Annotated in this window: 50 protein-coding genes; 38 read left to right on the top strand and 12 right to left on the bottom strand. The window is 64.9% G+C overall.

What is annotated here, in order from left to right; genetic code table 11:
* Positions 1 to 131: 131 nt before the first annotated feature.
* Positions 132 to 536, bottom strand: a complete 405-nt coding sequence (locus HIM68_RS15895; RefSeq protein ID WP_139468687.1) for a hypothetical protein — start codon at positions 534 to 536, stop codon at positions 132 to 134.
* A gap of 252 nt (positions 537 to 788) precedes the next feature.
* Between HIM68_RS15895 and HIM68_RS15890 the strand changes: the two genes are divergently transcribed.
* The 3 genes from HIM68_RS15890 to HIM68_RS15880 all read left to right on the top strand — a co-directional run bounded on the left by HIM68_RS15890 (position 789) and on the right by HIM68_RS15880 (position 5,190).
* A complete protein-coding gene (locus HIM68_RS15890) occupies positions 789 to 1,997 on the top strand; it encodes an acetyl-CoA C-acetyltransferase (RefSeq protein ID WP_172173875.1) in 1,209 nt (402 codons plus the stop codon).
* A 1-nt stretch (position 1,998) separates the two neighbouring features.
* Complete coding sequence (locus tag HIM68_RS15885; RefSeq protein ID WP_139907207.1) at positions 1,999 to 4,176, top strand: 3-hydroxyacyl-CoA dehydrogenase NAD-binding domain-containing protein; 2,178 nt, start codon at positions 1,999 to 2,001, stop codon at positions 4,174 to 4,176.
* Positions 4,177 to 4,269: 93 nt separating this feature from the next.
* Positions 4,270 to 5,190 (top strand): NADP-dependent oxidoreductase, encoded by a 921-nt coding sequence (locus HIM68_RS15880; RefSeq protein ID WP_172173872.1) that lies wholly within the window; start codon positions 4,270 to 4,272, stop codon positions 5,188 to 5,190.
* A 64-nt stretch (positions 5,191 to 5,254) separates the two neighbouring features.
* Here HIM68_RS15880 and HIM68_RS15875 read toward each other — a convergent pair whose 3' ends face one another.
* Entirely contained in the window at positions 5,255 to 5,881 is a 627-nt protein-coding gene (locus HIM68_RS15875; protein WP_139907209.1) for a TetR/AcrR family transcriptional regulator, read from the bottom strand.
* Between the two features lie 134 nt (positions 5,882 to 6,015).
* Here HIM68_RS15875 and HIM68_RS15870 point away from each other — a divergent pair, with 134 nt between their 5' ends.
* The 4 genes from HIM68_RS15870 to cls all read left to right on the top strand — a co-directional run bounded on the left by HIM68_RS15870 (position 6,016) and on the right by cls (position 12,524).
* Positions 6,016 to 7,629 (top strand): carboxyl transferase domain-containing protein, encoded by a 1,614-nt coding sequence (locus HIM68_RS15870; protein ID WP_172173869.1) that lies wholly within the window; start codon positions 6,016 to 6,018, stop codon positions 7,627 to 7,629.
* A gap of 17 nt (positions 7,630 to 7,646) precedes the next feature.
* The gene (locus HIM68_RS15865) at positions 7,647 to 9,656 is read left to right on the top strand and encodes an acetyl-CoA carboxylase biotin carboxylase subunit (protein ID WP_216657195.1); all 2,010 of its coding nucleotides are present in this window, start codon (positions 7,647 to 7,649) and stop codon (positions 9,654 to 9,656) included.
* 47 nt (positions 9,657 to 9,703) lie between these two features.
* The gene (locus HIM68_RS15860; protein ID WP_139468680.1) at positions 9,704 to 10,876 is read left to right on the top strand and encodes an acyl-CoA dehydrogenase family protein; all 1,173 of its coding nucleotides are present in this window, start codon (positions 9,704 to 9,706) and stop codon (positions 10,874 to 10,876) included.
* Positions 10,877 to 11,051: 175 nt separating this feature from the next.
* The gene (gene cls, locus HIM68_RS15855) at positions 11,052 to 12,524 is read left to right on the top strand and encodes a cardiolipin synthase (RefSeq protein ID WP_172173863.1); all 1,473 of its coding nucleotides are present in this window, start codon (positions 11,052 to 11,054) and stop codon (positions 12,522 to 12,524) included.
* 109 nt (positions 12,525 to 12,633) lie between these two features.
* On the opposite strand, the gene HIM68_RS15850 is transcribed toward cls, so the two are convergent.
* Both HIM68_RS15850 and HIM68_RS15845 read right to left on the bottom strand, forming a co-directional pair.
* Positions 12,634 to 13,563 carry a hypothetical protein gene (locus HIM68_RS15850; protein ID WP_172173860.1) on the bottom strand — a complete coding sequence of 310 codons (930 nt, stop codon included), beginning with the start codon at positions 13,561 to 13,563 and terminating at the stop codon, positions 12,634 to 12,636.
* A 312-nt stretch (positions 13,564 to 13,875) separates the two neighbouring features.
* The gene (locus tag HIM68_RS15845) at positions 13,876 to 14,697 is read right to left on the bottom strand and encodes an HAD-IIA family hydrolase (protein WP_139468677.1); all 822 of its coding nucleotides are present in this window, start codon (positions 14,695 to 14,697) and stop codon (positions 13,876 to 13,878) included.
* Positions 14,698 to 14,878: 181 nt separating this feature from the next.
* On the opposite strand from HIM68_RS15845, the gene HIM68_RS15840 reads away from it, so the two are divergent.
* Positions 14,879 to 15,241 carry a helix-turn-helix transcriptional regulator gene (locus HIM68_RS15840; protein ID WP_172173857.1) on the top strand — a complete coding sequence of 121 codons (363 nt, stop codon included), beginning with the start codon at positions 14,879 to 14,881 and terminating at the stop codon, positions 15,239 to 15,241.
* An 83-nt stretch (positions 15,242 to 15,324) separates the two neighbouring features.
* A complete protein-coding gene (locus tag HIM68_RS15835; protein WP_172173854.1) occupies positions 15,325 to 15,837 on the top strand; it encodes an SRPBCC domain-containing protein in 513 nt (170 codons plus the stop codon).
* Positions 15,838 to 15,869: 32 nt separating this feature from the next.
* Here HIM68_RS15835 and HIM68_RS15830 read toward each other — a convergent pair whose 3' ends face one another.
* Positions 15,870 to 16,529: a histidine phosphatase family protein gene (locus tag HIM68_RS15830; protein ID WP_172173851.1), complete on the bottom strand. Its 660-nt coding sequence runs from the start codon at positions 16,527 to 16,529 to the stop codon at positions 15,870 to 15,872.
* Positions 16,530 to 16,614: 85 nt separating this feature from the next.
* On the opposite strand from HIM68_RS15830, the gene HIM68_RS15825 reads away from it, so the two are divergent.
* From HIM68_RS15825 to HIM68_RS15780, 10 genes are all read left to right on the top strand, one after another.
* On the top strand, positions 16,615 to 17,145 hold the full coding sequence (locus HIM68_RS15825) for a MaoC family dehydratase (protein WP_172173848.1): 531 nt from the start codon (positions 16,615 to 16,617) through the stop codon (positions 17,143 to 17,145).
* A gap of 8 nt (positions 17,146 to 17,153) precedes the next feature.
* Positions 17,154 to 17,957, top strand: coding sequence for a CoA ester lyase (locus tag HIM68_RS15820; RefSeq protein ID WP_139468672.1), 804 nt, complete (start codon positions 17,154 to 17,156; stop codon positions 17,955 to 17,957).
* 13 nt (positions 17,958 to 17,970) lie between these two features.
* Positions 17,971 to 18,636 carry a peptide deformylase gene (locus tag HIM68_RS15815; RefSeq protein ID WP_139468671.1) on the top strand — a complete coding sequence of 222 codons (666 nt, stop codon included), beginning with the start codon at positions 17,971 to 17,973 and terminating at the stop codon, positions 18,634 to 18,636.
* Between the two features lie 87 nt (positions 18,637 to 18,723).
* The gene (locus HIM68_RS15810) at positions 18,724 to 19,899 is read left to right on the top strand and encodes a hypothetical protein (protein ID WP_172173845.1); all 1,176 of its coding nucleotides are present in this window, start codon (positions 18,724 to 18,726) and stop codon (positions 19,897 to 19,899) included.
* A gap of 51 nt (positions 19,900 to 19,950) precedes the next feature.
* On the top strand, positions 19,951 to 20,481 hold the full coding sequence (gene msrA, locus HIM68_RS15805) for a peptide-methionine (S)-S-oxide reductase MsrA (RefSeq protein WP_172173842.1): 531 nt from the start codon (positions 19,951 to 19,953) through the stop codon (positions 20,479 to 20,481).
* Positions 20,481 to 21,356: a nitroreductase family protein gene (locus tag HIM68_RS15800; protein ID WP_172173839.1), complete on the top strand. Its 876-nt coding sequence runs from the start codon at positions 20,481 to 20,483 to the stop codon at positions 21,354 to 21,356. Before msrA ends, HIM68_RS15800 begins: the two co-directional genes overlap by 1 nt.
* Complete coding sequence (locus tag HIM68_RS15795) at positions 21,353 to 22,606, top strand: MFS transporter (RefSeq protein ID WP_172173836.1); 1,254 nt, start codon at positions 21,353 to 21,355, stop codon at positions 22,604 to 22,606. The genes HIM68_RS15800 and HIM68_RS15795 overlap by 4 nt, the downstream gene beginning before the upstream one ends.
* Positions 22,607 to 22,819: 213 nt before the next feature.
* On the top strand, positions 22,820 to 26,773 hold the full coding sequence (locus tag HIM68_RS15790) for an efflux RND transporter permease subunit (protein WP_367647566.1): 3,954 nt from the start codon (positions 22,820 to 22,822) through the stop codon (positions 26,771 to 26,773).
* 24 nt (positions 26,774 to 26,797) lie between these two features.
* A complete protein-coding gene (locus tag HIM68_RS15785; protein ID WP_172173833.1) occupies positions 26,798 to 27,559 on the top strand; it encodes a CPBP family intramembrane glutamic endopeptidase in 762 nt (253 codons plus the stop codon).
* Positions 27,560 to 27,750: 191 nt separating this feature from the next.
* Complete coding sequence (locus HIM68_RS15780; RefSeq protein ID WP_172173830.1) at positions 27,751 to 30,291, top strand: PhoX family phosphatase; 2,541 nt, start codon at positions 27,751 to 27,753, stop codon at positions 30,289 to 30,291.
* A gap of 89 nt (positions 30,292 to 30,380) precedes the next feature.
* Here HIM68_RS15780 and HIM68_RS15775 read toward each other — a convergent pair whose 3' ends face one another.
* Entirely contained in the window at positions 30,381 to 31,022 is a 642-nt protein-coding gene (locus tag HIM68_RS15775; protein WP_101545790.1) for a VOC family protein, read from the bottom strand.
* A gap of 171 nt (positions 31,023 to 31,193) precedes the next feature.
* On the bottom strand, positions 31,194 to 31,682 hold the full coding sequence (locus HIM68_RS15770; RefSeq protein WP_101545791.1) for an inorganic diphosphatase: 489 nt from the start codon (positions 31,680 to 31,682) through the stop codon (positions 31,194 to 31,196).
* A 108-nt stretch (positions 31,683 to 31,790) separates the two neighbouring features.
* On the opposite strand from HIM68_RS15770, the gene dacB reads away from it, so the two are divergent.
* Genes dacB through tilS form a run of 3 tightly spaced genes read left to right on the top strand, consistent with a single transcriptional unit; the run spans position 31,791 to position 35,306 of the window.
* Positions 31,791 to 33,284 carry a D-alanyl-D-alanine carboxypeptidase/D-alanyl-D-alanine-endopeptidase gene (dacB, locus tag HIM68_RS15765; protein ID WP_216657194.1) on the top strand — a complete coding sequence of 498 codons (1,494 nt, stop codon included), beginning with the start codon at positions 31,791 to 31,793 and terminating at the stop codon, positions 33,282 to 33,284.
* Positions 33,281 to 34,297: a zinc-dependent metalloprotease gene (locus tag HIM68_RS15760; protein ID WP_139907225.1), complete on the top strand. Its 1,017-nt coding sequence runs from the start codon at positions 33,281 to 33,283 to the stop codon at positions 34,295 to 34,297. The genes dacB and HIM68_RS15760 overlap by 4 nt, the downstream gene beginning before the upstream one ends.
* Positions 34,284 to 35,306, top strand: coding sequence for a tRNA lysidine(34) synthetase TilS (gene tilS / locus HIM68_RS15755; protein WP_367647565.1), 1,023 nt, complete (start codon positions 34,284 to 34,286; stop codon positions 35,304 to 35,306). Before HIM68_RS15760 ends, tilS begins: the two co-directional genes overlap by 14 nt.
* 3 nt (positions 35,307 to 35,309) lie before the next feature.
* On the opposite strand, the gene HIM68_RS15750 is transcribed toward tilS, so the two are convergent.
* Positions 35,310 to 36,584 (bottom strand): amidohydrolase family protein, encoded by a 1,275-nt coding sequence (locus HIM68_RS15750; protein WP_172173824.1) that lies wholly within the window; start codon positions 36,582 to 36,584, stop codon positions 35,310 to 35,312.
* Between the two features lie 116 nt (positions 36,585 to 36,700).
* Here HIM68_RS15750 and HIM68_RS15745 point away from each other — a divergent pair, with 116 nt between their 5' ends.
* From HIM68_RS15745 to HIM68_RS15685, 13 genes are all read left to right on the top strand, one after another.
* Positions 36,701 to 37,972 (top strand): CynX/NimT family MFS transporter, encoded by a 1,272-nt coding sequence (locus HIM68_RS15745; protein ID WP_172173821.1) that lies wholly within the window; start codon positions 36,701 to 36,703, stop codon positions 37,970 to 37,972.
* 47 nt (positions 37,973 to 38,019) lie between these two features.
* Positions 38,020 to 38,571 (top strand): hypoxanthine phosphoribosyltransferase, encoded by a 552-nt coding sequence (gene hpt / locus HIM68_RS15740; protein ID WP_172173818.1) that lies wholly within the window; start codon positions 38,020 to 38,022, stop codon positions 38,569 to 38,571.
* Positions 38,572 to 38,750: 179 nt separating this feature from the next.
* Positions 38,751 to 40,937, top strand: coding sequence for an ATP-dependent zinc metalloprotease FtsH (gene ftsH / locus HIM68_RS15735; protein ID WP_139468655.1), 2,187 nt, complete (start codon positions 38,751 to 38,753; stop codon positions 40,935 to 40,937).
* Positions 40,937 to 41,560 carry a GTP cyclohydrolase I FolE gene (gene folE, locus HIM68_RS15730; RefSeq protein ID WP_172173815.1) on the top strand — a complete coding sequence of 208 codons (624 nt, stop codon included), beginning with the start codon at positions 40,937 to 40,939 and terminating at the stop codon, positions 41,558 to 41,560. Before ftsH ends, folE begins: the two co-directional genes overlap by 1 nt.
* Positions 41,561 to 41,583: 23 nt before the next feature.
* Positions 41,584 to 42,465 (top strand): dihydropteroate synthase, encoded by an 882-nt coding sequence (folP, locus tag HIM68_RS15725; protein WP_216657193.1) that lies wholly within the window; start codon positions 41,584 to 41,586, stop codon positions 42,463 to 42,465.
* Complete coding sequence (folK, locus tag HIM68_RS15720; RefSeq protein WP_172173812.1) at positions 42,462 to 43,418, top strand: 2-amino-4-hydroxy-6-hydroxymethyldihydropteridine diphosphokinase; 957 nt, start codon at positions 42,462 to 42,464, stop codon at positions 43,416 to 43,418. Before folP ends, folK begins: the two co-directional genes overlap by 4 nt.
* A 28-nt stretch (positions 43,419 to 43,446) precedes the next feature.
* A complete protein-coding gene (locus HIM68_RS15715; RefSeq protein WP_172173809.1) occupies positions 43,447 to 43,908 on the top strand; it encodes a DUF3180 domain-containing protein in 462 nt (153 codons plus the stop codon).
* Positions 43,905 to 44,405, top strand: coding sequence for a PH domain-containing protein (locus HIM68_RS15710; RefSeq protein ID WP_139907231.1), 501 nt, complete (start codon positions 43,905 to 43,907; stop codon positions 44,403 to 44,405). The genes HIM68_RS15715 and HIM68_RS15710 overlap by 4 nt, the downstream gene beginning before the upstream one ends.
* 2 nt (positions 44,406 to 44,407) lie before the next feature.
* Complete coding sequence (locus HIM68_RS15705; protein ID WP_172173806.1) at positions 44,408 to 46,252, top strand: PH domain-containing protein; 1,845 nt, start codon at positions 44,408 to 44,410, stop codon at positions 46,250 to 46,252.
* Positions 46,249 to 47,139, top strand: coding sequence for a Rossmann-like and DUF2520 domain-containing protein (locus tag HIM68_RS15700; protein ID WP_172173803.1), 891 nt, complete (start codon positions 46,249 to 46,251; stop codon positions 47,137 to 47,139). Before HIM68_RS15705 ends, HIM68_RS15700 begins: the two co-directional genes overlap by 4 nt.
* A 44-nt stretch (positions 47,140 to 47,183) precedes the next feature.
* Complete coding sequence (gene lysS, locus HIM68_RS15695; protein WP_139468648.1) at positions 47,184 to 48,743, top strand: lysine--tRNA ligase; 1,560 nt, start codon at positions 47,184 to 47,186, stop codon at positions 48,741 to 48,743.
* 7 nt (positions 48,744 to 48,750) lie between these two features.
* Complete coding sequence (locus tag HIM68_RS15690; RefSeq protein ID WP_172173560.1) at positions 48,751 to 48,996, top strand: hypothetical protein; 246 nt, start codon at positions 48,751 to 48,753, stop codon at positions 48,994 to 48,996.
* Positions 48,962 to 49,291, top strand: coding sequence for an Lsr2 family protein (locus tag HIM68_RS15685; RefSeq protein WP_092015973.1), 330 nt, complete (start codon positions 48,962 to 48,964; stop codon positions 49,289 to 49,291). Before HIM68_RS15690 ends, HIM68_RS15685 begins: the two co-directional genes overlap by 35 nt.
* Before the next feature lie 294 nt (positions 49,292 to 49,585).
* Here the strand turns inward: HIM68_RS15685 and HIM68_RS15680 are convergent, their stop codons facing one another.
* Entirely contained in the window at positions 49,586 to 50,476 is an 891-nt protein-coding gene (locus HIM68_RS15680) for a macrolide 2'-phosphotransferase (protein WP_172173800.1), read from the bottom strand.
* Between the two features lie 150 nt (positions 50,477 to 50,626).
* On the opposite strand from HIM68_RS15680, the gene HIM68_RS15675 reads away from it, so the two are divergent.
* Together HIM68_RS15675 and HIM68_RS15670 are read left to right on the top strand one after the other, a co-directional pair.
* Positions 50,627 to 53,167: an ATP-dependent Clp protease ATP-binding subunit gene (locus HIM68_RS15675; protein WP_139468746.1), complete on the top strand. Its 2,541-nt coding sequence runs from the start codon at positions 50,627 to 50,629 to the stop codon at positions 53,165 to 53,167.
* Between the two features lie 106 nt (positions 53,168 to 53,273).
* On the top strand, positions 53,274 to 53,858 hold the full coding sequence (locus HIM68_RS15670) for an amino-acid N-acetyltransferase (protein WP_139468645.1): 585 nt from the start codon (positions 53,274 to 53,276) through the stop codon (positions 53,856 to 53,858).
* Positions 53,859 to 53,982: 124 nt separating this feature from the next.
* On the opposite strand, the gene HIM68_RS15665 is transcribed toward HIM68_RS15670, so the two are convergent.
* On the bottom strand, positions 53,983 to 55,014 hold the full coding sequence (locus tag HIM68_RS15665; protein WP_172173797.1) for an A/G-specific adenine glycosylase: 1,032 nt from the start codon (positions 55,012 to 55,014) through the stop codon (positions 53,983 to 53,985).
* Positions 55,015 to 55,050: 36 nt separating this feature from the next.
* Between HIM68_RS15665 and HIM68_RS15660 the strand changes: the two genes are divergently transcribed.
* Complete coding sequence (locus tag HIM68_RS15660; protein ID WP_253904002.1) at positions 55,051 to 55,854, top strand: hypothetical protein; 804 nt, start codon at positions 55,051 to 55,053, stop codon at positions 55,852 to 55,854.
* A gap of 4 nt (positions 55,855 to 55,858) precedes the next feature.
* Here the strand turns inward: HIM68_RS15660 and HIM68_RS15655 are convergent, their stop codons facing one another.
* Positions 55,859 to 56,251, bottom strand: coding sequence for a glyoxalase/bleomycin resistance/extradiol dioxygenase family protein (locus HIM68_RS15655; RefSeq protein ID WP_139468643.1), 393 nt, complete (start codon positions 56,249 to 56,251; stop codon positions 55,859 to 55,861).
* 43 nt (positions 56,252 to 56,294) lie between these two features.
* The gene (gene radA, locus HIM68_RS15650; protein WP_172173794.1) at positions 56,295 to 57,662 is read right to left on the bottom strand and encodes a DNA repair protein RadA; all 1,368 of its coding nucleotides are present in this window, start codon (positions 57,660 to 57,662) and stop codon (positions 56,295 to 56,297) included.
* Positions 57,663 to 57,671 lie beyond the last annotated feature (9 nt).

The following is a 57,671-nucleotide window of genomic DNA, read 5'->3' as shown; positions in this document are numbered from 1 at the left end:
GAGCCACGGAAGACATCGGGCCCGTCTCGACATGATCTGCCATGTCGAGACGGGCCCGAGAATTGCGAAGGGGCATCCCCGCCGCCGGAAAGAGAATCGGCACGAGGTCCGAGCGCAGTGTGACTCAGCCGTCAGCGCTTCTTCACCGGTTTGAACGACGTCGAGCACTTCCACGTCGTCTTGCCCTTCTTTGCCGTCACGGTCACCTTGACAGCCTTACCTGGGGTAGCGCCGGAGATGTAGTACTTCAGAGAGGCCTTGCCCTTCTTTGACGCAGTGGCCTTCTTCTTCGTCTTCGTCGTCTTGTAGTGGGCAAGGGTCTCGACCTTGGCCTTCGAGCCGACCTTCGAGACATTGACCCAGGTGTTCGAGTACTGGCGGGGCTTCGAATTCGACATCTTCACTGCGCATTTCTTCGTCGCAGCTTCGGCGGGTGCCGCGTCGACGGCGATGGGGCCGGCGAGCAGGCCGACAGCAAGGGTCAGTGCCATGAGCTTCGAGCCCGTCTTCGTGCGGGCAAGGGTGGTCAAGGACATGATTCTCCAATGGGTTCCGAGTTGATGCGTCGACTTATCATAATCACGTCTGTCGTCGAAAGGAAACGCGGAATATTCGACAACTGAAGAAGTTGCGGAAGTGCGAGTGTGCAACCGAATTCACTCTGCTTGCGCCGGCGCTCGTGCGTGTGTTGCCCGTCACTCGAAACTGGGACACAATAGGGGTGCGAATATTACTGAACGATCGATCAGATCTTATGGTCGGTCTTCCATCCAGACTGTGAGGAACACATGAGCGAAGCGTTCATCTATGACGCAGTGCGCACCCCACGCGGCAAGAACCGCGGCGGAGCGCTGCACAGCGTCAAACCCATCGATCTCGTGACCGGACTCATCGACGCCATTCGCGAGCGCAACCCCGATCTCGACGACAAAGCCATCGACGACATCGTCCTCGGCGTTGTGTCCCCGGTCGGCGAGCAGGGGTCGGATATCGCCCGCGTCGCCGCCATCGTTGCTGGCCTCGACGAGTCCGTCGCCGGCGTTCAGGTCAACCGCTTCTGCGCCTCCGGGCTCGAAGCCGTCAACATCGCCGCCCAGAAGGTCGGCTCCGGCTTCGAGAACCTCGTCCTCGCCGGAGGCGTCGAATCCATGTCCCGTGTGCCGCTGGGATCCGACGGCGGAGCCTGGGCACAGGATCCGTCGACGAACTATGACACGTACTTCGTGCCGCAGGGCATCGGTGCCGACCTCATCGCCACCACAGAGGGCTTCAGCCGGGCAGACGTGGATGCCTTCGCCGCCGAATCGCAGAAGCGTGCCGCTGCTGCCTGGGAGAACAACCTCTTCGAAAACTCGATCATCCCGGTCAAGGACATCAACGGCATCACCGTGCTCGACCGCGATGAGCACATGCGTCCCGGCTCGACCGTCGAATCGCTGTCGCAGCTGCCACCGGCATTCTCCAAGCTCGCCGCACAGACCGGATTCGACGAGGTGGCTCTGCAGAAGTACCACTGGATCGAAGCCATCGACCACGTCCACACCGCCGCGAACTCCTCGGGAATCGTCGACGGCGCCTCGCTGGTCATCCTCGGCGACGAGGAAGTCGGCCAGAAGATGGGGATGAAACCCCGTGCCCGCATCGTCTCCACCGCGGTCACCGGCTCGGAACCCACGATTATGCTCACCGGTCCGACTCCGGCGACGAAGAAGGCCCTCGACAAAGCCGGCATGACCGTCGATGACATCGATCTGTTCGAACTCAACGAGGCATTCGCCGCCGTCGTGCTCAAGTGGATGAAGGACCTCAACGTCCCCCACGAGAAGGTCAACGTCAACGGCGGAGCTATCGCCATGGGCCACCCGCTGGGAGCCACCGGCGCCATGATTCTGGGCACTGTCCTCGACGAACTCGAGCGCCGCGACCTCAAGCGTGGACTCGTCACCCTGTGCATCGGCGCAGGCATGGGCATCGCGACGATCATCGAAAGGGTCTGACATGACGAACACTCAAACCACAGCTGCCGACTACCAGCGCAACACCGATGCCGAAGGCATCGTCACCGTCGTCATCGACGAACCCGGTGCCAAGGTCAACACCATGAACGACTACTTCGCAGCTGCCCTGGAGGCGACCGTGGAGTGGCTCGAAGCCAATGTCGATGACATCACCGGCGTCGTGCTGACCTCTCCGAAGAAGACCTTCTTCGCCGGCGGAAACCTCAACAAGCTGCGTGCGGCCGATCCGGCCAATGCTGAAGAGGAGTTCGCGACCGTCGAACACCTCAAGAAGGTGCTGCGTCGCCTCGAGACCTTCGGCAAGCCGGTCGTCGCCGCCCTCGGCGGTGCGGCACTGGGCGGCGGACTCGAACTCGCCCTGGCTGCTCACCACCGGATCGCCGCCGATGACAACCCGAGCGCCCGCTTCGGCTTCCCCGAGGTCTCACTCGGCCTGCTGCCCGGCGGCGGCGGAGTCGCCCGGTCGGTGCGCATGCTCGGCATCCAGACCGCACTGCAGAAGGCCATCCTGCCGTCGACGAAGTTCAAGGCCGCCGACGCCCAGGCGCTCGGCCTCATCGACGAACTCGCCCCCGCGGCCGAACTCGAATCCAAGGCCAAGGCCTGGATCAAGGCCAACCCCGAGGCTGTGCAGCCGTGGGACGTCAAGGGCTTCAAGATCCCCGGCGGCTCCCCGTCCTCGCCGAAGATCGGCGCGATGCTTCCCGCGCTGCCGTCCTTGCTGCGCAAGCAGGGCAAGGGTGCGCCGATGCCGGCTCCGCGAGCTGTGGTCGCCGCTGCGGTCGAAGGCGCACTGGTCGACATCGACACCGCGCTGACGGTCGAGTCCCGCTACTTCGTCAACGTCACCCATACTCCGGTGGCGAAGAACATGATCAAGGCGTTCTTCTTCGACCTCGGCCACATCAACTCCGGCGGCTCGCGCCCTGACGGTGTCACACCTCGTCAGGTGAAGAAGCTCGGCGTGATCGGTGCCGGAATGATGGGGGCGGCGATCGCCTACAGCGCAGCGAAGTCCGGTATCGAGGTCGTCCTCAAGGACGTCGAGCTCGCCAATGCGGAGAAGGGCAAGGCCTACGCCGCCAAGCGTGAGGAATCGGCCTTGGCCAAGGGCAAGACCACCGAGGCGAAGTCGCAAGCTGTCCTCGACCGGATCACCCCGAGTGCCTCGGCCGAGGATTTCGCCGGTGTCGACTTCGTCATCGAGGCGGTCTTCGAGTCCGTCGATCTCAAGCAGAAGGTGTTCCAGGAGATCCAGGACATCGTCGAGCCTGATGCGGTCCTCGGTTCGAACACCTCGACCCTGCCGATCACCGACCTGGCCAAGGGCGTCACCCGGGACAAGGACTTCATCGGTGTCCACTTCTTCTCACCGGCCGACAAGATGCCGCTGGTCGAGATCATCTGCGGTGAGAACACCTCCGACGAGGTCCTCGCCCGCACCTTCGACCTCGTGCAGCAGATCCGGAAGACTCCGATCGTCGTCAACGACTCGCGCGGATTCTTCACCTCCCGCGTCATCGGCACGTTCATCGCCGAGGCGGTCGCCGCCGTCGGCGAAGGCGTGGAGCCGGCCAGCGTGGAACAGGCGGCACTGCAGGCCGGGTACCCCACCGGTGCCCTGCAGCTGCTCGACGAACTGACGCTGACCCTGTCGCAGAAGATCAACAAGGAGACCCGCGACGCGGTCGAGGCCGCTGGCGGCACCTGGATAGCCCACCCCTCCGAAGCCGTCTTCGACTGGATGGTCGAGCAGGGACGGACTGGACGCAAGGACGGCGCCGGCTTCTACGACTACGACGAGAACGGCAAACGCACCACGCTGTGGCAGGGTGTGCGCGACAAGTACGAATCGGGATCGAATGATCAGCCCTTCGCCGATCTGCAGGAGCGGATGCTCTTCGCCGAGGCGATCGAGACGATCAAGTGCCTCGACGAGGGTGTGCTCACCTCGGTGCCGGACGCGAACATCGGTTCGATCTTCGGCATCGGATTCCCCGCGTGGACCGGCGGCGTGCTCCAGTACGTCAACCAGTACGAAGGCGGTCTGGCCGGCTTCGTCGACCGGGCGAATGATCTGGCTGCGAAGTACGGCGAGCACTTCACACCGCCGGCCTCGCTGGTCGAACGCGCGAAGACCGGGGAAACCTACGAGTAAGAGGAGACCCCTGGAATAGCCTGATGGCCTTCCGGTGTTGTCCAGTCACACTGAGACTTCAGTGTCACTGACATCTACCGGAAGGCCATTGCCATGCGCGCCGCCGTCTATGACGCCTACACCGAGAACTTCGACGACATCACCGTCCGCGAGCTGCCCGATCCGAAGCTGCCGCCCGCCTCGGTGCTCATCGAAGTCAAGGCTGCCGGAGTCAACCCGGTCGACTGGAAGCTCGTCGGCGGGCACCTCGACCCGGTCATGCCCACGCAGTTCCCCGTCATCCCGGGCTGGGACGTCGCCGGTGTCGTCGTCGGACTCGGCTTCGACACCCCGGAATTCTCCATCGGCGATGAAGTCGTCGCCTATGCACGCAAGGACGTGCTCGGCGGTGGGACCTTCGCCGAGAAGGTCGCCGTCCCCGTGCGTGCGGTCGCCCCGAAGCCGAAGAGTCTGAGCTGGGAACAGGCAGGCGGACTGCCGTTGGCCGGCGGCACCGCTCTGCGGACCCTCGAGTCCCTCGGCGACCTGGCGGGCAAGACCGTGCTCATCCACGGAGCCTCCGGGGGAGTGGGCGGCTTCGCCGTGCAGATCGCCCGAGCCGCCGGAGCACGCGTCATCGGCACCGCGTCCGAAGCCAATCATGAATACCTGCGCGGACTCGGCGCCGAGCCCGTGACCTACGGCGACGGCCTGGTCGAGCGCGTTCTCGAGGCTGCCGGCGGCGAGGTCGACGGGGTCGCGGACTTCGTCGGGGGAGTCCTCGACGACACCCTGGCCGTGCTCGCCGAGGGCGGAACGCACGCCTCGGTGGCCGATCCCAGTGTCGCCGAGCACGGCGGACGCTACATCTGGGTGCGTCCCGACGGCTCCGAGACTGCTCGCCTCGGTCTCCTCGTCGACGAAGGAAAACTCACCGTCGACATCGCAGGCACCTACGGCCTCGACGATGTTCCCCGGGCCTTCAAGGACAGCGCCACCGGTCACATCCGCGGCAAGCTCGTCATCGTGCCCTGAATATCGGCTATACCGTCCTCGGTGATCGAAATATCGCCGAGGCGGGACTCGGCTGATCCGGTGATCAGCTGAGTCCCAGCGCCGCGGCCGCTGCGGCGCGCAATTCGACCCCGACCACCTCGGCGCTGGAGCGACGAGCCTGGTGCGGGGTCGAATTCATCATCCCGAACGCCGCATGCACGCGCACAGTGGCCGATTCCAGAGTCCACGCCGGATGGGCGGCCTCGACGACCTCCGCCCACCGACTGACATAGGCACGCTGGAGACGGCGCACGGTCCGTCGCGATTCGTCCGGCAGCGCCTCGAGGTCACGGTCCTGGATGCGGATGAGCTCGGGCTCGCTCATGGCGAAGTCGACATGGAAGTCGATGAGACGCCGCAGGGTCGGGACCGCCTCGGTGGGGGAGATCCCCGACGCGGTGTCCCATGCCGCGGAGACGATCTCCTCGCCTCCGGACTGGAGATACGCAGAGATGCCGACGAGGAGCTCCTCGAGCACGGCCTCCTTCGACGAGAAATGCCGGTAGACCGCCGGCGCCGAGATCCCCGCACCTTTGCCCAGGTCGTCGAGGCGCACCCCATGGAAGCCGTGCCGGGCATAGAGCGTCTTCGCGACCTCGAGCAGCTGCTCGCGCCTGGCTGCCTTCGCCGCTGCCCGCGCCGTCGGCTTGGCCTCGTCCGAGATCGACATCCGGCCTCCTTCCCTGAGCCTGATGCCCACCGCCTGGGACGACGTCGGTGCGGGCTGGCTCGTGCGTTGTCAGTTCTGCCTGTGAGCAGTATCATAGCAGTCAGTTAAGAATCATTAACTGAAATGAGGATGGAATGAGAGCAGTGGGAACTGCGGTCAGTCCGGCGACGGGGCAGGTCAACTCCGAGGCCCACGCCGAACTCATCGCTGAACTCCGGGAGCGCATTGCGGCCACAGCCCGCGGCGGTTCCGAGAAGTCCAGACAGCGCCATATCGATCGCGGAAAGCTGCTGCCGCGTGAGCGCGTCGAGCATCTCCTCGACCCCGGCACTCCCTTCCTCGAACTCTCTCCGCTGGCCGCCAACGGCATGTATGACGATGCCAGCCCGGGCGCCGGAATCATCACCGGAATCGGGCGGGTCGCCGGCCGCGAATGCGTGATCGTGGCCAATGACGCCACCGTCAAGGGCGGAACCTACTACCCGGTGACCGTGAAGAAGCACCTCCGGGCCCAGGAAGTCGCCAAAGAGAACAGCCTTCCGTGCATCTACCTCGTCGACTCCGGTGGCGCGAACCTGCCGAATCAGGACGACGTCTTCCCCGACCGAGAGCACTTCGGTCGCATCTTCTTCAACCAGGCCACACTCTCCGCTGCCGGAATCCCGCAGCTGGCCGCCGTCATGGGCTCCTGCACCGCCGGCGGCGCCTACGTCCCCGCGATGGCCGACGAATCGATCATCGTCTCCGAGCAGGGCACGATCTTCCTCGGAGGCCCACCGCTGGTCAAGGCCGCCACCGGCGAGGAAGTCACCGCCGAGGAGCTCGGCGGCGGAGCCCTGCACTCCCGCGTCTCCGGCGTCACCGACCACCTCGCGGCCAATGACCCCCATGCACTGGAGATCATGCGCGACATCGTCTCGACTCTCGGGCCGAAGAGCACTCCGAACTGGGACGTCATCGAATCCCGCATGCCGGCACACTCGCCGGAGGAGCTGACCTCGGTGGTGCCGGTGGACTCGCGAACACCGTATGACGTCCGCGAGGTCATCGCCCGCCTCGTAGACGGATCCGAGTTCCACGAGTTCAAAGCCGAATACGGCACGAGCCTCGTCACCGGATTCGCTCACCTCGACGGACACCCCGTCGGCATCGTCGCCAACAACGGAATCCTCTTCGGCGAATCCGCGCAGAAGGGCGCCCACTTCATCGAGCTCTGCGACCAGCGCAGCGTGCCCTTGGTGTTCCTGCAGAACATCTCGGGATTCATGGTCGGCCGCGACTACGAAGCCGGCGGCATCGCCAAACACGGTGCGAAGATGGTCAACGCCGTCGCCACCGCCCGCGTCCCGAAGTTCACCGTCGTCATCGGCGGCTCCTTCGGCGCCGGCAACTACTCGATGTGCGGCCGCGCGTACTCCCCGCGTTTCCTGTGGATGTGGCCCAATGCCCGCATCTCCGTGATGGGCGGCGAACAGGCCGCCAGCGTGCTCTCGACCGTCAGGCGCGACCAGCTCGAGGCCCGCGGCGAGGAGTGGAGCGCCGAGGCCGAAGACACGTTCAAACAGCCCATCCGCGACCAGTACGAAGCCCAGGGAAACCCGTACTACTCGACGGCTCGCCTGTGGGATGACGGGATCATCGAACCCGGTGACACCCGCCAGGTACTGGCACTGGCCCTCGAACTCGCCCGCTTCGGACCGATGGAACGCCCGCTGAATGCCAGCGGCTACGGCGTCTTCAGAATGTGAGCCCCACCATGACGAAAATGTTCACAACAGTCCTCATCGCCAACCGCGGCGAGATCGCCCTGCGCGTCATCCGCACCTGCCGCCGACTCGGCATCCGCACCGTCGCCGTCTACTCCGACGCCGACGCCCGTGCGGCCCACGTCAAGGCCGCCGACACCGCGGTCCACCTGGGGCCGGCCGCCGCCTCCGAGTCCTATCTGCGCATCGACAAGGTCATCGCCGCAGCACAGGCCACGGGAGCCGAAGCCATCCACCCCGGCTACGGATTCCTGTCGGAGAACGCCGAATTCTCCGCTGCCTGCGCCGACGCCGGAATCGTCTTCCTCGGCCCCGGAGCCGACGCGATCCGGACGATGGGCGACAAGATCACCGCGAAGCAGGCTGTCTCCTCCCGCGGGGTGCCGCTCGTGCCCGGCACGAAGGACGCCGCGATGAGCGACGAGGCCCTCATTGCGGCTTCGACGGACATCGGCTTCCCCGTGCTCATCAAGCCCTCCGCCGGCGGCGGCGGCAAAGGAATGCACGCGGTGTTCGAAGCCGACAAACTCGCCGAGGCGCTGCGGACCGCCCGCCGCGAAGCCGCGAGCTCCTTCGGCGACGACACGCTGTTCCTCGAACGCCTCGTCGCCACCCCGCGCCATATCGAAGTCCAGATCATGGCCGACGCGCACGGCAACGTCATCCACCTCGGCGAACGCGAATGCTCCCTGCAGCGCCGTCACCAGAAGGTCATCGAGGAAGCACCCTCTGCGCTGCTGGACGAAGAGACCCGCGCCCGAATCGGCCAGGCCGCCTGCGAGACCGCGAAGTCCGTCGGCTACGTCGGCGCCGGCACTGTCGAGTTCATCGTCGGGGCCGACCGTCCCGATGAGTTCTTCTTCATGGAGATGAACACCCGACTGCAGGTCGAACACCCCGTCACCGAGGAGGTCACCGGAGTGGACCTCGTCGAACTCCAACTGCGCGTCGGCGCGGGCGAAGAGCTGCCGCTGACGCAGGATGACATCACACTGACCGGGCATTCGATCGAAGCGAGAATCTACGCCGAGGATCCCTCGCGCGGATTCCTGCCCACCGGTGGGCGTGCCCTCGACGTCGTCTTCCCAACCGGTGAGGGCATCCGCGTCGATGCCGGCCTCGACGCTGGCCAGACCATCGCCTCGGACTACGACCCGATGATCGCGAAACTCATCGTCCGTGCCGACGATCGGGCAGCGGCGCTCAAGCGGCTCGATGCCGCGCTCGCCGCCTCGGCGGTGCCGGGAATCGTGACGAACATCGACTTCCTGCGCACCCTTCTCGCACTGCCCGAGGTGATCTCCGGGGGCCTCGACACCTCACTCATCGACAACCTCGGCGAGGATCAGCTGGCGCACAGCGCCGGTGAGACCCACGCGCAGCTGGCGGCCGCCGCTGTCACGGTCACCGGGGGAGCGGCAGGCACGACCCTGACCGGACCGGTCACGGACGCCGAACTGACCGCGAATCGGTCGGCCGCCTCGGCGTGGGCAGGACCCAGCGCCTGGCGCACCTCACGTCCGGACTTCCACCCCACGGTCACCCTGGCCACGGGCGGGGAGACGGTCGACGTCGAGACTCGAGCGGGAGCCGTCGAGGTCGACGCCGACGGACTGTGGCATGTCACCCTCGACGGGATTCAGCACACCGCCCGGATCTTCTCCGATGCCCGTGACCGCAGCATCTGGGTGAGCACCGACACCGGAATCCACGTCTTCACCCGGCCCTTGGCCGATGCGTCGCTGACACCTGGGTTGGAAGGCGCAGAGGTGCTCGCACCGATGCCCGGCTCCGTCGTCGATATCAAGGTCGAGACCGGGGATGCAGTCGAACAGGGAGCACCGATCGTCGTCGTCGAGGCGATGAAGATGGAGCACGTGCTCACCGCACCGGCTGCCGGAATCGTCACCGTCACCGCTGTCGAAGGCGCCCAAGTCGCTCTCGACGAAGTGCTCGCCACGGTCGTCGACGAAGCCGCCGCCGAGGCCGTCGCAGACGCCGCCGAATAGTCACCAGCCACTCACACCACAACCACGCCACAAGCGGGGAGGAAACAATGGAAACCTTTGTTCCGGGAATGCTGCCCGAAGAATACGAAGACCTGCGCCAAGGTGTCGCGAAATTCGCCGACGAAGAGGTAGCACCCGTCTCAGCCGAACTCGACGCCAAGCACGAGTTTCCCTACGACCTCGTTGCGAAGATGGGCGAGATGGGGCTCTTCGGTCTGCCCTTCGACGAAGAGTACGGCGGAATGGGCGGCGACTACTTCGCCCTGTGCCTGGCCATCGAAGAACTCGGCCGGGTCAACCAGTCCCTGGCCATCACGCTCGAGGCCGGGGTCTCGCTCGGGGCGATGCCGATCTACCGCTTCGGCACCGAAGAGCAGAAGAAGGAATGGCTGCCGAAGCTCACCGACGCCTCGGGCCTGGCCGCCTTCGGCCTGACCGAACCCGAGGCCGGATCCGATGCCGGCGGCACCCGGACCAAGGCCACTCTGGAGGGCGGGACCTGGACGATCAACGGCAGCAAGTGCTTCATCACGAACTCCGGCACCGACATCACCCGCCTGGTCACCGCCACCGCCGTGACCGGAACCCGAACCTCGAAGTCGGGCCGCGAAGTGCCTGAGATCTCGACGATCATGATTCCGACCGGCACCCCCGGCTTCACCGCCGAACCGGCCTATGACAAGGTCGGCTGGAACTCCTCGGACACGCACCCGCTCACCTTCGACAATGTGCAGGTGCCCGAAGAGAACCTGCTCGGCGAACGCGGACGCGGCTACGCGAACTTCCTGCGCATCCTCGACGAGGGCCGCATCGCCGTGGGCGCCCTGTCCGTCGGCGCCGCCCAGGGCTGCGTCGATGAATCAGTGAAGTACGCGAAGGAACGCCAGGCCTTCGGCAAGCCGATCGCCGACTTCCAGGGCATCTCCTTCAAGATCGCCCGCATGGAAGCACGCGTCGTCGCAGCCCGGTCGGCGTACTACCTCGCGGCTTCGCGGATGCTCGCCGGACTCCCGTTCAAGAAGGAAGCTGCTATTGCAAAGATGATCGCCGGCGAAGCAGCCATGGACAATGCGCGCGACGCCACCCAGATCCACGGCGGCTACGGCTTCATGAACGAATACCTCGTGGCTCGCCACTACCGCGACTCGAAGATCCTCGAAGTCGGTGAAGGCACCACCGAGGTCCAGCTCATGCTCATCGCCCGCGAACTCGGACTCTGAGCTCCCGCTCCTGATCTGAGAGCAGGTGCCGACCTTCCGTCGGCCACCCATGCCAAATCGCCCGCCGAGGCGGCGCCGCACATCCGTACGGACGTGCAGGTCCGCCTCGGCGGGCGATATTCTTATCCGATAACACCGTGAGGTGAGACGGCGACCGAAAGGGAAGTGGGAGCACATGGATCTCAGCATGGTGGCATCGGTGGCGACGACGACGTGGATCGTCATCGAATACATCGTGAAGATCATCGCGGTCGGTGTGGTGCCGGAGAACCGTCGCCCGTCATCGTCATCGGCATGGCTGCTGCTCATCCTGTTCGTGCCGATCGTCGGAATTCCCGCATTCCTGCTGCTCGGCAGCCCTTATATCAACCAGCGCCGGGCGCGGATCCAGGCCGAAGCGAACGAACTCATGCACGAAGGCGCCGACGACCTGCCCGATGTGCCGCCGTCTCTGGTCGCCGAGCCCGAATTCGTCTCCGTCGCCCAGCTGGGGCGGGCACTGACCGCGCTGCCGATGGTCACCGGCGACAGCCATGGGGTGATCTCCGATTACGCAGCGTCGATAGCGCGGATGGCCGAACTCGTCGACGAAGCACACGAATACGTCCACGTCGAGATCTACATCATGGCGTGGGATTCGACGACCGACGTCTTCTTCCAGGCGCTCGAGCGAGCATCTGCGCGCGGGGTCGAAGTCCGTGTCCTCTTCGACCACATCGGATCCCGGAAGTATCCGGGATTCCACCGGCTCGGCAAACGACTGAACGCGGCCGGCATCGAATGGCACCTGATGCTGCCGTTCATTCCATGGCGAGGCAAGGCTAGGCGCATCGACCTGCGCAACCACCGCAAGCTGCTCGTCATCGACGGCAAGCGGGCGATGATGGGTTCGCAGAACATGATCGATTCGAGCTACCTCAACAGGAAGAACTCACAGATCGGCCGGAACTGGCACGACATCATGGTCGAGCTTTCCGGGCCCATCGTCGCCGGAATCGAGGCGGTGTTCTCCACCGACTGGTATTCCGAATCGGGACAGGCTCTGGGTATCCGCCCGTACGAGCGCGACGGCAATGAGCCCGAAGTCGGCGGGGCGACGAGCGCGATGCAGCTGGTTCCTTCGGGGCCCGGGTTCACGACCGCTCCGAACCTCAAGGTCTTCACCTCGATGATGTACCTGGCGCAGAAGCGTCTGGCCATCGTCAGCCCCTACTTCGTGCCCGACGAATCGCTGCTGGCCGCCGTGGAGACCGCGGCCAGGCGTGGGGTCGACGTCGAACTCTACGTCAGCGAGCAGGCGGACCAGTACATGGTCGACCGGGCACAGTCGTCCTACTACCGGTCGCTGCTCGAAGCTGGGGTGCGGATCTTCCTGTACCCGAAACCCGCCGTGCTGCACACGAAGTGCTTCATCGTCGACGACCTCTATGCTGTGATGGGCTCATCCAACATGGACATGCGCTCGTTCGGCCTCAACTACGAGATCAGCCTGCTGACCACCGGCGGCGACCTGGTCGACGACATCATCGATGTCGTCGCCGACTACCAGGGCGTCAGCGACGAACTCACCCTGGAGGAATGGGAGAAGCGGCCATGGCCCCGCCGCTATATGGAGTCCGTCATGCGCCTGACGTCGTCGCTGCAGTAGGCGGGCTAGGGGCAGGCTGCTTCGCCGAGAAACGGGCTGAGGCACGGCTGCTTCGCCGAGAAACGGGCTGAGTGTCGAGAAACGGGTGCGTACACCCGTGTTTCGACACTCAGCCCGTTTTTCGCTGATCAGTCGTCTCGATGGCCCGCTTGATCGCAGCGAAGATGCGAGGTCTGAAGAGGTCGCCGAAGCTCAGGTTGAAGACCTTGAAGCCGGCGTTGAGAAGATCCATATTGCGCTGATGACTCAATTTGGCCGCCTCATCAGGGCCGTGAGGGTTGAGATAGAACTTGCCGAGACCGTGGACTTCCACTGCGACAGCAGCGGACTTGTGCCGAAAGTCAATGCGTCCGATGAACTTGCCCGACTCTGTGAACGTGTCGACCTGCGGGACCATTCCGGTTACTCCGAAGCGATGGAACTTCACTGCGCAGACCGCCTCGGCTGGAGATTCATACTCGGCGCTCGAGAGATCAACGGCCAAGAGGGCTCTTCGGCGTCCGCGTTGCCCTTTCGCCAACAGATCGGTGATATCTGCCCGGTCCACCTCTCCCGAACGGAGTGCTTGAGAGATGAGCGGTACAGAAACTTCGAGCGAACGGTCAAGAGCAACGTCAGCCAGAGTCCTGGGCAGAGTGGTGACCGGATAGGCGAACTCGGATGAGACCTGTTCCGGTGGAAGTCTGCGCGAGTAGATGAACACGCCGTCGTAGTTGCGGGTAGGGGAGTTCCTGGAGATCTCGACTTTCGACGATTCGAGCACAGCGGGGTCAAGACAGTGGATGAGCGCGGCCGAAACATGAGAGAACACATCTCCCGGCAGAAGCTCACCGAGGCGGCATGCGATCTGGACCCGCAGCTCCTCGGCTTCGTCCCGCAGATCTCCGAAGGTTTTTGGAAACGAAGTGTCGTGATCCGTGGAAAGACCGCGGATGGGTCCGTGATGGCTATCATCACACGACTTGCGGATCACGTAGTGACCCTTCCTGACTAGGCGCAGGCAGCATCGTTTGGCTTCGGCCAACTGTCTGCGGGACATGCCGAGTCCACGGAGCTGTTGCGCTGTCAGCACTTGGAACATCTATCAAGGATGATCTTAAAATATGCCAAATGCAAGCAAATACTATTAAACGTGGTTTATTTGTGTGGTCAAATGGTGCAGCTTCGGCGACGGCGAAGGTGAAGGGATTGATGCAGCACGGGCCTGTGCTGGGTTGCAAGGTCGCCGGCTCCATCGAAAAACGGGCTGAGTGTCGAGAAACGGGTGCGTACACCCGTGTTTCGACACTCAGCCCGTTTCTCGGCGGCCCGGGGTGCATGCCCCCTGTCTCTCGGCGAAGGAGTGCGTGCCTCAGGCGGAACCCGTGGGGTCGGGGCCGAGGTCGCCGCGGCTCTCCAGCGGCACGTCCAGCAGATTGTGGACGCCGTCGACGATCTCGTTGGGTCGGAACGGAAAGCGGCGGACATCCTCGGCGGTGGAGATTCCCGACAGCACGAGGACCGTGTGCATGCCCGCTTCCATGCCCGCGATGATGTCGGTGTCCATGCGGTCGCCGATCATTGCGGTGCTCATTGAATGGGCGCCGATCCTGTTCAGGGCCGAGCGGAACATCATCGGGTTGGGCTTGCCCACGACGTAGGGTTCGCGGTTCGTCGCCTTCGTGATGAGAGCGGCGATGGCGCCGGTGGCAGGCAGGACGCCCTCGGGGGAGGGGCCGGTGGCGTCGGGGTTCGTGACGATGAAGCGGGAGCCGGCGTCGATGAGGCGGATCGCCTTCGTGATCGCCTCGAACGAATATGAATGGGTCTCGCCGACGACGACGAAGTCCGGGTCGTGCTCGGTCATGACGAACCCGGCCTCGTGGATCGCCGTGGTCAGCCCCGCCTCGCCGACGACATAGGCCGTGCCGTGCTCGACCTGATTGGACAGGAAATCCGCGGTGGCCATCGCAGAGGTCCAGATGTTCGACTCGGGGACGTCGAGCCCGTTCGAGCGCAGCCGGGCGGAGAGATCACGAGCGGTGTAGATGGAGTTGTTCGTCAGCACCAGGTAGGGGATATCGGCCTGACGCCACTGGGCGAGCAGCTCTGCGGCTCCCGGCAGAGGATTGTTCTCCTTGACCAGGACACCGTCCATATCGGTCAGCCAGCAGTCGATCGAATCGCGATCCATGTCTCTCCTCGAGCTCGGGGTGGGCCGAAGCGGCTGCTTCCAGCCTAGTCGGGTTGGGCGCAAGTGTGCTGAGAAGTCCGATCCGGGGTGCCGTACCCCCTTTGCGGATCGTCCCCGAGCCCCCTTGACGGAGCGGTCGAAGAGTGTATTGTAGAAATCACTTAATTAAGGGGATGCTTAAATGAGTATGGATCACGTCTTCGCGGCGCTTGCCGATCCGACGCGTCGGGCGATCATCGATCGTCTGCGCGGGGGAGACAAGACCGCCGGTGAGCTCGCGGAACCGCTGCCGATCAGTCGTTCCGCGGTCTCCCAACACCTCAAGGTGCTCGAGACGGCGGGGCTGATCACCCGATTGAAATCCGCGCAGCAGCGCATCGTCGCACTCAACGCCGATGCCCTCACCGAGGCCGCCGGCTGGCTGCAGGCGGCCCACGACGAATGGCAGCAGCGCTTCGACAGCCTCGACCGCATCCTCGCCGAGGAGGTGCCCACCGATACATCGACGACCGACCCGTCGACCACAGATCGAACTGCGGACTGACTATCGACATCAACGACGTGCCGAATGACGCAGACATCACGTATGACGCAGACATCATGCACGACTCAAGGAGGAGAACAGCGATGAACGCCGAGAACACAGCCAACACAGACACCACAGCCAACACAGAGACCGATCCGAACAGCGCACAGGCGGGAGAACCCGGATTCACCATCGTCCGCGAATTCGCCGCCCCGCGCGCCCGCGTCTGGGAAGCATGGACGAACCCGGACGTCATGGCCCGCTGGTTCCACCCCGAAACGCTGGTCACTCCACGCGAATCCGTATCCGTCGACCTGCGGGTCGGCGGCGAATACACCTATACGATGCGCATACTCGATACGGGGCAGGAGTTCCCGACCGCCGGGAAGTACCTTCACATCGACGAGCCCGTCCGCCTCGACTTCACTTGGGGAAGTCCCGGCGAGGTCGACGATGCCCCGCGCGTCAGCGTCGCACTTGAGGAGATCGGCGCCGACCGCACTCGCATGACGTTCACGCTGACCGGCCTGCCCAATGACTCGGGTGAAGACGCCAGTGCCTACGACGGATGGTCATCGGCCTTCAACGAACTCGGTACAGAGCTCGGGTCCTGACCGGTGCCGACTGATCACGGCGGTGGACCGCCTCAGGCATCGCCGAGGTGGTCCACCGCAGCGAGCGACCGCAGGGTCCGATTGCCGAACCGATCGTCCTCGGTCAGTTCGGTGATGCACCCGGAATGCGCGGCGAACGTCGCCCGCCCCATCGCCTCGAGAGGCAGTTCGAGCCACCGACCGATGACGAACGTGTGGGCGAAGCCGTGGGTGACGACCACCTGGTGCGAGGCTCGCTGCGTGAGGATCTCGCCGACCGCGGCGTAGATCCGAGCACCGGCCTCGCGTCGCGTCTCCGCGCCGTCGATGCCTTCGGCATGATCGAGGCGCATCGTGTGGTCGAAGGCGTCGTCGGGCACGGGTGGGAAGATGAAGCGTGCGTCCAGCCAGGACTGCTCCCGTCCCTCCGCGACTCCGTACGACTTCTCGCGCAGACCCGGGTGGTCGATTGCGCGCGTGCCGAGTCGATCGGCGATCACTTCGGCGGTCCTGCGCGTCCGTTTGAGATCAGAGGTGAATACCGGCGCGGAGGCGGCCGTCGGGATCCGCGACCGCAGTTCGGCGGCGATGCGATCGGCTTGGAGTTCGCCGCGGACGGTGAGCTCGGAATCGTGCCACCCGCCGACCCGGGCCTCGAGATGGTGTCGGGCCTCCGGGTGGGTGACGACGAAGAGGGATCGTGTGATGGCCATGGTGTGCTCGATCCTACCGACCCCCGGGTCGCAGGGGTCCGGTGAATGGCGATAAACTCAAATCACGACGAGTGAGGAGCGTTACATGAGTGACAAGGTCATTGCACAACGAGGTCTGTGGCTGGACGAGATGGAAGTCGGCGCCACCTATAAGCACGCACCGGGCCGCACAGTCACCGAAGCGGACAACACCCTGTTCACGGCCGTGACGATGAATACCCAGGCCCTGCACCTCGACGCGGCATGGTCGGCTACCGAACCCTTCGGCGAGCGCCTCGTCAACTCGATGTTCACTCTGGCCACCCTCATCGGTCTGTCCGTGTCCCAGCTGACGCAGGGAACGACAGTCGGAAACCTCGGCTTCTCCGAGGTCAGCTTCCCGGCACCGATGTTCCACGGCGACACTCTCTACGCAGAGACGACGATCCTCGACAAACGCGATTCGAAGTCCCGTCCGGGTCAGGGCATCGTCACCTTCGAACACCGCGGCTACAACCAGGACGGCAAACTCGTCGCGAAGGCCGTGCGTCAGGCGATGATGTTCGACTCCAGCCACGAGTCCACGGCGGCGAAGTCCGCCGCCGACACCGCCGATCAGACCGACACCGGAAAGTGAGCCCCCAGATGTCCCTCGAGTTCAAACCCGCCTGGCTCTTCGTCCCCGGCGATCGTCCCGATCGGTACACGAAAGCAGCCGAACGCTCGGATATCGTCATCCTCGACCTCGAAGACGCCGTCAACGAGGCCGACAAAGCTGCCGCACGGGAGTCCATCGTCGACTTCCCGCTCGACCCGACCCGCACCGTCGTGCGGGTGAACTCCCACGATTCGGGCCACCTCGGCGAAGATCTGAAGATGCTCGCGCGCACCGAGTACACGGCCGTGATGCTGCCGAAGGCGGAGCTAGCATCTGATGTGTCGATCCTGTCCGGGTTCCAGGTCATCGCGCTCATCGAAACCGCGCTCGGAGCCGTCAACGTCGCCGAGATCGCCGCTGCGCCCAATGTCTATGCGCTGATGTGGGGTTCGGAGGATCTCATCGCCGACCTCGGCGGAGGCTCCTCCCGCAGGGCCGATGGTGGCTACCGGGAGGTGGCCAAGCATGTGCGCAGTCAGACCCTCCTCGCCGCTCGGGCCCATCGCAAGTTCGCGCTCGACTCGATCTGGGCGGACATCCCGAACCTCGAAGGACTGGCAGCCGAGGCCGAAGACGCCGTACAGTCGGGGTTCTCCGGCAAGGTCTCCATCCACCCCAACCACGTGCCCGTCGTCCGCGACGCCTTCCGCCCCAGCGACGAACAGCTGACCTGGGCGCGGTCCGTGCTCGACCTGGCGAAGACGGAGAAGGGCGCATTCTCCTTCGAGGGCAAGATGATCGACGCCCCGCTGCTCAAGCACGCCGAACTCATCGTCGCCCGCGCGAACTGAGGGACACCACCTCGTGAACGTCTCCGATGCGCTCATCGCCGACCAGATCCGTGCCGTCCTCACCGCCGCCGAGACGGGGGACGGGACCGCGCCCATCGTCGAGGCAGGGAACCCGGTCCTCCGGTCCCAGACCCGCCCTTTCGACGGGCAGGTCGACGACGCCGAGCTCGAGCAGCTCGCCGAGGTGATGCGAGCGACCATGCTCGCCGCCCCGGGAGTCGGCCTTGCCGCCCCGCAGGTGGGCATCGGCCTGTCGATGTTCGTCGCCGAAGATCCTGGTGCCCGTGATCCCGAGGTCGCGAAGGTCCGGCAACGGGAGCCGATGCCGCTGAGGGTGGTCCTCAACGCGGGCTGCGAACGCGCCGGAGGTGAGGACGTCGCCTTCTATGAAGGATGTCTGTCGATCCCCGGCTACCAAGCCGTCGTGGCCCGCCCCCGCAACATCGCATTGACGGGCATCGACCTGCAGGGCGACCCCATCGCCGAGGAGGTCTCCGGCTGGTCGGCGCGCATCGTCGCCCACGAGACCGACCACCTATCCGGGATCCTCTTCCTCGACAAAGCCGAGATGCGATCCCTGGCGACGAACGAATCCGTGGCGAAGTTCTGGCACCAGCCCTCGACACAGAAGGCCGCCGCAGAACTCGGCTTCTCCTTGCCTTCGGGCATGGTGATGTGAACCTCCGCCGCGGTCGCCGGTCCGGATACCGCCGAGACTGTTGACCGCTCTCATCTGCGTCACAGGCGGGCATGTTTCGATAAGGACATGCGACTTCCCGACATCCCCCTTCGTCATCACCGAACCGTCCGTACCGCTGCCGCACTCGGCACCGGCGCCCTCGCGCTGGTGCGCCGCCGCGACGTCTCCGCCGAACGCCAGACCGGCCTGAGAGCGGGAACCGCCCTGGCCAATGCGGGCCTGACCTGGCTCACCGGGTCCCGGGCCTTCCTCGGCAAGGTGGGCGGATCGAGCGGCATCGACGAATTCCTCGGAGCCTTCTCCACCAGAGGGAGCGGTCCCGTCCGATATGCTTCCTCTCCTGCGCACATCTCTGACGTCGGAGTACTCGACGGCGATGCCGCCGCGGATACTTGGTGGGACGAACAGGCGAGCGTGACTTCCCCGGCGTTCCTCAATGCGGTCACCGCGGCAGCAGCGGGAGCGGCCTCATGGGCGCTCTGGCCGCTGACGGAGCGGCTGGCGGAGGCTATCGATGCGAAACTGCCGACGGGCGTCGGCCGAGGTCTCAATGCCGTCGTCAACGGCGGGCTCGTCGCGGTGACAGCGGTCCTCATCGACAAGGTCGAGAAATGGGCCGACGACGTCGAGGACTTCGACTACGCGCCGGTCGAGATCGAACTGCCCACCCGCATCCGGGAGTCGGTGAACCTCCTGTTGTCACAGCCGCATCCCGTCGCACAAGCCACCGCCGAGGCAGTGTCCGAGCAGCTCGACAACGCGCGCTTCTTCGTCTGGGTCACCTACCCGAGAGCTGAGTATCCGGGAAACGAGCCGATCATTCTGGACCCCGACCGGCTGGCCGAGATCATCAGGAACGAAGACATCGAGAGCATCCACGTCTACCCCGCAGCATCATCCCCGCGGGTGGTCCCGGCAACGCAGACATACCCGGTCGTTGGGATCAGGCACAGCGCGGACCAAGATGGGGGAGAGACGGCTGAGAGGGAACTGAGTCTGAGCATCGTCAACGGCTATCTCGACGCCATCTCGTTCAGCTCGCCTGATTCAGATTTCAGGGTCTCCGAGGATCTTCCCGAGGACTCTGTGCCGGGAACGCTGCATCCCGAGGGCCTCGAACAGGAGTCAGACTATGCGGGCTACTCGAGCAGTTTCGAGATCCTCGACGAGGACGAACATATGACCGTGCTGGCGACGTGGCCTGCCCCCGATCAGCTGACCTTCCGCGCCGATGGCAGCTGATCGTACCGCTGGGGCCGGGAATAACCTGCTCGCGTCATCGTTATACGTTGCATGAGCGATCTTCGTACCCTCACCCTCGGCGCCGGCTGCTTCTGGTGCCTCGACGCCATCTACCAGCGGACCACCGGCGTGAGAGAAGTGATCTCCGGCTACACCGGCGGACACACCGACAACCCCGGATACCGTGAGGTCTGCTCCGGGATGACCGGCCATGCCGAAGCCCTGCAGGTGACCTTCGACGCCGACATCGTTCCCGAAGACGTCATCCTCGGCCTGTTCTTCACCGGCCACGACCCCACGAGCCTGAACCGCCAGGGCTACGACGTCGGCACCCAGTACCGGTCGGCCATGTTCTATCGCGACGAGACCGAGAAGCAGCACTTCGCCGAGGCCATCGAATCCGCGCAGAACCTGTTCGACGATCCGATCGTCACCACCCTCGAACCTCTCGGTACCTTCTATCCCGCCGAGGCGGTCCACCAGGACTTCTACACCGCGAACCCGGACAACGGCTACTGCCGTGTCATCATCGACCCGAAACTGCACAAGGCCCGCACCGCCTTCGCCGAATGGGTGAGCTGATGGGCAGTCACAAAAAGGACAGATGCAAGAAGTCCAAACACAAGGACCGCAAACGGTCCAAGGACTCGGGCAAGGCCTGCGATGTGACGAAAGACCGCGTCCGTGCCCACTTCCTCGACGGCAACACCGGGCCATGGGCGAAGAGCCTGGCCGCGCAGGAAGCCCAGAACATCCAGGGCGCACAGTTCGATGTGTCCCCGCGGGACGGGGCTCACCCCACCGAGGCGGCCGCCGCCTCGGCGAGTGACCGCACCTCAGCCGTGACGCCCACTCGCCGCGGTCCCGACTACTCAGCGCCGTCGTCGATCGACATCGTCGCCGATCCCGTCCTCCACGCCCTGAGCACCCGACGGTCGATCTCAAAGGTCGACCCGGTGACCCCGAACGACTCCGACCTGCTCGAGATCATCCGATCGATCTCCTCGGTCGCCGACCACAAGTCACTGCGCCCCTGGCGCTTCCTCATCATCCGCGGAGACGACCGGCACCGCCTCGGCGACGCCCTCGACGAAGCCGCCGGCGTCGTCCGCAAACCCGGCGAGACCAATACGAAGCCGCTGCGGGCCGAACTTCTGCTCGCCCTCGTCTCCTCACCGGTCGAACATGACAAGGTTCCCGAATGGGAGCAGCACGCGACCACCGCTGGTGCCGGCCACCTGCTCGAACTCGCCCTGTGGCAAGCCGGCTGGGGAGTCATGTGGCGCTCGGGAACCCTGACGAACACCGAACCGGTCCGCCGCCTCCACCGCCTGAACGATCATGAACTGCTCATGGGCTGGTTCTACATCGGAGCCGTCCCCGAACGCTACCGACAGCGCCTGACCACGAGCACTCGCCCCCTGCCGAAGCCCGAACAGTTCCTCGATACCCTGTGAGCACTCCCGGCACCGACACTCCGGAAACGCGCCGCCTGCCCAAGGAGATCTATGTCCTCGTGGCAGCGGCCTTCATCGTTGCCCTGGGCTACGGAATCATCGCACCCGTCCTGCCGCAGTTCGCGGCGAGCTTCGACTTCGGGGTCACCGCCGCAACCATCGTCGTCTCCTCGTTCGCATTCTTCCGGTTCGTGTTCTCACCCTCATCCGGGCGCCTCGTCGATGCCTTCGGCGAACGCCGCATCTACATCACCGGTCTCCTCATCGTCGCAGCCTCCACCGCGGCCGTCGCCTTCGCTCAGAACTACTGGCAGCTGCTGATCTTCCGCGGACTCGGCGGCATCGGCTCGACGATGTTCAGCGTCTCCGCGATGGCGCTCATCGTCCGCCTCGCCCCGATCGACGCCCGCGCGAAGGCATCGTCGACGTATGCGACCGCATTCCTCGTCGGCAATATCGCCGGACCCGTCCTCGGCGGTGCCATGGCCGGATGGGGGATGCGCATTCCGTTCATCATCTATGCCGTCGGTCTGCTCATCGCCGCCATCGTCGTCCGCGTCTTCCTCGCCTCCACCGCATCCTTCGGCTCCTCGACGAAATCCGGGCGTGCCCGGCTGGAAGCGGAGAAGGACAAGCAGCAGCAGGAAGTCATGTCCTTCCGGGAAGCCTGGAAGGATTCGGCCTACCGGTCGGCGCTCATCTCCGCCTTTGTCCAAGGCTGGTCGGCGATGGGCATCCGCGTGGCCATCTACCCGCTCTTCGCCATCCAGGCCCTTAAGGCCGATACCGCAGTGGCCGGACTGGCGCTGACCATGTTCGCCATCGGCAATGCCTCGGCCGTGACGGTGGTCGGACGCTTTGCCGACACCGTCGGGCGCAAACCCTTCATCCAATGGGGCCTGTTCGTCCTCGGCGTGACCACCGCGGCGCTGGCCTTCATCGATTCGATCTGGCTGTTCTTCGTCTTCTCCATCATCGCCGGGATCGGCTCCGGCCTGGCCAACCCCGCTCAGCAGGCCACCGTCGCCGACGTCATCGGCCGCGACCGCAAGGGCGGCCGAGTGCTCGCCCGCTACCAGATGGCCCTCGACGGCGGAGCCATCCTCGGCCCGATCATCGCCGGAGCCGTCGTCGATCACTTCGACTACTCGTGGGCGTTCCTGCTCACCGGTGTCCTCGGCATCATTGCCGCAGGCCTGTGGTTCTTCGGCCGTGAGACCCGTCCCCGCCGACCGGCCGGCGTTCAATAGCCTGCCGACAGCTCGGCGCACCGGCAACAGCTCGGTGCACGGACCGAGCTGTTGCCGGTTCACCGAGCTGTCGCACGAAACGCGACGCGTCGGGATTCTGATTCCGAAAAGTCAGGTTTTCCTCATGTGCGGTTCAGGGGACACTCACTAGGATGGTTGGTTGAGTCGGCGTTCTGCGTCGTCGCCCTGTCTACGACAAAGAAAGTCCCCCTCGTGAGTTTCCTGACCCGGCTGAGTCTGAAGAACCGGGCGCTCATCGCGCTCATCTCCGTCGTCGCCATCATCTTCGGCGTCATCGGTGCCGGTGCTCTCAAGCAAGAGCTCTTCCCGTCCCTCGACAACCCACAGGCCACGGTCACCGCCTCCTATGAGGGAGCCACCCCCGAGGCCGTCGAATCCGAAGTCACCGACCCACTCGAAGGGGCGCTGACCGCACTGCCCGAGGTCGAGGACATGACCTCGACCTCCTCAGCGGGCAGTTCGCAGATCACCGTGAGCACGAAGTACGGCGACGACTCCGATGACGTCGTCCGTGCCCTGCAGCGCGCCGTCTCCCAGGTGCAGCCGACCCTGCCCGACGGGGTCGAACCGAACGTCATGATGATGGGCACCGATGATATTCCGGTGCTCGCCCTGTCCGTGACCTCGGATGCCGATGAAGACCAGCTGGCGGCGAATCTCGAAGACATCGTCGAACCGGAGCTGAAGAAGGTCGACGGCGTCTCCCAGGTCCAGATCGCCGGAGCGAAGACCAAACAGGTCGAGATCAGCATCCGCCGCGACGACCTCGAGGACGAAGGAGCCAACCTCGACGAGGTGGCCGGAATCCTCCAGTCCAACGGTGTGCCCACCTCGGCCGGTGAGCTCAAGGGCGACGACGGCGCGGCCCCGGTCGAGGTCGGCACCCGCATCCGCTCGATCGATGCGATCAAAGACCTCGTCATCTCCGGCAAGGACGGACCGATCCAGATCTCCGACGTCGCCGACGTCAAACTCGTCGACGAGCCGATCGAGTCGATCTCGCGCACCAACGGCGAACCCTCGCTGTCCGTGTCGGTGATGAAGGAATCCGACGCGAACACCGTCGACGTCTCTCACGCGGTGGCCGACAAGCTGCCCGAACTCGAGAAGATGATGGGTGACAACACGGAGTTCGTCTCCGCGTTCGACCAGGCCCCGTTCATCGAACAGTCCATACACGACCTGCTCAACGAGGGTGGGCTGGGCCTGATCTTCGCGGTCCTCGTCATCCTCGTCTTCCTGCTCTCGGTGCGGGCGACGATCATCACCGCCATCTCCATCCCGCTCTCCCTCCTCATCGCCATGATCGGGCTGTGGATGGGCGGGGAGACCCTCAACATGCTCACCCTCGGTGCGCTGACGATCTCCGTCGGCCGCGTCGTCGACGACTCCATCGTCGTCATCGAGGCGATCCGCAGACGCCACGCCTCCGGCGGCGACAAGTTCTCGAACATCCTCGCCGCCGTCTCCGAAGTGGCCGGTGCCATCACCGCATCGACGCTGACCACGGTGGCCGTGTTCCTGCCGCTGGCATTCGTGACCGGGCAGACCGGAGAGATGTTCCGGCCCTTCGCCCTGACCGCGACCATCGCCCTGCTCTCGTCCCTGTTCGTGGCACTGACGATCGTGCCCGTCCTCGCGTACTGGTTCCTGCGTCAGCGTGAAGCGAAGGTCAAGCTCACCCGTGCGGAGAAGGCGGAGATCCGTCGCAGCCGCAAGTCGATGCTGTCGCAGTGGCGGGCAGAGAAGAAGGAAGCGAAGAAGGCCGACAAGAAGCGCGACCTCGTCGCTGCCGGTGCCGAAGCCGAGGACACCGGTCCTCGAGACAGTGTTGAATCGTTCCCGCGCGCTGATGCCTCCGCACAGGCCGGTGCCACGACTCGAACCGATGCGACCGGAGTGGCAGCGGGCGGACCGCGCTACGGCGAATCCGAAGACGGAACGGAAGCGGTCGACGAGCTCGCCGGAATGCATTCGCCGGTGACGCGACTGCAGAAGACCTATATGCCGGCCATCGGGTTCTCGACGAAGCACCCGATCATCATGATCCTCATCGCCGTGCTCGTGCTCGCAGGCACCGGAGCGATGATCCCACAGCTGAAGACAGAGCTCTTCGGCGACACCGGGCAGGACTCACTGCAGATCTCGCAGACCTTCGACCCGGGCACCGACCTCGATGAGGCCTCGGAACAGGCGAAGAAGGTCGAGGACATCCTCGCCGACGAATCCGATGTCGACAACTACCAGTTGTCGCTCGGCGGCACGTCGTTCGGCTTCACCGACGATTCGTCGCTGACGGGCACCTATATCGTCAACACGAAGTCCGGAGTCTCGGCGCAGTCGATCTCCGCAGATCTGCAGAAGCAGTTCGACGGCCTCAAGGGCGCCGGCGACGTCGAGGTGGCAAGCCAGAGCTCGACCCCGGGTGCGCAGACCATCGACGTCACACTCACGGCCACCGATCCCGAAGAACTCGAGGACGCGACGAACAAGGTCAGCGACAAGCTCGAGGGCGTATCGTCGGCGCAGTCGGTGACGAGCGATACCGCCGCGGTCCAGCCCGTGATCGAAGTCAAGGTCGATCATGAGAAGGCCGCAGAGGAGAACCTCACCGAGGCGGCCATCGGCCAGTATGTGCAGCGTGCCATGCATGGCCAGCAGATCGGTGAGGTCGTCATCGACGATGTCTCCCATTCGGTGCTGCTCTTCGATCGCAATGCCGACACCGTGGAGAAGCTGCGCGAACTCAAGATCCCGGGCAAGCCGGAAGAGACGGCTCCCGCTGGAGGAGCCGGCGCAGGTGCGGCAGGCGGCGCCGGTGGTGCGGCCGGAGGTGCCGGTGGCTCAGGTGACGCCGGCGCGGCCGGAGGTGCCGGAGGAGCTGGCGGAGGCGCCGGAGGTTCGGGCGACGCTGGTGGCGCAGGTGGTGCCGGTGGTGCCGGCGGCGCAGGCGGTGCTGGTGGTGCGGCCGGTGGTGCCGGTGCGACAGGCGGCGATCCGAACGCGGGCGCTCCCGTGACATCGGAGCCGCGATTCATCGAACTCGATGAGGTCGCCGACGTCAAGGAGGTCAAGACCGCACCGACGATCCGCCACACGGATTCGCAGCGTTCGACCACCGTGTCCGTGACTCCGGAAGGCGATGACCTCGGAGCCGTGTCTACCGAGGTCCAGTCCGCCCTCGACGACGTGGACCTGCCCGATACGGTGTCCGTCGACACCGGCGGTGCCACCCAGGAGCAGAACGAAGCGTTCTCGCAGCTGGGACTGGCGATGCTCGCGGCGATCCTCATCGTGTTCGTCATCATGGTCGCCACGTTCAAGTCGCTGCTGCAGCCGCTGATCCTGCTGGTCTCGATCCCGTTCGCGGCCACCGGTTCGGTTGCGCTCTCGCTCATCACCGACACTCCGCTGGGGCTGACGTCGATGATCGGACTGCTCATGCTCATCGGCATCGTGGTGACGAATGCGATCGTACTCATCGACCTCATCAACCACTTCCGAATCCGCGGGGTCGATCTGCGTACGGCCATCGTCCACGGCGCCCGGCTGCGTTACCGTCCGATCCTCATGACTGCGGCCGCCACGATCTTCGCTCTGCTGCCGATGGCCCTCGGGCTCACCGGCGGGGGAGTATTCATCTCGAAGCCGCTGGCCATCGTCGTCATCGGCGGACTGGTCAGCTCGACGCTGCTCACGCTCATCCTCGTGCCCGTGCTCTACCTGCTGCTCGAAGGGGTCAAGGAACGCCGAGCCGAGAAGAAGTACGTGAAGAACATGGCTCGCGGGGAGGTCCTCGACGCAGCCGAGGCACGGGCACATGAGCGGGAGACTGCCGCTGTGCCAGCCGGTGCTGGGGCCGCTGCCGCCGGTTCCGACGACACTCGGGCACGGGCAGAAGGAGAGGCCCCCACCGAGGCGACCGCACCGACCGCGGACTCGACGTCCGCGGATTCGGGCAGGGCCGCCTCGGCGTCGGACGAATCGACGGACGCCGACCGCCTCGGTGACCGCCGCGACGACGAACCGACCGGCAGCGACGGACGTGACGACGACGGGATCCGGGGCGATGGGCCGGGAACGGACTTCACCCTGCGCAGCCAGCAGCCGCGTCGTGATGACGGGGACGGCGAACCCAAACACTGACCCGTCCCGGCTAGAGTTGAGTCCATGACGACCGAGCTCGAACCACAGGAGAGAAAGCGCCTGTGGTTCGAGCTCGGTCTCATTGCGGCCCTGTCCCTGGGGCAGGCATCCGTCTATGCGATCGTCCGTCTGGCAGACATCGCCACGCGCGGACCGATCAGCGACGCCCAGGCCAAGCTCAACACCTCGATCTCGCCCCGGCCGGCCTTCGACCTGATCTACCAGCTTCTCGACATCGGCTTCACCCTCGTGCCCGTCGCCCTCGCGATCTACCTGCTCAGTCGAGACCGACCGGCCCAGCCGCTGCCGATCAGGCTCGGAGTCGACGGGCACCGACTGCGCGACCTCGGTCACGGTGTACTCATCTTCCTCGTAATCGGCATCGGCACCCTCGGGGTGTACGCGGGCGGCAGGGCACTGGGGATCACTGCCGAGATCCAGCCGTCCAACCTCGGCGATCATTGGTGGACGATTCCCGTGCTGCTGCTCTCGGCCGCGAAGAACGGAATCCTCGAAGAGGTGCTCATCTTCGGCTTCGGGGCGCTGCGACTGCGGCAGCTGGGCTTCGGACCCTGGCCGATCATCATCTCCCTGGCGATGTTCCGCGCCAGCTACCACCTCTACCAGGGCATCGGCCCGTTCATCGGCAACGTCGCCATGGGCATCATCTTCGGCTGGTACTTCCTGCGCAAGGGCAGACTCATGCCGCTGGTGTGGGCGCATGTCATCATCGACGCCGTCGGATTCCTCGCCCCGGGAGTGCTCGCCCTCGTCGACTTCGGCTGAGTGCTGCAGGCGAGGTCGGGACAAGCGAACGGGACACTCATTCCTCCCTCCGGGTTCACCTCTGATTCACCGACGGGTAGTTCCAGGGCCGCTTGCCGGTGACAGTCTCGATCGGGTGAGTCCTTCCGGCTCCGCCCTCTGTACCGGGCGGGCCCCGGACTGGGAAGATACCCGATACAAGGAGAGAATCGATGCGAACCTTTCTGCCGATGGCCGACCATGTGCGTGGCAAGCGCAGCCCCGTTACGTGCGCACTGAAGTGCGACAACGCCTGCCTCAAGGCCACCTGCAACACATCGGCAAATGGGTATTTCCGCGATATCGTCAATGCGAAGCTCAGCCGTCGCGCGGTTCTCGGTGCCTCGGCTGCAGGTGCCTTGGCCATCGCAGTGACCACCGCACCGAGTCCGACCGCACGCTCTGCCGCCGCAGCCACCGCAGGCAGTCTGGCCTTCACCGCCATCGACCCGGTCCAGCATGAGGTCGACGAATTCGTCGTCCCCGAAGGCTACTCCTGGCATCCGATCGTCCGCTGGGGAGACCCCCTGTTCCCCGACTCCCCGAAATTCGACCCGGAGAATCAGAGCCCAGAGGCGCAGCGCCGCCAGTTCGGCTACAACAACGACTTCCTGTCCATCCAGATCGACCCCGACGACTCCAACCGGGCCGTGCTCTTCGCCAACCAGGAATACACGAACGACGCCATCATGTACCCCGAGGACATGGACGGAGCCGATCAGCGGGCGATCAGCCGCGAAGCCCACGGACTGACCGTTGCCGAACTCATCCGCACGGACGAGAAGTCGACGTGGACGATCGATGTCAACGGAAAGAAGAACCGCCGGTTCCTCATCGACACCGAGTACGAGTTCACCGGTCCCGCCGCCGGTTCCGATCTGCTGCGGACGAAGGACTACCCGAACGGTGACAAGGCGCAGGGCACTCTCGGCAACTGCTCGGGCGGGCTCACGCCCTGGGGCACTCTGGTGTCCGGTGAGGAGAACTTCAACTCGTACTTCAAGGCGCAGGGCACCTCGGCGGCCGATAAGCGCTACGGTCTCGACAGCGAAGACTCGGCCAACGGCTGGGAAGCCGATGTCGACCGATTCGATACGAACAACCCGGGCTACGCGAACGAAGCGAATCGCTTCGGCTGGATCGTCGAAGTCGACCCCTGGGACCCGAACTCCACCCCTCATAAGCACACGAACATGGGCCGCTTCAAACACGAAGGGGCGAACATCACGATCTCCGATTCGGGCCACGCCGTGGCCTATATGGGAGACGATGAGAAGTTCGACTACCTCTACAAGTTCGTCTCGAAGGACACCTACGTCGAGGGCGACCGCGAACAAAACAAGACGCTGCTGACCGACGGCGACCTCTACGTCGCGAAGTTCACCGGCAACTCACCGAAGTCCGAGATCGACGGCAGCGGTGAGGTGCCCGCCGACGGCGAGTTCGACGGCAGCGGACAGTGGCTTCCGCTGGTCAAGGACGGCAAGTCGCAGGTGTCCGGATTCTCCGTCGAAGAGGTCCTCGTCAACACCCGACTGGCCGCCGACAAGGTCGGGCCGACGAAGATGGACCGCTGCGAAGACGTCGAACCGAACCCGGTCAACGGCCGCATCTACGTCGCCTGCACGAACAACTCCGACCGCGGCACCGACGGGAAGGCCGCCGCAGATGAGGCCAATCCGCGCACGGAGAACCGCGACGGGCACATCGTCGAGATCACCGAGCGCTCCGGCGATCATACGGGCACCGAATTCGACTGGACGCTGCTGTTGGTCTGCGGAGACCCGAAGCAGGGCGACGCCACCTACTTCTCCGGCTTCCCCGCCGATCAGGTCTCACCGATCTCCTGCCCGGACAATGTCGCCTTCGACACCGCCGGAAACCTGTGGATCTCCACCGACGGTGCTCCCGACGGCATCGGCTACTGCGACGGGCTGTTCAAGGTCACGATCGACGGCGACCAGCGCGGTCGGGTCGAACAGTTCTTGTCCGTGCCTCGCGAAGCCGAGGTCTGCGGACCACTCGTCCACGATGAGTATGAGTCAGCTTTCGTTGCGGTCCAGCACCCAGGTGAGGACGGCTCCTATGCAGATCAGCACTCGCAGTTCCCCGATTATGTCGACGCGACCGATGTCGACAAGGGAGTGGCTGCGATGCCGCGGCCCACTGTCGTGCAGGTCATCAAGGGCGACGGCGGATCGGCACCGGACCCGACTGAACCGCCGAAGGACCAGGACTCCGACGCCGACGGCACAGATGAAGGGGCGAAGGACTCGGACGAGAACGGCAGCTCAGATGGTGCCGGAACGGGTGAGGACACCGATGCCAAGGGCGACAGGACCGGAACGGACGCCGACAGCTCCGGATCGACTGCCGGGTCGCAGGACGGCGCGAAGGATGCCGCGGCAGCTGGTGCGGCCGCGAGCGCCGGAAGCGACGGCGGCTCCGGTTCGGGCGGCTCCGGCGGATCCGATTCGGGCGGCGGTTCTTCGAACGGCGGCTCGGGTTCAGGCGGGTCCGGTTCAGGCGGGTCCGGGTCGGACGGCGGTGAACTGCCGTGGACCGGTACTGACAGCACTCTGCCGCTGCTCGGCGGCGGAGCAGGTCTCCTCGCCGTCGGCGGTGCGATGGCCACGGCCGCTCATCTGCGTCGGAAGAACGCAGACGGGACGGAAGGCGAGCAGGACTCGCCGACGGAGTTCCAGGGCGACTGATGACTCCAGGACCATAAGCTGAAGAAGGCCAGAGGCGACACTGCCTCTGGCCTTCTTCGACTCCGCAGAGTATGCGGACGCTGATGTGCTCAGATGGTGACGGGGCCGTTCTCCGTGTTGAAGCTCACCGACATGATGCCCGGCGTCCCGTGGGGTGCGGACCAGTCGATGTTGATCTCAGAGATCGGCTTGGCATCCTGAGTGCCCAGCCAATCGCGCAGACGATCGCGGTCCCCGGCGATCTGCAGGGTGTCGATGTCGACGCCCTCATTCGTCTTGTACGTCGACGGGTGCTGCGAGGAGTCGGCGGACCACTTGATGAAGAACGGCAGCTGGGGATCGGCGATGAGCCCCTTGACACCGATCTGCAGCCACCGAAGTTCCAAACCGGACTCCGGCGTGCGGTTTCCATCGACAGCCTTGCGCTCGAGGCGAGTTTCGACTGCGGTGAGATCGTCGACCGAGACGCACCAGCCCATCCAGCCGCCGCCGAGCTCGGAACGAGCCCGGACCGCCTGACCGAAGGGCGTCGAGAGAGCGGCCGGATGCTCCAAGGCTTCCACGACTTCGAGGTAATGGCCGTTCGCTAGGGGGAAGATGAGGTTTCTGGTGCCGAATCGAGGATGCACACCGCCGTCGTAGGGAGCCACTCCGAGCTTCTCCGCGATCCGCTCGGCGGTCGCACGATAGCCGTCAGGTTCACTGGCGTATGACACATGATCGAGTTTCATGACTCGACAATCGCATAACCTGGCTCACACTGCCCCTTAGGCTTACCTAAGAAATCGTGATGGTCATCACGCTGGGGCCCCGGTCGGGGGCCAAACGAAACCGCCCGGATGTCATCATCCGGGCGGTCGCAGATCAGCGCTGAGTTCTCAGCACAGTGAGAGGGGTAGGGCTCAGTGGCCCTCGGCCTTGAAACGCTCGATCGAGGCGTTGATCTCGGCCTCGGCGGCTTCGCGGCCGGCCCAGCTCGAACCCTTGACGTACTTGCCGGGCTCGAGGTCCTTGTACCGGGAGAAGAAGTGTTCGATCGAGTCGAGCATGAACTTGTCCACGTCCGAGATGTCGGTGTAGGAGTCCCAGCGAGGATCTCCGGCGGGCACGGCGAGGACCTTGTCGTCGCCTCCGGCCTCGTCTTCCATCTGGAACATGCCGATGGGACGGATGTCGATGAGCACACCGGGGAACAGCGGCTCGGGCAGCAGCACGAGCACATCGAGAGGGTCGCCGTCGTTTCCGAGCGTGTCCTCGATATAGCCGTAATCGGCGGGGTACTGCATCGAAGTGTAGAGGTAGCGATCGAGCTTGACCCGACCGGTCTCATGATCGACTTCGTACTTGTTGCGGGACCCCTGGGGGATCTCGATTGTGGCCAGCAGTTCCATAGTGCTCCTTCACGTTAGGGGTGCATCACTAGAATAGATGGTACAAGTCCCCGTCACCGCCCACCGACGGCGACCGCCTCACGGTCGTCGAGGAATGAGAGCCTGCGTTTGAACGACACCGATGCGCCGCAGAACCCGTCGGACTCCGGCTCCCCGCGCCGCGACCGCAGAGAGGCGACTTCGCGGCGGAAGAAGGGCGGTGCGATCACCGCAGGGATCATCGTCCTCGCCCTCGGTGCCTATGCCGCCGTCGACGCCTACGACCTCGTGCCCGGCCTGCCCGGCGTGCTGACCACCGAACCCCAGGTCGAGGTCCAGACCGTGCCCACTCCGCAGGCCCACGCCCAGCAGGTGCCCGCCCCCGCCTCGGCGGTCGACGATTCCGCTCCTGTGCCCACACAGATCCCGAAGACGATCGACGCCGTGCTCAAGGATTCGAAGGTCAAGGGCTTCGGCCTCGAGGTCCGTGACGGGATCAGCGACGACGTCCTCTACGCGAAGGACGAGACGAAGCCGCGCACTCCCGCCTCCGTGACGAAGGTGCTCACAGCGGCCGCCTCACTGTCCGCGATCGGCGGGGAGACGCGCCTGGCGACGACGACGGACTTCGACGCGGACACGAACACCCTGACGCTGACCGGCGGCGGCGATGTGCTCCTGTCGGCCGGAGACTCCGATCCCGGTTCGGTCAACGGGCACGCGGGACTGCGGACCCTGGCCGAAGACACCGCGGCCGCCCTCAAGGACCAGAACATCACCGAGGTGGCCCTCAACCTGGACACGAGCCGCTACGTCGGCGAGGACTTCGACTCCGGCTGGTCCCGGTCCGATATCGCCAAGGGCGTGATCACCCCGATCCAGCCGATCATGGTCGACACCGCCTACGTCGGGTCGAAGAACGCAGACTGGCGGGGCCGCAGCGAACACCCGGCGAAGGACGCGTTCTCGATCTTCGAAAAAGAGCTGAAGAAGACCGGGATCACCGTCACCGAGGCGACCGACCGGTCCGAATCCGAGGCGCCGTCCGAGTCCGAGAACCCGAAGGAACTTGCCCGGGTGGAATCGGCGACGATCTCCGAGATCGTCGAATACGCGCTCGTGCACAGCGACAACGTCGTCGCCGAGATGCTCGGCAACGAGGTCGCCATCGCTCAGGGGCAGGACGGCAGCCTCGAGAACGGTCCCAAGGCGGTCCTGGAGGCCCTCGGCGAATCCGTCGATCTCGGGCGCACTCACCTCGTCGACACCTCGGGGCTGTCCTATGACAACCGGATCGCCCCGCACGATCTCACGACCGTGCTGCAGGCCTCGGTCGTCGCCGATGACTCGCTGGCCGGGCTCGTCAGCTACTTCCCCGTCGGCGGACTGACCGGCACCCTGCACGACCGATTCCTCGACGAGAGGAACGCCTCAGGGGTGGTGCATGCGAAGACCGGAACGCTGTCGACCGTGACCTCCCTGGCCGGGGGAGTGCTCGACGCGGAAGGCCGCTACCTCGTATTCTCCATCCAGATCGACGACGTGGATAAGGACAAGATCTTGGAAGCCAGAAAGACCGTGGACGATATCGTCACAGCCCTCGCGAACTGCGGCTGCCGATGATCATCGACGAGAACTTCGCCGCCCGCACCGCCCGTGAGCTCGTCTCCGCGGCGAAGGTCCCCGAACCGGGTGTGCTCGACGGACTCGTCGAGGGGATGAAGGACAATGCGCTGACCGCCCAGGACCTCGTGCTCGACTCGTTTCTGCTGCCGCCGGAGCACGCCGATGATGTGCGCGGACGGCTCGCCGCCGGTTCCGTGCTCGTCCTCGACCAGGTCAGCTGGGTCAAAGCCAACGCGCAGTCCGTCAATGGAATGCTCGACGAGGCGGCCCTGCCCGCCCCGGTCAGCCCCGCCACCGCGAAGGCCGGCGCCGTCGAGGTCGCCGGGGTGCTCTCACTCCTGTCGACTCGCGTGCTCGGCCAGTTCGACCCCTTCGCCGTGGAGACGGGACGGCTGATGTTCGTTGCCCCCGCCGTGCTCATCGCCGAGAGGGCCATGGACGTCGATCCGCGTGACTTCCGCATGTGGGTGGCCCTCCACGAAGCCACCCACCAAGTGCAGTTCGCGACCGCGCCCTGGCTGCGCGAACATATGCGCACCCTGCTCTCCGGAGCCGTGTCGACCCGACTGACGATGCCGGGGGTCGGCGGGATCGTCGACCTCTTCGCGACCCTCGGCCGCATCGTCAAGGGCGAGGCCAGCATCATCGACCTCATCCGTGACGAGAACATGCGCACCGCACTCGACGAGGCCACGGCGATCCTGTCGCTGCTCGAAGGCCACGCCGATGTCGTCATGGACGAAGTCGGAGCCGGTGTCATCCCGAGCGTGCGCCGGCTGCGCCGCAAGTTCGAGGCCCGCCGCGATGCCGCCCAAGGCGGGTTCCTGACGAATCTGCTCGGAATGGACCTCAAACTCGCCCAGTATCGCGACGGAGCGAAGTTCGTCCGTGCCGTCCGCCGCGAGGTCGGACAGAAGGGCTTCTCCCGCATCTATGCCGAACCCGCGAACCTGCCGCGCACGGCCGAAATCCACGAACCGCAGCTCTGGCTCGACCGTGTCCACGGCTGAGGGGCCGCGCAGCGCATCGTCGCCGAGGCGGCCGACCCTCGACCCGGCCAGCGCAGCCATCCGCAATGCCGTGCGCGCAGCGCTCGCCGTCGCAGGAGCGTCTGTTCCGGGCCTCATCGTCGCAGTGTCCGGGGGAGCGGATTCGATGGCGCTGCTCCATGCGACCGCATTTCTCCATCGACGCGGTGAGATCCGGGCCCGTGCCGTCACCGTCGACCACGGCCTGCAGACCGTCACCGCCGAAGTGGCCGACCGGGTTGCTGTCACTGCCGAATCCTGGGGTGTGCCCGCCGAGGTGATGAGGGTGAGGATCGATGCCGGTGAGGAAGGCCTCGAGGCCGCGGCACGCACCGCCCGCTATGCCGCCCTCGAAACCGCTCGGGCCGCAGCCGGAGCCGACTGGATTCTCACCGCCCATACCCGCAGCGACCAGGCAGAGACCGTTCTGCTCGGCCTCATGCGCGGATCGGGCACCCGGTCCCTGGCCGGGATGAGCCCGCTGGCCGGTCGCCTCATGCGTCCCCTGCTCGGCCTCGACCGAGACCAGACCGAAGCGTCCTGTCAGGCACAGGGCATCGAGATCTGGGACGACCCGATGAACGCCGACACCGCGTTCACCCGCGTCCGGGCCCGGCAGCTGTTGGCCGGACTCGAAGCCGAACTCGACCAACCGATCACAGCGAACCTCGCCCGCACCGCCGACCTCTGCCGAGCCGACGCCGATTTCATCGATGCCCACGCCGAGGCGGCAGGGCAGACGATCCGCGGAGCCGCCTCGGTGCCGGTGGAGGTCTTCACTGCGCTCGACGATGCCGTGCTCAGCCGCGTCGTGCGCGACTGGGTGATCTCACTCGGAGTTCCCGGACAGAACCTCGGAGCGGTGCGGGTCGCCGAACTCTGTGCCCTCATCTGTGACCGCAGGCGCGGTCGACTGTCCCTGCCCGGGGACACGGAAGTCGTCGTCTCCGACGGGCGGGCCGTGTTCCAGCCGGCTGCGAAGGCCCGCTGAGACTCAGCTCAGCCGCGGCCCGCCCGCCAGTTCGCCGCCGGAGGCGATGAGTCGACCGCCCTTGAACACATCCCTGTCCCTCGGGCAGTCCATGATCGCCGAGGTGACCGTGTCGGCGTCGACGAGCACGAAGTCCGCGGGAGCGCCCACCGCCAGACCGAACCGGGAATCGTCGACCAGAGCCGAACCGTCGGAACGAGCACCGGCCATGACCTGCGCTCCTCCGCGTGAGGCGATGTCGAGACAGCCTTCGATATCTGCGTCTGCACGGAATCCGTTCGTGAACGCCAGCTGCCAGGTCCGGCGCAGCAGATCGCCGTCACCATAGGGACTCCAGTAGTCCCGCTGACCGTCCTCGCCGAGTCCCAGAGCCATTCGGCGCTCACGGATGAGTCTCTGCGGCAGCGCACCCTTGGCCGGGGCAACCGTCGTCAGGGTCACTCCCGCCTCGGCGAGGACATCGAGGATCCGAGCGACCGCGGGTTCCGGGTTCGTGTTGAGCGCGACGGCATGGGAGACCGTGACTTGCCCGGCCATACCCGCGGCTCGAGTACGCGCAGCGATTTCCTCGAGCGTGAAGAGTCCCGCGGTGCCCGCCTCATGGAGGTGGATGTCGATGCCCTTGCCGTGCTTCTCAGCCAGGCCGAAGACGACATCGAGGTGGGAGACCGGATCCCGGTCGTAGAGCAGCGGATCGAGTCCGCCGACGAGGTCCGCGCCCTCGCTCAGAGCCGCATCGAGCAGCTCTTCGACGCCCTGCTCGTGCACGATTCCGGCCTGCGGGAAGGCAACGATCTGGAAGTCGAGGACATCGACATGAGCCTCGAGCGCGGCCCTGACCCCGTGGAAGCGCTCGAGACCGCAGTCGGCATCGACCTGTGCGTGTGAGCGGATGCGCGTGCCTCCGGACGCGATGATCTTCGCAATTGCGTACGCGGCCTGATCGGCGACGCTGCGCTCGCCCTGCCGCCAGTTCTCGCGATCGTTCATGATGTACCCGTGCAGAGTGCCGTCGGCGGTGTGCGGACGGAACGTCTGGCCCATCCGATTCGAATCCAGATGAGCGTGGACATCGCCGAGGCTAGGCAGCAGGATCCGCCCCGCCCCGTCGATGACCTCGGTCCTGGTCGATGTCGTCCCGGTCGCCGGTGGCGCGGAATCGGGGGCGGCATCCTCGGCGGGGGAGAGGCGAGAGAACCGTCCTTCGGTGATCTCGACGTCGACGGCGGGAGCATCGGGGGTGCGTGGGAACAGGCGCACATTCTTCACAACGATCATGTGCTCAGCCTACGACCGTCAAACGGTATACCATCGGAAGCTGTGCCTGTCTGCGTGCCTCTATGGGGCCGCGGCCCGCGCGCACGACGACTACAGCGGTCTGAAAGGATGAGGCCATGACGACTTCGCCCGTGCAGGGATTCCGACGCAACCGCGGCCTCGACGTTCTGGCCCTGGCCTGCCTCGTCCTCATCGCCGCCTCGCTGCGCCCAGCCGCCTCCTCCCTGGGTCCCGTTCTCTCCGAAGTCAGCGACGGATTCTCCCTGGCCGAATGGCAGACCGGTCTGCTCACGGCTCTGCCGGGACTCGTGTTCGCCATCTGCGGCATCATCGCCGTACCCCTGCTCAAGCGCCTCGGTCTGTTCTCCGCTCTAGCCCTGAGCTCCGCCCTCATCGTGGCAGGCATCGGTCTGCGCGCCATCGTCACCGAATGGGTGGCCTTCGCTCTGCTCACGGTCCTCGCCCTGGCCGGAATGTCGATCGGCAACGTCATCCTGCCGGTCTACGTCAAGTCCCGCTTCCCGCACCGGCCCACCCTGGGCGCGACGACATTCACGGTCTCGCTCGGCCTCGGTTCGATGCTGCCCTCGCTGCTGACTGCGCCCCTGGCCGAACAGTTCGGCGGGTGGCGCTTCGGTCTCGGCTTCTGGCTGGTCCTGCCCTTGTCCGCGCTCATCACCTGGACGGTGCTGCGGACACTGAAATCCGTGCCCGTCCTCTCCGGACAGGCCGCGGAGCCCGGTGGGCAGCAGGAGGAGGCGCCGCCTCGGCGAGCGGTCTTCACCTCGCCCAAGGCGCGGTATATGGCCATGTTCTTCGGCCTCCAATCGGCCAATGCCTATCTCCAGTTCGGATGGCTGCCGCAGATCTACCGCGACGCCGGACTCGACCCCTTCCTCGCAGGGATCATGCTCACGATCGTCACCTTCGGCGGTCTGCCCGGTGGATTCCTCGCCCCGCAGATCATCGTCCGGGGCATCGCCCCGCGCGCCTTCCTCGTCTCCTTCGGGGCCAGCGCCGTCGCCGGCTATACCGGACTGCTGCTCAGCCCGGTCAGCCTCCCCTGGCTGTGGGCGGCTCTGCTCGGATACGGCGGATTCGCGTTCCCCGCCGCGCTGGCGCTCATCACCTCCCGCACTCGCGAGGTCTCCGTCACCGCCTCGACTTCGGCGTTCGTCCAGTCCTCGGGCTATGTGCTCGCCGCACTGTGCCCCCTGGCCGTGGGCGGACTGCTCGGGGTCAGCGGCGGCTGGCAGGTGCCGCTGTGGTTCATGGTCATCATCTCCGCACTCATGGCGATCACCGGTTGGCTGTCGGCCGGTCCGGGGACCGTCGACGACGAACTGGCGCCGACATCCGGGCCCACTGGCACCGGTGAGGCAAAGTGACCCATAATGGAATCTCCAGGACCCGCATCTGAGGAGAATCGACACTCGTGGACATCAACGATCTCGGCAATGACATCGAAAAAGTACTCGTCTCGGAAGAGCAGATAGCCGCACGACTCGTTGAACTGGCCGCCGCCATCGATGCAGACTACAAAGACAAGAACATCCTCCTCGTCGGCGTCCTCAAAGGCGCCGTCATGGTCATGGCCGACCTTGCCCGCGCCCTGCACTCTCCTGTGACGATGGACTGGATGGCCGTGTCCTCCTACGGTTCGGGCACCAAGTCCTCCGGCGTCGTGCGGATCCTCAAGGACCTCGACACCGACCTCACCGATCGGCACGTCCTCATCGTCGAAGACATCATCGACTCCGGCCTCACTCTGTCCTGGCTGGTCCAGAACCTGCGCACCCGCGGAGCTGCCACCGTCGAGATCTGCACTATGCTGCGCAAACCCGAAGCCGTCAAGGTCGACATCGACGTCAAGTACGTCGGCTTCGACGTGCCCAATGAATTCGTCATCGGCTACGGCCTCGACTATGCGGAGAAGTACCGCAATGTGCCGTTCGTGGCGACCCTGGCCCAGCACGTCTACAGCTGAGTCCGCTGGCACCGCTTTTTACGCCCGCGGCGAACCCGGGCCGAGTCCGGGGTCTGTGACGGAATAGATTCGGCACGCATTCGGGCTATAGGGGTGCGAAGTACTAGGCTGTGGGGGATGTTCCCAGGCAGCCTCGGTAGCCTGAAACGGTTGCCCACATCTTTTTCCTGAGAGGACTTATGGCCGAGTCGAACAAACGTCGCCCCCTGCTGAACAAGGCGACGAAGGGCCCATTGGTCTGGATCGTCCTGGCGCTGCTCGTCGTATCGATCGGTGCTCTGCTGTTCAGTCAGTCCGGGTTCAGCCAGATCGACACCGAACAGGGTCTGCAGTTACTCAAGGACGACAAGGTCGAACAGGCCAAGATCGTCGACAAGGACCAGCGCGTCGACCTCACTCTCAAGGACGACTACAAGGTCGACGGCAAGGACTTCGGCAAGAAGGTCCAGTTCTTCTACGTCGAACAGCGCGGAGAGCAGGTCGTCAAGGCCGTCGACTCCGCCGGCCCGGACAAGGGCTTCACCGACGAGGTGCCCAAGCAGAGCTGGCTGATGTCGCTGCTGGGCACGCTCATCCCGTTCGTCATCATCTTCGTCGTCTTCTGGTTCCTCATCTCGCAGATGTCGGGCGGGAAGATGATGAACTTCGGCAAGTCGAAGGCGAAGCTCGTCAACAAGGAGAACCCGGACGTCACCTTCAAGGACGTCGCCGGAGTCGACGAGGCGCTTGAAGAGCTCGAAGAGATCAAGGAGTTCCTCGCCGAGCCGGAGAAGTTCAAGGCCGTGGGAGCGAAGATCCCCAAGGGCGTGCTCCTCTACGGACAGCCCGGCACAGGCAAGACCCTGCTGGCCAAAGCCGTCGCCGGTGAGGCCGGAGTCCCGTTCTACTCGATCTCCGGTTCCGACTTCGTCGAGATGTACGTCGGCGTCGGTGCCTCCCGAGTTCGTGACCTGTTCGAACAGGCGAAGTCGAACGCCCCCTGCATCATCTTCATCGACGAGATCGACGCCGTCGGCCGCCAGCGCGGCGCCGGAATGGGCGGCGGACACGACGAGCGCGAACAGACTCTCAACCAGCTGCTCGTTGAGATGGACGGATTCGACGTCAAGACGAACGTCATCCTCATCGCCGCGACCAACCGTCCCGACGTCCTCGATCCGGCGCTGCTGCGTCCCGGTCGCTTCGACCGGCAGATCCCCGTCGAAGCCCCTGATATGAAGGGCCGCAAGCACATCCTCGAGGTCCACGCCGCCGACAAGCCGCTGGCCGACGAGGTCGACCTCGGGCAGGTGGCGAAGCGGACCCCCGGATTCTCCGGTGCGGACCTGGCCAATGTCCTCAACGAGGCGGCCCTGCTCACCGCACGTGAGAACGCGAAGGTCATCGACAACCGGATCCTGGATGAGGCCATCGACCGTGTCATCGCCGGCCCGCAGAAGCGGACGCGACTGATGAACGACAAGGAACGCCTCGTCACCGCCTACCACGAGGGCGGGCACGCACTGGTCGCCGCGGCCATGAACCAGACCGACCCGGTGACGAAGGTGACGATCCTCCCGCGCGGACGCGCACTCGGCTACACGATGGTGCTGCCCAGCGAGGACAAATACTCGACGACCCGCAACGAGCTGCTCGACCAGCTCGCCTACGCCATGGGCGGGCGTGTGGCCGAGGAGATCGTCTTCCACGACCCGACCACAGGTGCCAGCAATGACATCGAGAAGGCGACGAACATCGCCCGGAAGATGGTCACCCAGTACGGAATGAGCGAGAAACTGGGCATGGTCAAGATCGGCGACGACCAGTCCGAACCCTTCGCCGGCCGCGGTTACGGCGGCGGCGACGAATACGGGGATTCGACCCTGTCCTCGATCGATCGCGAGGTCCGCGGTCTCATCGACTCCGCGCACGCCGACGCCTACTGGGCGCTGACGCACAACCGCGATGTGCTCGACAACCTCGCCTACCAGCTGCTCGAACGCGAAACGCTGGACCAGGCCGCCCTCGAGGAGATCTTCGCCCCCGTCGTCAAACGCGCCACCCGCGAAGTGTGGCTGGCCCACGACGATCGCCCCGTGTCCGAACGCGGCCCCATCGTTCCGCCCGCACCGCAGAGCGAACGCAGCGACGGTGAAGGATCGACCGGCGCCGAGGTGGACACCACCGACATCCCCGGAGCCGGACCCACGGGCGTCAGCGGACCTCACGTCCCGCACAACCCGCCCGGACCCGAGAACCCGAACGGCCCGACCGGCCCGACGGGCGGCCCCACCGGGGGACCGACCGGAGGACCAGGCACAAGCGGTCCGGGAACCGGGGGACCGGCGACGAATGACACGAACGAAGACAGAGGGAACAACGACTGATGGCCGATATCGAAGAGGTCTCCGCCGGTCTCGGCCCCGCCCCCGCAGGGCAGGACAACAAGGTCGACCAGGAGCGCATCGCCGCTGCCGTGCGTGAGATCCTCATCGCCGTCGGCGAAGACCCCGACCGGGAAGGTCTCGTCGAGACTCCCGGCCGAGTGGCTCGAGCCTATGAGGAGATCTTCGCGGGACTCCACCGCGACCCGGCCGAAGTCCTCGGCGTCACCTTCGACATCAGCCACGAGGAACTCGTCCTCGTCCGCGATATCGACCTCTACTCGACCTGCGAACACCACCTCGTGCCCTTCCACGGAGTCGCCCACATCGGCTACATTCCGAGCAAGAACGGCAAGGTCACGGGACTGTCGAAACTGGCCCGCCTCGTGGAGATCTATGCGCGGCGCCCCCAGGTGCAGGAACGCCTGACCTCACAGATCGCCGACGCGCTCGTCGATCATCTCGAACCGCAGGGCGTCATCGTCGTCGTCGAAGCCGAACACCTGTGCATGACCATGCGCGGAGTGCGCAAGCCCGGAGCCTCGACCATCACCTCGGCCGTGCGCGGGCAGCTGCGCGAAAGCGCCTCCCGAGCAGAAGCGATGAGTCTCATCCTCGGTCGCTGAGGCAGAACACGGATCACACAGCGATGGACGAAACAGCCGCTAAGACGACGCAGATCATGGGCGTCCTCAATGTCACCCCCGACTCCTTCTCCGATGGCGGGCTGTGGTTCGACCATGACCGAGCCGTCGCCCACGGACTCGAACTCATGGCAGCCGGTGCCGACATCATCGACGTCGGTGGCGAATCGACGCGTCCGGGATCGGCCCGCGTCGATGAAGCCGAAGAGCTGCGCCGAGTCGTCCCGGTCGTCCGTGAGCTCGCCGCAGCCGGAGCTGTCATCAGCGTCGACACGATGCGCGCCCGCGTCGCCGCAGAATCCCTGGCAGCCGGGGCTCATATCATCAACGACGTCTCTGCCGGACAGTCGGACCCCACCATGCTCAGCGTCGCTGCCGAGTCCGGAGCTCCCATCGTGCTCATGCACTGGCGCGGCTACCTCGATCAGGCTTCCGCAACGTTCCACTACGACGATGTCGTCGCCGAGGTGATCTCCGAGCTGCGCACCCGCATCGACGAAGCCATCGCCGTCGGCGTCGAACCTGCGAATATCATCGTCGACCCCGGCCTCGGGTTCTCGAAGAACGCCGAACACAACTGGCAGCTGCTCTCCGCGCTCGACGAATTCGCCGCCCTCGACCACCGACTCCTCGTCGCCGCCAGCCGGAAGCGCTTCATCGCCTCCCTGCTCAACCCCGACGACCCGAAACAGGCCGAACAGGCGGCGAAGGATCAGGCCACGGCCACGATCTCCGCGATCTCCGCGCAGGCCGGTGCCTGGGCGGTCCGCGTCCACGATCCGGCCACCTCGGCGGTCGCCTGCAAGGTCATCGCCGCGGTCAGGGAACACTCCGCAGCAGCGGCACACCCGGCAGCGGACTCCGGGACTGAGGGATCCGGGCGATGACCGGCGCAGAGGCGGCCCCCGACCGCATCGAACTGCGCGGACTGACGGTGCGCGGAAACCACGGCGTCTTCGACTTCGAGAAACGAGACGGCCAGGACTTCGTCATCGACGTCACCCTCTACACCTCCGTCGCACGTGCCGCGGCCACCGACGACCTCGCCGAGACTATCCACTACGGCGAACTCGCCGAAGACGTTGCCGGAATCGTCGAGAACAACACCTTCGACCTCATCGAAACGCTGGCTGAACGCATCGCCGACCACTGCCTGAGCCTGTGCGAGCACGTCGAGGTCGTCGTCCACAAACCCTCGGCACCGATCCAACGGACCTTCGACGATGTGCGCATCCGAGTCGAACGCAGACGCGTCGACTCTGCCGCCGCCTCGGTGAGGGAGCATGCAAGGGCCGCGGACGCGCCGCGCGGTTCGGGCGACACGGCCGAGGGCGAGACCGAAGCGTATCTCAATCTCGGGGCGAACCTCGGCGATGCCGCGGACACCCTCGACCAGGCGGTGGCTGCCCTCGACCGGCATCCGGACATCACCGTCACTCGCCGGTCCTCACTCTTCCGCACCGCCCCCTGGGGCGGAGTCGACCAAGCCGACTTCCTCAACCTCGGAGTGCTCGTGACGACCACATTGTCGGCTCTCGAACTGCTCTCCGTGGCACAGGGCATCGAAGTCGCCTGCGGGCGGACGCGCGAACTCAGGTGGGGACCCCGCACCCTCGACATCGACCTCATCCGCTTCGGAGACGAGGACGCCGAGCTGCGCAGTCAGTCAGCGCGATTGACGCTGCCGCACCCGCGCGCCCACGAACGCGCCTTCGTCCTCGCGCCATGGGCGGAACTCGTCGGAGACACACTCATCGACACCCCACAGGGGCGCCGCCCCATCAGCGCGGTCCTGGCCGAACTCGACGACCAGGACATCGCCCGGATCACCTCTGGATAACCGCCCGCGATCTGAGAGACTGGGAACCATGCAGAGAACCTCCTCGTCCACCCTCGCCGTCTGGGCCGTGATCGGCACGGTTCTCGCGATCGTGGTCGACGTGGTGCTCGAAAGCCAGGGGTTCTCACTGCCGGGACTGCCGTGGTTCGCCGTCATCGGCATGCTCGTCCTCGCAGCCATCCTGTTCCTGCTCGGCTGGCCCATCAAAAAATGGAACGACGGTGACCGGACGAAGGAGATCGACCCGATCCAAGCGGCGAGAGTGGCGATCATGGCCAAGGCCAGTGCCCTGACCGGAGCCGGACTGGCCGGCTGGTACCTGGGCAACGCCGGCTACTACTTCCTGTCAGCCCCCGGGATCCGCAATGATCTGGCCGCAGGTATGCTTGTCGCGATGATCTCGGCCGCAGTGCTCATGATCGTCGGTATGATCGTCGAGGGATTCTGCGAGATCCCACCCCAAGACCCGCCGGGAGCTGAAACAGCATGAACCGCGACCTCTCCTTCTCCATCGGAGCCGATGTGCCTTTCAATCGGGTGAGTCCGAAGTACGGGCTGAAAGAGGTTCTGGCCTCACTGACGCTGCTCGTCCCGCTGCTCATCGCCGGGCTGGTCTTCGCGATCATCTTCAACTCCGAGGTGCCCTGGCTGCACCTGACCTGGATCGCCGTCCTCGTCTACGGCATCATTTCGACGATCATCATCCTCCGTCAGGCTCGCGCCATCGGCTATGCCGAACGGGAGGACGACCTGCTCGTCCGCCGCGGCATCATGTTCCACCGCGCCACCGTCGTGCCCTACGGCCGACTCCAATTCGTCGACGTCGACGCCGGCCCCATCGACCGCATGTTCGGCCTGGCCACCGTCAAACTGCACACCGCGTCGGCCGCCACCGACGCGACGATCCCCGGACTGCCCCGCGCCGAAGCCGATCGCCTGCGCGACAGCCTCGCCGGACTCGGCCAGGCCAATCTCGCCGGGCTGTGACCATGAGCGACGCGTCTTCGCCCGAAACCCCGAACTCCGCCACCGAGGCGGCCGCACCGGAGGTCTGGCACCGCGTCCATCCGCTGACGCCGATCCTCGAGAGCCTCGGCGTCCTCGTCGGTATCTTCATCGCCGCGGCCTACGGTCTGCAGAACTTCTTCCAGAGCGCCGTCGAAGACCTCGCCTCCGGCCGGTCCGTCAACCTGACCTTCGCCGAATGGCTGGGCGCCCACCCGCTGGTGATCCTCGCCGTCGTCGGCGGAATCATTCTGATCCTGGTCCTCACCGCCTTCTTCAGCTGGCTGGCGTGGCGAGTCATGGGGTATCGGGTCGACGCCGAGGCGATCTACTACCGTCGGGGGCTGCTGTCGAAGAAGCTGCGCAAGGCCCGTCTGGACCGCGTCCAGTCGATCGACCTGCAGCAGAAGCTGCTGCCGCGCATGCTCGGCATGGCCGAACTCGTCTTCGATGTCGCCGGCGGCACCGACTCGAACATCTCCCTGAAGTACCTGTCGAAGAAACGTGCCGAAGAGCTGCGCGACGAACTTCTCGCCGCGGTGAAAGCGAAGAAGAATGCATCCGCGACGTCTGCGACGTCCGTCACTGCAGAGCCCGGAGCCGCAGCCGACCACGGTGGGGCCGAGCCCGATACAGGGGCCGGCAGCGGCGCAGGAGCCGGTGCAGCACGCTTCGGGGCCGGAGACCACGGCAACCCGGGCCCAGGTCCGGATGGAGAACAGCCGGGCATCGACCGCTCAGTGCCCGAACGCAGCGCCGACAGCATCGGAGTGCGACTGAGCAAACGCCTGGGCGTCCTGGCCGACGATGTCTCCCAGGAAGCGGAACGAAGCCTCAATGACCTGCTGGCTCCGTACAACCTCTCGGCCGATGTCGGCGAAGAGGGAGAGATCATCCGAGTGCCCGCCCATCGGGTCATCGTGTCCTCCCTGCTCAGCACGGGAACGCTGATCTCCGTCGGAGTGATCGTCGCCCTCGTCGTCATTGCCTTCGTGTTCCTACTCGTCGGGATCGAGGAAGCCTTCCTCCCGATCCTCATCGGTGGACTGCCCGGCATCTTCGCCGCGTTCGCCGGGTTCAAGAAGAACCTCGACAATGCCAACTTCGTCGTCCGCATCAGCGAAGACGGGCTGGCCGTCAGCCATGGACTCTTCTCCACGTCCCGCAAAGTCATCCCGCTCGACCGGCTCCAGGCCGTCTGCCTCCACCAGCCGCTGCTATGGCGCTGGGCCGGCTGGTGGAGGGCCGAATACAACATCGCCAGCGACGGCGGAAAGAGCGACGAGAACCTGCTCCTGCCGGTCGGCGATATCGACCAGGCACTGCTCATGGTGGGTCTCGCTCTGCCCGATCCGCAGCTGCCCGAAGGCATCTCGGCCGACGGTCTCGTCCGGTCGGCCATGTATGACAGGAAGTCCTCACACCCCGACGCAGCGGCGGCCGAGGAGCTGTTCCACGCGCAGCCGCGCTCCTCACGGATCCTCGACCCCCTCGTCTGGAGACGACGGGCCTATGCCCTCACCGATTCCCTGCTCGTGCTGCGCCTGGGAGTCCTCGATCGCCGGGTCGACTTCGTGCCCCATGTCAGGGTCCAGTCCCTGCGCTACTACCAAGGGCCGCTGATGAGAGCGCTGAAGCTGGGCAGCGTGGCCGTGCACTCGACCGCCGGACCCATCACCCCGCTCGTGAAGCATCAGGACGCCGAAGCTGCCAAACGCTTCTTCACCGAACATGCCGAACGTACTCGGATCGCCCGCCAACGCTTCGACGCCGCCGCGAAGTCGGCGCACACCGGCCCCATCGAGACCCGCGAGGAAGACAACGGATGAGCCAGGACGACGCACCACGGCTGGGCATCGGAATCATCGGCTGCGGCCGAGTCGGAGCCAGCATCGGTGCCGCCTGGAGGCAGGCCGGTCACGCGATCATCGGAGTCAGCGCCACCTCGACGGCCAGCCTCGAACGTGCCGAGGACATGCTGCCCGGAGTGCCGGTCCTCGACCCCGACGCGATCACCGAACGCGCCGAACTCGTGCTCATCGCCGTCCCCGACGACGAAATCGCACCACTGGTGACCGGGCTGGCGAACCTCGGCCGCATCCATGCCGGGCAGATCCTCGTGCACTGCTCCGGCCGATACGGAACGGACGTCCTCGAGGCCGGGACCCGCCTCGGCGCTCTGCCCATCGCGCTGCACCCATCCCTGACATTCACCGGCACCGAGGTCGATCTCAGCCGTCTGCGACAGGCGACGATCGCGGTCACCGCGCCCGCCCCGATCCGTCCGGTGGGCGAGGCCCTCGTCGTCGAACTCGGTGCCGAACCGATCGACATCGCCGAGGCGGACCGTCCTCTCTACCACGCGGCCATCACCCATGCGTCGAACCATTCGATCACGATCCTCGCCGAGGCCATGGAGCTGCTCGCGGAGGCGGGCGTCGCCGATCCGTCGGCCGTCCTCCACGCCCTCGTCGACGCCAGCGTCGCCAATACCATGCAGAACGGACCGAAGGCGCTGACCGGACCGATCAGCCGTGGTGACGTCGGAACCATCGAAGCGCACCTGGCGGCACTGAGCGAGTTCAGCCTCAGCCGATCGAACCCGGCCGTGCGCAACAGCTACATAGCACTCGCCCGATCGACGGCCGCGAAAGCACTGGCGATGGGACGGATCACAGAAGCTCAGGCACAGCAGATCCTGAGCGCTCTGGACTGACCGCCGAATTCCCCCGTGCGGCCCGTCCACGGTAGCCTTGAAGCATGGCGAATACCGACTCGAAGACACCTGAGAACGCAGACCTTTCACCCGAACACCTCGATCCGGAACAGATCCGGATTCGAAAGGACAAGCGCCAGCGTCTCCTCGACGACGGAACCGATGCCTACCCGGTGACGGTGCCCCGCACCCACAGCCTCGCCGAGGTCCACGCCGCCCACGACGGTCTCGAAGCGGGGGAGGAGACCGAGGCTGTCGTCGGCGTCATCGGCCGAGTCGTCTTCGTCCGCACCACCGGCAAACTCTGCTTCGTCACACTGCAGTCCGGTGACGGCACCCGCCTGCAGGGCATGCTCTCGCTGCGTGAAGTCGGCCAGGAGCGCCTGGACGACTTCAAGACCGACGTCGACCTCGGCGACTTCCTGTTCCTGCACGGAAAGGTCATCAAGTCCAAGCGCGGTGAGCTCTCCGTCCTCGCGGACTCCTGGACCATGGCGTCGAAGGCCCTCCGCCCGCTGCCCGGATTGCACACCGAACTCGCCGAGGACACCCGCGTCCGCCAGCGCTACCTCGACCTCATCACCCGCGAGCAGGCTCGGGAGACGATGCTCACCCGTGCCAAGGTGATGTCGTCGCTCCGGAAGACCTTCGCGGACCAGGACTTCGTCGAGATCGAGACGCCGATGCTGCAGACCATGCACGGCGGTGCCTCGGCACGCCCGTTCAAGACGCATATGAACGCCTATGACATCGACATGTACCTGCGCATCGCCCCGGAGCTGTTCCTCAAGCGGGCGGTCGTCGGCGGAATCGAGAACGTCTTCGAGATCAACCGCAACTTCCGCAACGAGGGTGCTGACTCCACTCACTCCCCGGAATTCGCGATGCTCGAGGCCTACCAGTCCTTCGGCGATTACCATTCGATCGCCGATCTCACGAAGACCCTCATCCAGAATGCCGCCCAGGAAGCCACCGGATCGCTCGTCGTCACTCTCGACGACGGCACGGACTACGACTTCGGCGGAGACTGGCCGGTCGTGAGCATGTACGACTCCCTGTCCGAGCTGTCCGGCGTCGAGGTGACCCCGGAGACCGGGCTGGACGTCCTCGACAAGATCGCCGCCGACAACGGCGTCGACATGGGCGGAGTCTTCCGCTCACACGGAAAGTACGTCGAAGAGCTGTGGGAGCACTTCTACCAGGACAAGCTCTGGGCTCCGACCTTCGTCACCGACTTCCCGGTCGACACCTCACCTCTGGTGCGTGAGCACCGGACGAAGAAGGGCGTCGTGGAGAAGTGGGATCTGTATGTGCGCGGCTTCGAGCTGGCAACCGGCTATTCGGAGCTCGTCGACCCGATCATCCAGCGTCAGCGTTTCGAGGCTCAGGCCGCGGACGCCGCTCGCGGTGACGATGAGGCGATGGGCCTCGATGAGGACTTCCTCATGGCGATGGAGCACGGAATGCCGCCGACCGGCGGAATGGGCATGGGACTCGACCGTCTGCTCATGGCGCTGACCGGTTTGGGAATTCGTGAAACCATTCTGTTCCCATTCACCAAGCCTTTGGCTTCTTCGCAGGAGGACTCGGCTCAGGAGGGCTGATCTGATTATGTTGGATATCCTCAAAGCGCTGCTCCCGTCGATCTGTGTGGGATTGCTGTTCTGGTATGTGTTCCGGAATATCGTCCGCGCAGATCGCAATGAACGCGAACAGGTAGATAAATACTATTCAGAGATTGAAGTTAGCGAAGTCGACGATAATCCCCGAACGGATGTTAAGATGACAGCGACAAAAACCTCTGATTACGAAAAGAGTGAACATGGCAAGGGAAATGCGCCTCGTTCTCACGGATGATTTCGACGGAAGCGAAGCGGCGGAAACCGTTCGTTTCAGCCTCGACCAGGCGACGTACGAACTCGAGCTCTCAACCGAGAATGCCGACAAACTCCGTGAGACGTTCGCCCCATTCATCGCCAAAGCACGTCGTGTAGCCAACACCGGTGGCCGTGGCCGCCGTGCGGGCTCGTCGGGCCCCAAGCGGGACACGGCGAAGATCCGCGAGTGGGCTCAGAACAACGGGTACCAGCTCGGTGATCGTGGACGGATCCCGCTGGAGATCGTCGAAGCATACGAAGCAGCGGAGAAGTAAGAGGCTCATTCGAAAGCCGATAACTTCCGATTAGACCCGAGGGGTCAGCGAATTGAATCGCTGGCCCCTCGGTCTTTTTGTGCTCGACCTCGGTAATATCAATTGCCCTCATCCGGCGATGCGGCAACACAGCAGTGATGAAACATCACAGACAATTGCCAGGTGGAGAGTAGTTGAAAATCATATCGATTGATGCCGCAGCCAAATGATTCGAAGAAGCTGCACACGAATCAAGGGAGCCTGCACTGCGGCTGAGGAAAGACCTCTGCTCACCGCACGGCTGTTGAAGTCGGTTCAGTTCTCCGGGTTCAATTGAGTTCGTGCCGCGCTCATATGCTCCGGGTCTCCGGTCTGCAGAGCGTACAGCCCCAATTCGACGGGCGACGTCGAGTAGAGCTCGCCGCAGTGCTCGGCGAACCTGGGCCAGATCCGACCGCCGGCTTCCACGTATCGCGCGCTCGTGTTCTCGAACGCTGAGGCCGAGACACTGGCGTGATGGAACATGAAATCTCTGGCCGGATCGCCGATTGCCGCGGTCGTCCAGTCGAGGATGCTCAGATTGACGGGTCCGTCCATGAGCTGATGAGCCGGGTACACCTCGCCATGAGTCACGGTTGAGAACGACGGCCAATAGCTGTCATCGTCGAGCCACGCGGTCCACCGCCGGAGCAGGGACGGCGCCACCTCGAACTCGGCGGCGACGTTGTCGATGTCTTCGCGCTTGCGCTGTCGGATCTCAGTGGGGGAGAACTCCGGAATGCCTGTGTCCCGAACGACAGCCGGGTCGACGGTGTGAAGTTCGGCGAGGACTGATCCGAGCGATGCGGCATACTCAGAGGATTCGACATCGAAATGCCACTGCGGCTGACCACTGTCATCGATCGTCAGTCCGGGAGTGCCCGGCAGCAGCGGGTAGGCGATGAGGTCATTCGAGTGGATCTGCCAATCCGGGACCGCGACGCTCAGATGCGGTGCGATGGCGCCCAGGAACCGGCCCTCGACGGCGGCGCGGGCAGAGACATCCGGACGCCGAGGGATCCGGAGCACCCACGCTCCGCCGTCGACCGCCTCGGCGATGGCGACCTGGAAGTCGAGGCCGAGCTCGTTGATGACGATGGAATCGGTGATGATGTCGAGACCGTGGGCCCGGGCCAGGTCCCGGATGATCGTGGGATCGGTGGGCATGTCTGCGTCCTCTCTGACGTTGCTGTGTGGGTCTCGAGTCTAGAGAATTTCGCCCACAGCCAAACGGTTTCGGCTGATGGCGAAACCTGCAATAGAACCGCGGTCGTGGTGGTTAGGCTCAGAAGAATCAGAAGACCGAGGAGGATGAATATGTTCGAGCGGTTCACCGACCGAGCACGACGCGTCGTGGTGCTCGCGCAGGAAGAAGCGAAACTTCTCAAACACAACTACATCGGCACCGAGCACATTCTGCTCGGCCTCATCCATGAGGGTGAAGGTCTGGCAGCGAAGGCACTCGAGGGAATGGACATCTCCCTCGAGCAGGTGCGCGACCAGGTCCAGGAGATCATCGGTCAGGGACAGCAGGCTCCGAGCGGCCATATCCCCTTCACCCCGCGGGCGAAGAAGGTCCTCGAGCTCAGCCTCCGTGAAGCACTGCAGCTGGGTCACAGCTACATCGGCACCGAGCACATTCTGCTCGGCCTCATCCGTGAGGGCGAAGGCGTTGCCGCGCAGGTGCTCGTCAAGCTCGGCGCGGACCTCGGACGCGTCCGCCAGGAAGTCATCAAGCTGCTGTCGGGCTACCAGGGCAAGGAGCCCGTGTCCGCCGGCGGCCGCGAAGAGGGAACACCCTCGGGATCGCTCGTGCTCGACCAGTTCGGCACCAACCTCACCGCTGCGGCCCGCGAGGCCAAGCTCGACCCGGTCATCGGCCGGCACGAGCAGATGCAGCGCGTGATGCAGATCCTCTCGCGCCGGACGAAGAACAACCCGGTCCTCATCGGTGAACCCGGTGTCGGCAAGACGGCTGTCGTCGAAGGACTCGCACAGGCCATCGTCAACGGCGATGTCCCCGAGATCCTCGCCGACAAGCAGCTCTACACACTTGACCTCGGTTCGCTGGTCGCGGGCTCCCGCTACCGCGGTGACTTCGAAGAGCGTCTGAAGAAGGTTCTCAAGGAGATCCGCACCCGCGGCGACATCATCCTCTTCATCGACGAGATCCACACCCTGGTGGGTGCCGGAGCCGCCGAAGGTGCGATCGATGCCGCTTCGATCCTCAAGCCCATGCTGGCTCGCGGAGAGCTGCAGACCATCGGTGCGACCACGCTGGACGAGTACCGCAAGCACATCGAGAAGGATGCCGCTCTCGAGCGCAGGTTCCAACCGATCCAGGTTCCCGAACCGTCGCTGGCGCATTCGATCGAGATCCTCAAGGGTCTGCGTGACAAGTACGAAGCGCACCACAAGGTCACCGTCACCGACGGAGCCCTGGCAGCCGCTGTCAACATGTCCGATCGCTACATCAACGACCGGTACCTGCCGGACAAGGCGATCGACCTCATCGACGAAGCCGGTGCCAAGCTGCGCATCTCGCGTCTGTCGGTTCCCCAAGAGGTGCGTGACCTGGAGGAGAAGATCCTCGAGGCCCGCCACCGCAAGGAAGCCGCCATCGATGCTCAGGACTTCGAACTGGCAGCCTCGGAGCGCGATTCCGAGATGAAGCTGCAGAAGGAGAAGGAAGAGCAGACCGAGGCGTGGCGCAAGTCCGGCACCGACACCTCGAAGGTCGTCGATGCCGATCTCATCGCCGAAGTGCTCGCCTCTGCCACCGGCATTCCGATCTTCAAGCTCACCGAGGAAGAGTCCTCGCGTCTGCTGCGGATGGAAGACGAGCTGCACAAGCGCGTCATCGGTCAGGACGATGCAGTCAAGGCGATCTCGCGGGCGATCCGTCGTACCCGCGCCGGGCTGAAGGATCCGAAGCGCCCCTCCGGCTCGTTCATCTTCGCGGGCCCCACCGGCGTCGGCAAGACCGAGCTGGCCAAGGCTCTCTCGGAGTTCCTCTTCGGCGATGAGGATTCGCTCATCAGCCTCGACATGTCCGAATACTCGGAGAAGCACACAGTTTCGCGACTGTTCGGTTCGCCTCCGGGATATGTCGGATACGAAGAGGGCGGTCAGCTCACGGAGAAGGTCCGCCGGAAGCCGTTCTCGGTCGTCCTCTTCGACGAGGTGGAGAAGGCCCACTCGGACATCTTCAACTCGCTGCTGCAGATCCTCGAGGATGGTCGACTGACCGACTCGCAGGGTCGTGAGGTGGACTTCAAGAACACCATCATCATCATGACGACCAACCTCGGTACGCGTGATGTCTCGAGCGGACTCCAGCTCGGATTCCAGGTCGAGGGTGACACGAAGACCAACTACGACCGGATGAAGCAGCGGGTCAACGAAGAGCTCAAGCAGCACTTCCGTCCCGAGTTCCTCAACCGGGTCGATGACACGATCGTGTTCCCGCAGCTGAGCATGGTCGAGATCATCAAGATCGTCGATCTCTTCCTCGAACGTCTCGACGTCCGCCTGGCCGATCAGGGCATGAAGGTCGACGTCACGGCCAAGGCGAAGGATCTGCTCGCCGAGCGCGGCTACGATCCCGTCCTGGGTGCCCGTCCGCTGCGTCGGACGATCCAGCTCGAGATCGAGGACACTCTGTCGGAGAAGATCCTGTTCAAGGAGATCGGACGCGGCCAGACCATCAAGGTCGACGTCAAGGGCGAAGGAAAGGACGCTGAGTTCACCTTCGAAGGCATCGAGACCGAGAGCCTGAAGCCCGCTGAGGATGACGAAGGCGAACTCGCAGGACTGGGTTCGTCCGGTTCGAGCGGATCCTCGGAGACCTCGGCCTGATCGTTCATCACCTTCTCGGATGACGCCTAAGAGTCCGGGGAGTCGGCAGCAGCCGGCTCCCCGGACTCTTTCGTGTTCGCCTCGGGTGATGGTGTTGAATGTCGGTATGAGCTCACACGCAGGCGACTTCGATCACGGACTGATCTCCGAGGACCATCATTCAAAGCACGAACTCCCAGGAGGTCTGTACCTGCGACGCGCGAGGACCGGCGACGTCAAAGGCATCGAAGCCCTGGTCGCACCGCTGGCCGGTGAGCGGATCCTGCTCGCCAAGGACACGGTGACCTACTTCGAGTCGCTGCAGGAGTTCTGGCTGGTCGTCGACCCGCAGCCCGATGGTTCCGAGATCCTCGCCGGCTGCGGCGCCCTGCACATCATCTGGGCGGATCTCGCCGAGGCGCGCACGGTGGCCACGTCACCGGACTATCGGGGCAGGGGAGTGGGCAAGGCGATCATCAAGCAGCTGCTCGCCGATGCTCGTGAGATCGGAGTCGACCGGGTGTTCTGCCTGACCTTCGAGACCGGATTCTTCGGTTCGCTCGGCTTCGAACCGATCAAGGGAATCCCCGTCTCACCCGAGGTCTACGTCGAGCTGCTTCACTCCACCGATGAGGGCGTCGCAGAGTTTCTCGACCTGGCCCGGGTCAAACCGAATACCCTGGGCAACTCACGGATGATCAAATACCTCTGAGGCAGACCCTGATCCTGCCCGTCACCGGCGGGCGTCGGTCTTGGCCACGCTCTCACCGGCCAGTGTAGGCGACTGCCGCACACGCACCGTCCAGTGGCGACGTCTGCCACGTTCGGGTCCTGATTCAGCTGTTCGGCAATGCCAATCGGCCATCGACCTGTTGTGCCAGACCGTCGTCGACGAGGTCGGAGATGAGCCGATTGATCCTGTCCTGGTCCGCACTGAGTTCACGCACTCGCACCACCGCCGTGGCCGTCGATTCGGCCAGTGAGTCGAGATCCGCCGGGTCGAAGTCGGTCACCGAGGCGGTGAAGACGTCGAGCCGGACACCGCGTCGGTCGTCCCCGGCGACGTGCGCTGCCTTGAGGACATCCATGATCGCGCCGCGCAGCTGTCGATCGGTGCCTGCCCACTTCTGAGTCTTCGGTTTCGTCGCCGAGGCGGGTCTGCCCAATCGGTTCCATGTGCAGATGTCCTGGAGCGGGCAGGCGGGGCAGTCGGGATTGCGTGCCGTGCAGACGAGGGCCCCGAACTCCATGACTCCGGCGTTCCACTCAACGTGCTTGTCCTCGGGTACGAGGGCCGCCGCCCAAGTGGTCTCTTTCCGGCCAGGTGAGGTGGTGGGGCGTTCCCTGCCCGCGAAGAGGCGGATGAGGACCCGACGCACGTTCGTGTCGAGCACGGTCGTCTTTCGACCGAAAGCGAAGGAGGAGACCGCGGCGGCGGTATAGGAACCGATGCCCGGCAGTCGTTCGAGCTCTTCAGTCGTTTCGGGAACCCGGTTGTCCAGGTCCGCGGCGATGACTTCGGCGGCTTCCTGCAGTCGCAGCGCTCTGCGCGGATAGCCCAAGCGATCCCAGGAGTGGAGGACTTCGGCGGTCGGGGCGGCGGCGAGGTCGGCTGGTGTCGGCCATTTGTCCATCCACGCACGCCATCGCGGTTCGACTCGGGCAACAGGGGTCTGTTGGGACATGATCTCACTGACGAGGATTGCCCAGGCGCTCGTCTTCGGGTGCCTCCACGGCAGGTCCCGGGCGGTGTCCTCGAACCAGGTGATGATGGTGTCCTGGACTCGTCTGAGCACAGGTTCGGACACCTCGGGGAAGGCGGAGGTCGACCCGGAGGGATTCGATTCGGGACCGGCTCGGTGTGTCATTTGGATGCTCAATCGCTTCGGCCTAGGCTCAAAGCGATGACTCCTTCCAATCGTGGTTCGCAGCCGAACAGAGCTGCCGGACAGCCTCGCCAGTCTAGCGGGAAGCTGCCTGCTCACGTGTACCGCCGACGCCGCATCACGCTTGCTGTGGCCAGCCTCCTCGTCCTGGGGCTTCTCGTGCTCGGAATCGTCGGTATCGTCAAAGCCATCGGCGGCCGCAGCGACGGATCGGACAAGGTTGCATCCGAGGAGACTACCCCGGCCGAATCGACGACGGCGGCACCCGTGCCGGATAAGAAGGCAGCGAGCGGAAAGTGCCCGGAGGACAAGGTCTCGCTGAAGGCGAAGGTCGATCCGAAATCCGTGAAGGACGGGAAAGAACCCGAATTCGGCATGGTCATCGAGAACGGCCACACCGCCACGTGCCTCATCGAGGTCGGTACCGATAAGCAGGAATTCATCGTCGAAAAGAACGGTGATGTCGTGTGGTCGTCGGAGTACTGCGCGGCGGCGAAAGACGAGAATGCCGAAGCTTCCACGGAGTTCGCCCCGCAGTCGGAGAAGACTGCGAAGCTCAAATGGAACCGGATCAAGGTCGACAAGAACTGCAACCGCGAAGACGCTGACTTCGCCCCCGGCGACTACGAGCTCATCGTGAAGCTCGATGACAAGAAGAGCGAACCGACGCCGTTCGAGCTCGAGAAGAGCGCCGCCGATAAGGCCAAGGAGAAGAAGGCCGCGGAGGAGAAGAAGAAAGCCGACGAGGAGAAGAAGTCGGAAAAGGAATCCGGCGAGAAGGACTCCTCGGATGAGAAGCAGTCAGAGGACCCGCAGGACTGAGTCCTCAGGCACCACGGTAGGAGCCGACTCCCCAAGAGTTCCCGTCGTGGTCGCGGAAGTCGAATTCGCGGCCGCCGTAGTCTTGAGTCGCTACCGGTCGCACGATCGCATGCCCCAGGTCGACGATCTCCTGGTAGAGTCGGTCCACTTCTCGTTCGGTGTCGACGACGACGTAGATCGAGCTTCCGCCCACTGCATCGAGTGCCGATCCGTCGTTGCGGACCGAACCGAACATGATCCCGCCGTTGTCACCGAGCGCGAATTCGGCATGCTCGACGAGGGCCGGGTCCTGCTCATTGCGCACGAGCAGTCTTTCGGTGAACCCGAGCGTGACCAGCAGTTCGATCGTCGCTGCGGCATCGGTGGTCCGGAAGGCGGGAAAAACTGTCGTGGTCATGACACCAGGATGCTCCAAAACCAAGCGAAAGTCCCGAACTTTCTCACTTCTGCTCCCGAAGGCCCTGCTTCGTCAGCATCAGTTCGACCGCCCCGGCGATGTGTTCGCACTCCTCGACCTCCATCTTGTCCGGTGCCGCCACATTGGTCATGGCTCCCTTGGCGACGACGGCATGAGTGATGCCCAGTCGTTTGGCTTCGTTGAGGCGTTGGCCGAGATTGGGGACATTGCGGATCTCCCCTGACAGGCTGACTTCGCCGATCGCGACGAGGTGGCGAGCCAGCGGCTTGCCGAGCAGCGCCGAGGCCAGGGACATGCAGATCGCGAGGTCGCTGGCCGGCTCGGAGAGCTTCGCTCCGCCGACGGTGGCGGTGAAGACATCGCTCTTGGCGAGGTTCGCCTGCGCGACGTTCTGGCTGAGCACAGCCAGCATCATCGCCACTCGGGAGGAATCGACTCCGGAGACCGAGCGACGGGACTGGCCGCCGGCGGATTCTGTGATGAGCGATTGGACTTCGACGAGCAGCGGTCGCTTGCCCTCCTGCGTCACCGTTAGGCAAGTGCCGGGCGGATTCGCACCGCTGCGCGAGAGGAACAGTCCCGACGGGTCCTCGAGACTCTTGATCCCGTTCTCCTCCATATCGAAACAGCCCACGTCGTCGGTGGGGCCGAAGCGATTCTTCACCGCGCGCAGCATACGCAGACGCGAATGCCTCTCACCTTCGAAGGTGCATACGACGTCGACGAGGTGCTCGAGAAGGCGAGGACCGGCGATCGTGCCGTCCTTCGTGATGTGGCCGACGAGCACAGTCGGCAGAGACCGGGCCTTGGCTTCCCTGATGAGGGCGGAGGCGACTTCGCGGACCTGGGTGACTCCGCCGGGGATGCCTTCGACCTCGGAGGATGCCAAAGTTTGGATCGAGTCGACGACGAGCAGCTCCGGCTGTTCGGATTCGATCATTCCCAGTACCGACCCCAGATCGGTCTCGGCGGCGAGGAGCAGCGAGTCGGCCAGGGCATTGATCCGTTCGGCGCGCAGCCGCACCTGACCGGCGGATTCCTCACCGGTGACATAGAGAACCTTGACCCCGAACATGGCGATCTTCGCGGCGACGTCGAGCAGCAGCGTCGACTTGCCGACCCCCGGCTCGCCGGAGAGCAGGACAACGGCGCCAGGCACGATGCCACCGCCGAGCACCCGATCGAACTCGGGGACGAACGTCGATCTCGCCTGCGCGAGCGACGAGTCGATCTCGCTGATCGGCTTCGCCGCATTGGATTTCTTGACCTTCGTCTTCACCTTCGACGAGTTCGCGCCCTTTTCCTCAAGGGTGCCCCAGGCCTGGCATTCGGGGCAGCGTCCCAACCATCTGACTGTCGAATAGCCGCATTCCGAGCATGTGAAAGACATACCGCAATT

Source organism: Brevibacterium sp. CT2-23B, assembly GCF_013168765.1.
In the GTDB taxonomy this organism is placed as follows: Bacteria; Actinomycetota; Actinomycetes; order Actinomycetales; family Brevibacteriaceae; genus Brevibacterium; species Brevibacterium sediminis.
The sequence above is the reverse complement of the archived record's forward strand: the minus strand, read 5'-3'. Positions and strand labels throughout refer to the sequence as shown.

Coding starts and splice junctions, on each gene's coding strand:
- HIM68_RS15825 (WP_172173848.1), top strand. CDS start 16,615: ATGAGTGACAAGGTCATTGCACAACGAGGTCTGTGGCTGGACGAGATG.
- HIM68_RS15745 (WP_172173821.1), top strand. CDS start 36,701: ATGACGACTTCGCCCGTGCAGGGATTCCGACGCAACCGCGGCCTCGAC.
- HIM68_RS15675 (WP_139468746.1), top strand. CDS start 50,627: ATGTTCGAGCGGTTCACCGACCGAGCACGACGCGTCGTGGTGCTCGCG.
- HIM68_RS15875 (WP_139907209.1), bottom strand. CDS start 5,881: ATGTCGATCTCGGACGAGGCCAAGCCGACGGCGCGGGCAGCGGCGAAG.
- HIM68_RS15800 (WP_172173839.1), top strand. CDS start 20,481: ATGGGCAGTCACAAAAAGGACAGATGCAAGAAGTCCAAACACAAGGAC.
- HIM68_RS15830 (WP_172173851.1), bottom strand. CDS start 16,529: ATGGCCATCACACGATCCCTCTTCGTCGTCACCCACCCGGAGGCCCGA.
- HIM68_RS15770 (WP_101545791.1), bottom strand. CDS start 31,682: ATGGAACTGCTGGCCACAATCGAGATCCCCCAGGGGTCCCGCAACAAG.
- HIM68_RS15865 (WP_216657195.1), top strand. CDS start 7,647: ATGTTCACAACAGTCCTCATCGCCAACCGCGGCGAGATCGCCCTGCGC.
- HIM68_RS15820 (WP_139468672.1), top strand. CDS start 17,154: ATGTCCCTCGAGTTCAAACCCGCCTGGCTCTTCGTCCCCGGCGATCGT.
- HIM68_RS15655 (WP_139468643.1), bottom strand. CDS start 56,251: ATGACCACGACAGTTTTTCCCGCCTTCCGGACCACCGATGCCGCAGCG.
- HIM68_RS15835 (WP_172173854.1), top strand. CDS start 15,325: ATGAACGCCGAGAACACAGCCAACACAGACACCACAGCCAACACAGAG.
- HIM68_RS15750 (WP_172173824.1), bottom strand. CDS start 36,584: ATGATCGTTGTGAAGAATGTGCGCCTGTTCCCACGCACCCCCGATGCT.
- HIM68_RS15715 (WP_172173809.1), top strand. CDS start 43,447: ATGCAGAGAACCTCCTCGTCCACCCTCGCCGTCTGGGCCGTGATCGGC.
- folE (WP_172173815.1), top strand. CDS start 40,937: ATGGCCGATATCGAAGAGGTCTCCGCCGGTCTCGGCCCCGCCCCCGCA.
- HIM68_RS15660 (WP_253904002.1), top strand. CDS start 55,051: ATGACTCCTTCCAATCGTGGTTCGCAGCCGAACAGAGCTGCCGGACAG.
- HIM68_RS15780 (WP_172173830.1), top strand. CDS start 27,751: ATGCGAACCTTTCTGCCGATGGCCGACCATGTGCGTGGCAAGCGCAGC.
- lysS (WP_139468648.1), top strand. CDS start 47,184: ATGGCGAATACCGACTCGAAGACACCTGAGAACGCAGACCTTTCACCC.
- HIM68_RS15840 (WP_172173857.1), top strand. CDS start 14,879: ATGAGTATGGATCACGTCTTCGCGGCGCTTGCCGATCCGACGCGTCGG.
- cls (WP_172173863.1), top strand. CDS start 11,052: ATGGATCTCAGCATGGTGGCATCGGTGGCGACGACGACGTGGATCGTC.
- HIM68_RS15890 (WP_172173875.1), top strand. CDS start 789: ATGAGCGAAGCGTTCATCTATGACGCAGTGCGCACCCCACGCGGCAAG.
- HIM68_RS15885 (WP_139907207.1), top strand. CDS start 1,999: ATGACGAACACTCAAACCACAGCTGCCGACTACCAGCGCAACACCGAT.
- HIM68_RS15760 (WP_139907225.1), top strand. CDS start 33,281: ATGATCATCGACGAGAACTTCGCCGCCCGCACCGCCCGTGAGCTCGTC.
- HIM68_RS15710 (WP_139907231.1), top strand. CDS start 43,905: ATGAACCGCGACCTCTCCTTCTCCATCGGAGCCGATGTGCCTTTCAAT.
- HIM68_RS15665 (WP_172173797.1), bottom strand. CDS start 55,014: ATGACACACCGAGCCGGTCCCGAATCGAATCCCTCCGGGTCGACCTCC.
- HIM68_RS15850 (WP_172173860.1), bottom strand. CDS start 13,563: ATGTCCCGCAGACAGTTGGCCGAAGCCAAACGATGCTGCCTGCGCCTA.
- HIM68_RS15880 (WP_172173872.1), top strand. CDS start 4,270: ATGCGCGCCGCCGTCTATGACGCCTACACCGAGAACTTCGACGACATC.
- HIM68_RS15785 (WP_172173833.1), top strand. CDS start 26,798: ATGACGACCGAGCTCGAACCACAGGAGAGAAAGCGCCTGTGGTTCGAG.
- HIM68_RS15705 (WP_172173806.1), top strand. CDS start 44,408: ATGAGCGACGCGTCTTCGCCCGAAACCCCGAACTCCGCCACCGAGGCG.
- HIM68_RS15700 (WP_172173803.1), top strand. CDS start 46,249: ATGAGCCAGGACGACGCACCACGGCTGGGCATCGGAATCATCGGCTGC.
- HIM68_RS15685 (WP_092015973.1), top strand. CDS start 48,962: ATGGCAAGGGAAATGCGCCTCGTTCTCACGGATGATTTCGACGGAAGC.
- HIM68_RS15690 (WP_172173560.1), top strand. CDS start 48,751: ATGTTGGATATCCTCAAAGCGCTGCTCCCGTCGATCTGTGTGGGATTG.
- HIM68_RS15775 (WP_101545790.1), bottom strand. CDS start 31,022: ATGAAACTCGATCATGTGTCATACGCCAGTGAACCTGACGGCTATCGT.
- radA (WP_172173794.1), bottom strand. CDS start 57,662: ATGTCTTTCACATGCTCGGAATGCGGCTATTCGACAGTCAGATGGTTG.
- HIM68_RS15670 (WP_139468645.1), top strand. CDS start 53,274: ATGAGCTCACACGCAGGCGACTTCGATCACGGACTGATCTCCGAGGAC.
- ftsH (WP_139468655.1), top strand. CDS start 38,751: ATGGCCGAGTCGAACAAACGTCGCCCCCTGCTGAACAAGGCGACGAAG.
- HIM68_RS15680 (WP_172173800.1), bottom strand. CDS start 50,476: ATGCCCACCGATCCCACGATCATCCGGGACCTGGCCCGGGCCCACGGT.
- HIM68_RS15860 (WP_139468680.1), top strand. CDS start 9,704: ATGGAAACCTTTGTTCCGGGAATGCTGCCCGAAGAATACGAAGACCTG.
- folK (WP_172173812.1), top strand. CDS start 42,462: ATGACCGGCGCAGAGGCGGCCCCCGACCGCATCGAACTGCGCGGACTG.
- HIM68_RS15845 (WP_139468677.1), bottom strand. CDS start 14,697: ATGGATCGCGATTCGATCGACTGCTGGCTGACCGATATGGACGGTGTC.
- HIM68_RS15810 (WP_172173845.1), top strand. CDS start 18,724: ATGCGACTTCCCGACATCCCCCTTCGTCATCACCGAACCGTCCGTACC.
- HIM68_RS15895 (WP_139468687.1), bottom strand. CDS start 536: ATGTCCTTGACCACCCTTGCCCGCACGAAGACGGGCTCGAAGCTCATG.
- HIM68_RS15870 (WP_172173869.1), top strand. CDS start 6,016: ATGAGAGCAGTGGGAACTGCGGTCAGTCCGGCGACGGGGCAGGTCAAC.
- folP (WP_216657193.1), top strand. CDS start 41,584: ATGGACGAAACAGCCGCTAAGACGACGCAGATCATGGGCGTCCTCAAT.
- msrA (WP_172173842.1), top strand. CDS start 19,951: ATGAGCGATCTTCGTACCCTCACCCTCGGCGCCGGCTGCTTCTGGTGC.